Raw genomic sequence first — 57,671 nt, forward strand, 5'->3', positions numbered from 1 at the left:
TTCGCGCGTTGGCAAAAGGGTTAATTAACGATCCGGTTGAAATTTCAGTCGCTGCCAAAAACACCACTGCTAAAAGCGTGACTCAATGCGTGTACGCAGTAGATAAAGCGAGTAAAACAGCCTTATTAAGCCATTTAATTCGTAGCAACGATTGGCAACAAGTACTGGTATTTAGCCGTACTAAACACGGTGCTAACCGTTTAGTTAAGCAACTGGAACGCGATGATATTGTTGGCGCGGCAATCCATGGTAATAAATCTCAGGGCGCACGTGTTAAAGCACTTGAAGGCTTTAAAAGTGGTGAAGTGCGCGTATTAGTGGCAACCGACATTGTTGCTCGTGGTCTAGACATTGTTGAATTACCGCATGTTGTAAACTACGACTTACCTAATGTATATGAAGATTATGTTCACCGTATTGGCCGAACTGGTCGTGCGGGAGCATCAGGGCATGCTATTTCATTTGTAACGGTTGACGATGCAGTAGATTTATACGGCATTGAGCGCTTTATTGGCGAGCTAATTCCACGTGCTGAAGAAGAAGGTTTTGAACCGGCTAACCCTGTTGCAGAGCGCGCACTCGATGCACGCCCGTTACCGGCTAAAAAGCCAAAGAAAAAACAACCATTTAATAAGCCTAAATCAGATAGCAGCAAACCTAACAGCAAAAAGCCTAACAATGGTGGCAATGGTACAGGCCCACGTCGTGGTGGCTCTAAAAAGCCAGCAGCTAAAACCGATGATAATGCACAAAACCCATGGGCAAAGCGTCAATCGGTTGGGGGGAATGGTCAACGCCGTCGTCGTCCAGCAAATAACGACTAATTAGGTTTAGTTCGCTTTAATAAAAAACGCGCTTACTTTTACTGGTAGCGCGTTTTTTAATGCCTATTTTAAAGCTTTACTAACCGATTAAATAATTAACTGCTAATCCTACAAATAAAGTAACACTGACGCTCAGTAACGTTCCTAGCATCACATATTCAGTGAGTTGTTTATCTTTGCTGGCACTTAAGTCGCCAAATCTAAACACCGATTTGGCGGCAATTAAAAACCCAAGCCCTGCAAACTGATCTAATAAAATAAATGTCAGCATAAGTACTCTTTCAAGCATACCAATACTTTGCCCTGCTAAAGGGAGGCTACCATCACTAGAGAAGTGATTAGTCAAACGCTCTAACATCATTCTTATAAATACCGCACTGGGGCTTAAAATAATAAGGTAACCAGCTATAACCCACAGTACTTTTTCGTTGTGCAATAACGCCATTACATCGTCAGTAAATTGCTGATCGTCAGTGAGCCAAATACTTATCGCAATAATTACAATGATATGTGCAATTTGGTCTAATAAAAAAGGCACTACGCCTTTATTTGAATACGATTTAGCAATATCAATAAAGTAGTGACTGATCATAATAATAGCGGTGGCCAGTAATACACTACTCAGTTGTTGCCAGCCAAAGCTATATTCCCAAAGTGCAACAACTATTGCACTGGTAACTCCGTGAACCAATACATGGTAATAAAGTTTTTTTGCTTTAAAATGACGGCTGTTTCTGTCGTTTACCCAACTCATGGGTTGCCAATAAAAATCAGCGAGTAGATGGCCAATAATCAGTGCGACGAGCAATAGTGAAAATTCCATTAGTCATGTCCTTGCTGTATAGCTTTAAGCCTTTGTTGCGCATATAAAATAAACCGTTCTACCAGCTGGTAGTTAGCAAGATTAAGTAGCTTAGTAACGTTTTCGCGGCTGGTGTTGAGCTCTTTAGCTAAGGCTGCATGGTTGTTATTAGTATGGGTTAAATACACATACAAAGCATTTGCTTGTTTTTGGGTTATTTTACACAGTAATACATCGACAAACGCTAAGTTTAGCTTGAAGCTCTCATCAACCGATTGATCTGCAATAGCAAATGTAAAACGCTGGTTTGTCATTTTATCTAATCCCTGCCCAGAGAGAGTAAACGCTGAGCCTGTAGCGGTTTTTGTACTCGTACTAGGGTTATCTATGTGCCCCAACGCCATGCTTTGACGCAATTCATAGCCGGCAGATTTTAACTGTAAATAGATAAGAATAGCGGTGGTAACTAACTGTTCACTTTTATCGAGTTGCAGTTGAAATGCATCCCCACGGTAAATATCCCAAGATGTTGTTTTATTGCAATTTGCACGTAAACTTTGCTCTAGCTGGTAAAGCATGGCATCGTATTGTTGTTTAGGTATTTTTTGCGATTTAATAATATCGCCGCTGATCACACCAATCATAAAAATCCAGATAGATTATTCATATGTAACTAATATCGGTTACATTGTTAAATGTAACCTTATTTGGTTACATTGGGTTTGGTAACTAATTTAGGTTACTTAACACGCAATTGCAAGTATTACTCATTAGGACATAAGAATGACCTCACAACCAAGCAGTAAACCTCGTGTAGGTATTTTTGTCGATGTACAAAATATTTATTACACCTGTCGTGAAAGCTACGGTAAAAACTTTGATTACAATGCCTTTTGGCGAATGATGGAGCAACAATACGACATTGAGTGTGCGTTTGCTTATGCAATATACCGAGGTGATGAAAAGCAAAATCAGTTTCAAAATATTTTGCGCGCTATTGGCTTTGAGGTAAAGCTTAAGCCGTTTATTCAACGCCGTGATGGCAGTGCCAAAGGTGACTGGGATGTAGGTATAACCATAGATATGCTAGAGCAGGGGAAAAACCTTGATAAAGTTATTTTACTCTCTGGTGATGGTGACTTTGCGTTATTACTGGGGCATTTAAAAAATCAATATAATGTTCCGTGTGATGTATACGGTGCCGATAAATTAACCGCAGAGGTGCTAAAGCAAAGTGCCGAGCAGTTTCATTTAATAGACAAACAGTTACTACTTTAAAAAGTATTAAGTATTGTATTTTTGATTTATTTTTGAGCAGTAAGTTTGCGTTGATCATGAGAGTATTTAATACAACGGGTGCATAGATTAATTAAGCCTAATTTAGGCTTTTTTTATGGCGATAATAAATTGGGTTTAGTGGATGAGTATGGTAATTTTAAGATTCAATTAGTATCAAGGAATTACATGCTTAACTACAGTAATATGCCATTAGACAGAGGCTCAAATGCGCGCAAAGACCCTACTTGGGTAGACGCAAAAAAAACAGCAGACAGTTTATGGCTTTTAGTTAAAGGCAATCACACCTTATTTGCTAACAGTAGTCCTGAGGTGGTGTATTTAGCTTACCAACAAGTGGCGCATTTAGATTTAACGCAGGCTATTCTTTTAGGATCAAATAAACAGGATAATGCCGTATTTGCGCTAGACGTAACTGAACTCGAAGAGTCGTTATTAGCAACGATTGTTGGTGATGCCAAGTTTGCAGATATTCGTCAATATGGTACTCAAGTAGCACTTGAAGATGGCTCAAATGCAGCGCTTGCTCGTGGGTTGTGTTACTGGCATGCCACTCATAGTTTTTGTGGTCGCTGTGGTACCAAAAATCACTTAGTTGAAGGGGGGCATTCACGTTTATGCGACAACGCAGCCTGTATGCACCAAACTTTTCCGCGTACCGATCCAGCCGTTATTATGGTAGTAACTAAAACATTTTCTGATGGGATTGAACGCTGCTTATTGGGTCGCCAAGCAACTTGGCCTAAAGGTCTGTATTCCTCACTTGCCGGGTTTGTCGACCCAGGTGAAACCCTTGAACAAACCGTGATCCGAGAAGTAAAAGAGGAAGCGGGTATTACCGTGGAGAAAGCAGAGTATATTGCTTCTCAACCTTGGCCGTTTCCTTCATCAATCATGCTTGGTTTTATTGCCACAGCAAGCAGTGATGAAATAAGCACAGAGCAAGATGAACTTGAAGATGCACGATGGTTTTCTCGCCAAGAACTTGCGCAATTTAAAGATTGGCAACACGAGGGGGAGCATTTAAAGCTACCTAGAGCTGATTCGATTTCGCGTTATTTAATTGAATATTGGCGTACTCAGATAGAAGGATGAATCATGTCGAGCAAAAATAAAAATACCCAATTAGTGTCATCAGGGCGCAAAAAAGCGTACACCCATGGCGTAGTTAATCCAGTGATACAGCGCGCTTCAACGATTGTGTTTGATTCTGTGAGTGAGCTTAAAGAAGCGGCTAAAACACGTGGCGACAAAACCTTGTTTTATGGCCGAAGAGGGACGACCACTCATTTTGCTCTGCAAGAGGCAATTACCGAACTCGAAGGCGGTGAGGGCTGTGCGTTATACCCATGTGGCGCGGCAGCGATAAGCCAAACGCTGTTATCATTTTTAAAGTCCGGTGATCATATTTTAATAGTGGACACTGTTTACGAGCCAACTCGTGATTTTTGCGACAAGATATTAGCTGGGTTAGGTATTAGTACGACCTATTATCCGCCAATGATTGGTGCAGACATAAAAGAGTACATTCAAGACAATACCAAAATGTTGTTTTTAGAGTCTCCGGGGTCAATTACCATGGAAGTTCAAGACGTTCCCGCCATGATAAAAGTGGCAAACGATCATAATGTAATGACAGTGCTTGATAACACCTATGGTAATGGTCTGCATTATCGTCCGCTTGAACATGGTGTTGATATTAGTATTCAAGCCGCCACCAAATATATTGTTGGCCACTCTGATGTGATGATGGGGGTTGCTGTAGCTAATAAAAAGTATTGGCCAACACTTCGTGAACACTCTTATTTACTCGGGCAATGCACCAGTGCAGATGATGCGTATTTAGCACTACGAGGCTTGCGTACCATGGCAGTGCGATTAAATCAGCATGAAAAAGCCGCGCTAGAAGTAGCAAAATGGCTTGAGCAACATGCGTTGGTTGATCATATTCGTCATCCTGCGTTTACAACATGCCCAGGCCATGAATTTTTCAAACGCGATTTTGACGGCAGTAATGGTTTATTTTCGTTTGTAATGAAAGCGGGTAATCAACACGCCATAGATGCTTTTTTAGATAGCTTACAACATTTCAAAATGGGCTTTTCGTGGGGGGGCTTTGAGAGCTTAGTAACGGCAAACCTATCAATGAAAGGGCTGCGCTCGCAAACAGGATGGGAGCATGGACCTGTTATTCGTTTGCACATTGGTTTGGAAGATGTTGAAGATTTAATTGCCGACTTACAGCAAGCATTAGCTATTTATGAGCAACATTTATAATTACTAATTGGTTAAATTACATTATTTGTTACAAAGCCTACCTCTGAGTAGGCTTTTTTTTGCTAGCAATTCAATGTGTTTACACTTAGTGTTGTTAAATAACGCTTATTTTAAAGTATGAACAACGTCATTAAGGATAGTCAATGGCAACACCATCACCAGTTAACGTAGGGCGCTTAACCCAAATCGCGGGTTTTGAGCTGGTACGTATGTTTTTAACTAAACGAGGACTTATTGCACTGGCGGCTTTTGCGCTAGTGTGGCTTGTTATTTTACGTTACCCCATAGGTCAAGCTGTAGGCATAATCAGCTCGCCAGATTTTGAACAAATAGCCCGTGATATTTCCGGCTCTATTGGATTAAGTAAGTTACTTGATTGGCCTGAAGCAGAATTTGCTATGTATTGGCTTATTGCTTTGTATAGTTTTCCTGTTTTTAGCTTATTTATTTGTAGTGATCAAACCGTCGGTGACAGAGAGCGCGGTACGCTAAGGTTTTTATCATTACGCTCAACTCGCTTTGAAATACTCTTTGGTCGATTTTTAGGGCAGTTAGCGGTACTAACCTGTTTAGTTGGCATCACGCTTATAGCGACATTGGCGGTGCTCGGGTTTCGCGAGCCGAGCTTACTTGCTGGTGGCCTTGGTCGTGCTGTTTCAATATTTTTAATACTCATTGTTACTTTTACGCCGTTTGTAGCCTTAATGAGCTTAATTAATACTTTTGCGAGCTCATCTCGCTTATCTATTGTATTAGCTATTTTATATTTCACAGCCGGCGGCATTATTGTTGGATTACTGGAGTGGCAAATACCCGCATTAAGTGTGCTTGATTATTTATTCCCTGGTGTGCAAATAGAGTTATTAGCTGGACAAAACTTACTGTTATTGAGCGCATTAGCTATTCCACTTGGGCAAACAGCGGTGTTACTTGCAGTTGCCCAACGTATTTTTGCAAGGAGCTCATTATGAAATCATTAATAACAGGGCGTAATTTAAGTAAATCATACGGCTCAAATCTGGCTCTTAATAATGTGAATTTTGAGATTCAAAAAGGCGCGCCAGTTGCATTAGTTGGCCCTAATGGCGCAGGGAAAACCACTTTATTTAGTTTGTTGTGTGGCTATATCGCACCTAGCATGGGTGAGCTTGAAATACTCGGCCATAAACCAGGTAGCGCGGCTTTATTTAATAAAGTGAGTGCGTTACCACAAGATGCACAGCTAGATCCGCGTTTTAATATAGATAAACAACTCAGCTTTTATGCCAAGCTCCAAGGGATGAGCACCAAGCAAAGCCAAATAGAGGCACTTCGAGTATTAGATTTAGTGGGTCTTAGCGAGGTTGCAAAAAACCGCGCAGGGGACTTATCTCACGGTATGCGCAAGCGTGTAACCATAGCACAAGCATTAATTGGTTCACCGCAAATTGTAATGTTAGATGAAGCCACCGCAGGGCTTGATCCGATTCATGCCAGAGAGGTCAGAGAGCTGGTGTCTGAGCTGTCGTCTCAAGCGACGTTTATTTTAAGCTCTCATGATTTAACTGAACTAGAACGACTTTGCTCCCAAGTACTACATTTAGATAAAGGCATATTAAGCGAGCATCAAACTAAAGCGGCGAATACTGATAAGCACTTTTATACCTTAATGCTAAGTGAAGCGTATCAAAATGTGGAGCAACAACTGCAAGCAATTGAGGGGGTGAGTCGTGTTTATATGAGCCAACATAAAGAGTATGTGATTGAGTATCAACCAACGAGCGGGTCACTTGACATCGCGCTATTACAATTTTGCCACCAACATAATTGGCAGTATAGGCAGTTAGTAAATGGTCATACTCTAGAAAATCAAATATTTAAACAGGAGAAACTATAATGGGATTATTTAGTGGTTTAATGGGTAACGCCAGTGAAGTGGATGACGCCGATTTAGAAAAAGTATTGGCTAATACGCTTATTGAAGGTGAGCGAGTTGAAAAGGCGTATAAAGTAGTTCGTGATATGTTTATCTTTACTAATAAGCGACTAATTTTATTAGATAAACAAGGTGTGACTGGTTCTAAAATGGAAATGATCAGTATTGCTTACTCTAAGATAACTAAGTTCAGTAAAGAAAGTGCGGGGCACTTTGATTTAGATGCAGAACTGAAAATTTGGGTTGGATCTGATCCAAATCCTATCAGCAAAGACTTTAAAGCAGGCGATAACATAAATGATGTTTATAGGATAATCAGCCAGTACTCATTATAGAAACAAACAAAAAGCGGTGCAAAATTAAAGTAATTGTTTACAGTTTGTTGCGATTACTTTAACATAAAATTCTCCAACATTTTCTTACAATTTCCCTAACAAATACAATTGCTTGGTTCAGTTTTCGTTCAGTTTCGCAGCGTTAGCATACCCCCACTTTAGCAATGCAGTTAAAGTACAAAAACAATGTACATAGGGATGTTTCATTATGAAAAAATTAGCGATTATTATTTCAGGTATTTTATTATCAAGTGCTGCACACGCTGCAGATAGCTATCAATCAATCAGTAACTTAGGTTATGCAGATACTGATAACAACGATACTATTAGTGTGGACTCAACTTACTACTTCTCTCCTAAAAGCACACTAGGTCCATACGACCAATTTGAATACATCAATAAGCAAAGCAACGTATTTGGCGGCTACGCAGATGACGACTTTGGCGATGTAACTGCTATTGGCGGTGAATACTTCGTTGAAGATTTTGTGGTTGGTGCGTCTTACCAAAATGCTGATTACAACTCTAATAACGAGTTCTATACACTTTCAGCTGGTTACTTTTTCAACCCTGACTTACTTGCAAAAGTAAGATTTGTTGATAAAAAAGACGGCGATAACGTTACATTATTTTCTTTAGCATACAACCACATGCTTAACGATACAGATTACGTAGGTATCACTGTTGAATCAGATGATGATTTTGACTCTCGTTCAGTAGCTGCTAAATATTTCATTGATTTACAGCAAGGTAACTACCTAACTGTAGAAGGTACATTTATGAGCCTTGATGAAGCAGATGACCAGTGGAACGTAGAAACAAACTACTACTTTTCAAAAGCGACTTCTGTGTTTGCATCTTATGATAAAGAAGACAACTACACCTTTGGTGCTCAACACTTCATCAATAAAAATATTGGTTTAAAAGTGGGTTACGGCAACAACGCAGATGACTCAGATTACGATGCTTACTTTGCTAACATTCGTTTTCAGTTTTAATTAAGCGTTTAATCGCATAAATTAAACCAGTTAAGTAGTGAAAAGCCCACATTTGTGGGCTTTTTGCTGTGTGTAATAAATGTGTAATCCTACTTATTGTTATATTTTAAATTGCAATTGGCTAGGCTCATCATTTAGTTGCACTCGACTGGCTAGCCATTGTATTTAAATTAAGATCGGTCATAATTAAATCAGTGTTTTTATAACTGTAAAGGAATGTGCTTATGTCAGTATTTATTATATTACTGGTTGTGGTGATCGTGGTGTTTGCGATTAAAGATATCCGCCTTAATTTAATTACCCGACCCACTTTTAAGATGTTTAAAAAAGTATTGCCGCCATTATCGCAAACTGAGCGAGAAGCCATGGAGGCAGGTGATGTGTGGTGGGATGGGGAGCTATTTAGTGGTGATCCTGACTGGCAAAAGTTACATAATTACCCGCGCCCACAGTTAAGTGAGCAAGAAACTACGTTTATTGAAAATCAGGTCGAAGCGTTATTAGCTATGCTTGATGACTATAAAATAGTACAAAAAGATAAAGACTTACCCAAAGAAGTCTGGGATTTTTTAAAAACCGAAGGTTTTTTTGCAATGATCATCCCAGAAAAATTTGGAGGATTAGAATTTTCAGCCATTGCTAACTCTACCATAGTGTCAAAAATCGCCACTAAAAGCTTAACCGCTGCAGTGACGGTAATGGTGCCTAATAGCTTAGGGCCGGGTGAGTTATTACTTCATTACGGAACAACTGAGCAACAAAACCGCTGGTTACCGAGCCTGGCAAAGGGCGACGATGTGCCTTGTTTTGCATTAACCGGTCCAGAGGCCGGCTCAGATGCCGGCAGTATTCCCGATTCAGGCGTGGTATGCAAAGGCGAGCATGACGGTAAGGAAGTTTTAGGGCTGCGTTTAAATTGGTCAAAACGTTACATTACCCTTGCGCCTGTGGCGACAGTACTTGGCCTTGCATTTAAAATGTATGACCCAGACGGCTTGTTAGGCGATGAAAAAGAACTGGGTATTACGTGTGCACTAATACCAACCGATCATCCGGGTGTTAAAACCGGCGAGCGTCATTATCCACTCAATATGGCGTTTATGAATGGTACAACTTACGGTGAAGACGTATTTATTCCGCTTGATTGGATTATCGGTGGTCAGCAAGGGGCTGGGCGCGGTTGGCGCATGTTGGTTGAGTGTTTAAGTGCTGGGCGTGGTATTTCGTTACCGGCATTAAGTACTGCAACAGGGCATTTAGCGGCTAAAATGACTTCGGCTTATTCAGTTGTTCGTCAACAATTTGGTGTGTCAATTGGTCAATTTGAAGGGGTTCAAGAAGGGTTAGCACGTATTGGTGGCTTAACTTATGCGCTGGAATCGTGCCGGTTAATGACAGCTGGCGCCATTGATTTAAAACTAAGTCCATCGGTAGTGACTGCTATTGCAAAATACCATATGACCGAAATGGGTCGAACGGTAATGAATGATGCAATGGACATTCATGCAGGTAAAGGGATTCAGGTTGGGCCTAATAACTATTTAGCACATGGCTATATGGGTATACCAGTTTCGATTACGGTTGAGGGCGCTAATATTCTTACCCGTAATTTAATGATATTTGGCCAAGGCGCGACTCGTTGCCATCCGTTTGTATTAAAAGAAATGGAAGCGGCAGCAATGGAAGATGATGACGCCGCACTTGAGCAATTTGATGGCCTACTGATGAACCACATTGTATTTGCCATCAGCAATGCAAGTATGGCTTTAGTGCATGGCTTAACTCGCGGCCATTTTGCCAAAGCGCCTGTATGCGGAGAAACCGCAGCTTACTATAAACAATTAGGGAGAATGAGCCGAGGACTTGCGCTTACAACTGATGTTGCAATGCTGATGTTAGGCGGTGAACTTAAACGCAAAGAGATGATATCAGCGCGTTTAGGCGATGTATTAAGTCATTTATACATTGCTTCTACTGTATTAAAACGTTTTGAAGATGAAGGGCGTCAACAGGCTGATTTACCTTTCGTTAAGTATGCAATAGAGACGTCGTTGTATGAAATAGGCCAAGCATTTGATGGCTTCTTTAAAAACTTCTCTAACCCGGTGGTTAACTTTGCCCTCAAACGCATTGTGTTTCCGTTAGGCAATCATTATCACAAACCAAGTGATGCAACTTCACAACGTATTTGTGAGCACATGACGCAACCTGGCGTGTTTAGAAATAGGCTTACTCATTTGTGTTACATCGATGAGAACGCCGGCACTGGGGTGATGGAAAATGCTTTTTTAGCGATGCACGACATGCAAAATCAATTTAAACAGTTAAAACAGTGGCAACGAAAAGGTAAGGTACCTGCTACTTTTGATATTGAACAAGCTGTTGATTACGCTCTTGAGCATGAATTACTCACTAAGCTAGATGCTGAGGCTATGCATCATGCTAACAGATTGCGAATGCAGGCTATTGCGGTAGATAACTTTAAATCTGAAGATATCTAACCTAATGCCAAAGCAATAAAGAAGATAAAAGTAAAAAAGCCTTAAGTTTATAACTTAAGGCTTTTTTGTGTTTATTTATTTTTTAGATTGAAGGCTGATCAGCGTCCGTAAGGATCAGCGACGATTTTATCTACGTACCATTTGCCTTTTATTTTTAGCATTTCGATAGTGCGAAAATCGTCAATTTTTTTACCGTTAAAATAACCAGTAAATACAATGTTTATTCTTGCCTTATTGCCGTATTGTTCGCGCAGACTTGAATTTGACATATCAATTTCAATTACCACTTCATCGTACTGTAAATTAATAAGACTGCGGGCAAACTGTTTTGCTGTACCGTACGATTTCATTATGCGGGATAATGTAGGGGTCGCGAAATTGCTGGCTTTTTGCAAGTTATGCTGATTATAAAGCGCATCAAAATACACCGTGGCGGTATCGCCTGGGCGATCATTATCTATGTACTGGTCTTTAGGTTTAGTATTTTCATTACAGCCAACGATCAAAATACTAAAGATGAGCACAAAAGTGGTTAAAATTGTTTTCATATTTGGTCAGGTTGATTACTCATACATAAAGTGTGTGATGGAATGCTGCGGATGTAAAGAGGATAGTACTAAATAGGTGTTAACTTATAGGCAAAGTAATAAAAAAGGATGTTGAAAAACATCCTTTTTTAATAATGTAGTCTGATTATTGAACAAGCTCTTGCTCGGAAAACTCTTCATCAAACATTGGGCTTGATAAGTAACGCTCTGTTGCACTTGGTAAAATAACCACAATATTTTTATCTGCGTTTTCAGGACGTTCAGCAATACGTTTGGCTGCAACCACGGCTGCACCCGATGAAATACCGACTAAAATCCCTTCTTTTTTCATTAGCTCGTGACACATTGCGATACATTCTTCATTAGACACTTGCTCTACACCATCAATTATTGATAGGTCTAAGTTCCCTGGAATAAAGCCTGCACCAATCCCCTGTATTTTATGTGGCCCTGGTTTTACCTCTTCACCGGCAAGCGTTTGACTAATAACTGGCGAGTGGCTTGGCTCTACGGCTATTGATTTTACATTAAGGCCTTTCTCTTTTTTAAGATAACGACTAACACCTGTAATAGTGCCGCCAGTACCAACACCTGCAACAAAGAAATCGATTTTGCCATCAAGTGCATTAAAAATTTCTGGGCCCGTTGTTTCAAAGTGAATTTTAGGGTTTGCTGGGTTTTCGAACTGTTGTAGCAAAATAAACTTATCTGGGTCTGCTGCTTGAATTTCTTTGGCTTTAGCAATAGCGCCGTTCATGCCTTTAGCGCCATCTGTGAGCACTAGGTTAGCACCGAGTGCCTTTAATAGTTTACGACGTTCTAAGCTCATGGTGTTTGGCATAGTCAGCGTTAGTTTGTAGCCGCGAGAGGCCGCAACAAATGCTAAAGCAATACCAGTGTTACCTGATGTCGGCTCTATTAGCTCTTTGTCTTTGGTAAGTTGACCTGATTTTTCAGCTTCCCAAATCATTGATGCACCAATACGGCATTTAATACTAAAGCTAGGGTTACGTGATTCAACTTTAGCGTATACATTCCCACCTGTAACACGGTTAAGTTTTACCAACGGTGTGTTACCGATGCTTAGTGAGTTATCTTCAAAAATAGTAGACATAATGTTCCTTTAGGTACAATCTGATCAACACGTTAACAGCTATCCTGTTAACTTTATAAGCCTACTTTACTGTGAGATAAAAAAAGTTAAAGTAAGCTTTGGCTATAACATATATTAATTACGCTTATAACGGATTGAACTAAAAATCCAACCTGTTAATTTTTTAGTTATTAAAAAGGCGAGCATATGCCATTTGTTCACCTTTAACTTTATACGTTATTTCTTGTTTATGTAGTCGTTATTTAAACAAATCAACGGTACTCACTTATATTTTGTTGGTTAATTGTGCAAATGAACTGCGGTTGAACAGTTTTATGACACAAACTATTCAAAACATGATAAAAACACACTATCTAAATTCAATAAAGTAATCACCATGAAGTTAATCTTAAAATTAATTGCCGGTATTGTGGCCGGTATTTTAGTCGGGCTCTACATTCCCTTAACTGGCGTTGAGCTTTTATATACAGTAAAAGAGCTTATTGGCCAGCTTATTAGTTTTACAATTCCACTGATTATTTTGTTTTTTATTGCCTCAGGTATTGCTGGGCTACCTAAAGGATCAGGCCATCTATTGGGGAAAACGGTTGGTTTTGCGTATGGCTCAACAATTATAGCCGGTACTTTAGCGTTTTTATTAGTGACAGCGGTTATTCCGTTCTTAAGCGGTGGTATTTCATTTGAAGCCGAAGCAGTCACTGAGGTAGGTAGCTTTATTGACTTAGAAATTCCACCGTTAATGGGTGTTATGACAGCTTTAGTCACAGCCTTTGTCTTTGGTATTGGTATGAGTCAGCTTGGATTAGACACATTAAAAACTGTGTCGGATCAGGGGCGCGACATTATTGATGGTTTACTATCAAAAGTAATTATTCCGGCATTGCCGTTTTACATTGCGGGTGTATTTGCTGAAATGACTGTAGCAGGTACCGTTGTCGACACATTACAAGCATTTGGTGTAGTGTTAATTGCTGCATTAGTTATGCATTGGCTATGGTTGAGTGTGCTTTATATTGTATCGGGCCTATTACTTAAGCGTAATCCTATTGAGCTAATTAAAAATATGTTACCTGCGTACTTTACTGCACTAGGAACCATGTCGAGCGCGGCAACCATTCCAGTTTCTTTGCAATCAAGTAAAGCCAATAACGTAAAAGAAGATGTAGCAAACTTTACCGTGCCATTATGCGCCACTATTCATTTATCTGGATCAACAATTACCATTGTAACCTGTGCCATGGCTGTGATGTATTTATCGCCTAGCATGGAAATACCTTCACTAATGGCTATGCTGCCATTCATTATGATGTTAGGTGTAGTGATGATTGCAGCGCCAGGTGCACCAGGTGGTGCGGTAATGTCGGCATTAGGTTTACTTACGAGCATGCTAGGTTTCAACGAAGGTGCAGTGGCACTAATGATTGCACTTTACTTAGCGCAAGATAGCTTTGGTACTGCGTGTAATGTAACGGGTGATGGTATTATTGCTTTATGGGTTGACCGTTTTAGTGAAAAAGCGTCAGCTTAAATCACTATCGCGTATTTACCTGCTTTTGGTAAATACGCTTTAATTATATTGGTCATGATGACCGGCGGCGAAAGCATAATATTAGTTATGGTTTCGTCGTATGTATGCTAATGTTGAAAATTAATTTTGTTAACTTGCATCTTATTAGGCTAGTGAGGGTGTTCCATTGATTAACGTACTTTTAGTTGATGACCATGAACTTGTTCGCACAGGGATCAGACGTATTCTTGATGATATACGTGGTTTTAAAGTGATAGGTGAAGCTAAAACAGGCGAAGAGGCTGTGCAGTTTTGCCGTCAGCATGCGCCAAATATAGTGTTAATGGATATGAACATGCCTGGTATGGGCGGGCTTGAGGCAACTAAAAAGATTTGCCGTTACTGTCCTGATGTGAAAATTATTGTCCTTACTGTTAATTGCGAAGACCCATTTCCAAGTAAGGTAATGCAAATTGGTGCGCATGGTTTTTTAACCAAAGGTGCTGGGTCTGATGAAATGGTTCGCGCTATACGTTGTGTGCACGCAGGACAACGTTATATTGCTCCAGAAATAGCACAACAGATTGCACTGGCTCAAGTAACTGGTAGAACTGATGAAAATCCATTTCAAAGCCTATCTGAGCGTGAACTACAAATTATGTTGATGATCACCAAAGGTGAAAAAGCACAAGATATCGCTGAGCGCTTAAATTTGAGTTCTAAAACAGTAAACAGTTATCGCTATCGTATGTTTGAAAAGCTTAACGTAGGAGGCGATGTAGAGCTTACTCATTTAGCTATACGTTACAAAATGATTGATATAGATATATCTTACTAGTCGTTATATATGTCTGAATTTGATCATGTCCAGTTTTTAAAAACATTATCGAGTGAGCCTGGCGTTTATCGCATGCTCGATAATGACAACCAAGTTATCTATGTCGGTAAAGCTAAAAGTTTAAAAAAGCGGGTAAGTAGTTACTTTCGTAGTAATATAACCGATAGTAAAACCCGTGTTTTAGTAAGTAATATTTGTAATATTGAAGTCACGCTTACTAATACAGAGACAGAAGCTTTACTGCTCGAAAACAACCTCATTAAAAAATATCAGCCACGTTATAATATTCTGTTACGTGATGATAAGTCGTACCCTTACATACTGCTCACTAATCATAAGCATCCTCGCTTAGCCTTTCATCGTGGTAGCAGAAAAGTAAAAGGTGAATATTTTGGTCCTTTTCCAAGCGCTGGAGCTGTCTCAGAAAGTTTGCGGTTAATGCAAAAGATCTTTCCTGTGCGTCAATGCGAAGATGCTTATTATCGTGCGCGAAGTCGTCCCTGTTTACAGTATCAATTAAAACGTTGTTCTGCGCCGTGTGTAAATAAAGTTTCTGAAGATGAATACGCGCAGCAAGTTAATTATGTTCGTAAGTTTTTAACCGGTAAATCTCATGAAGTAATAGCCGATCTAATCGCTAAAATGGAAAGAGCCAGTGAGCAGCTTAATTTTGAACTCGCAGCTAAAGTACGTGACCAAATTATGTTACTGCGTAAAATGCAGGAGCAACAATCTATCTCTGGCAATTTTGCGGAAATGGATGTGGTCGGCTTTGCCCATTTAAACGGTTTAAATGGGATTCATTTATTGATGATCCGCGATCATAAAGTGCTGGGTAGTAAAACTTATTTTCCAAAGGTGCCTAAAGATTCACAGGAGCAAGAAATATTAACCTCTTTCTTGGGTCAGTATTATTTAGCTCCAGGTGCGACAGGGCGTATTGCCAAAGAAATTATTTTACCGTTTGAAATTGTAGAAAGTGATGCGCTCAGTGAAGCACTAACTCAAATTAGTGAGCGCAAAGTATCACTAAAAGTGGTTACCCGCGGTGAGCGAGCACAGTACTTACAGTTAGCAAATAAAAATGCATTAAATAGCATTACGGTGAAGCAAAGCACTCAAGACTCTATAAACAAGCGTTATGCGCAATTAAAGGCCACTTTACGCCTGGATGATATAAATCGCATGGAATGCTTTGATATCAGTCATACCATGGGTGAAAACACAGTGGCCAGCTGTGTTGTATTTGACTCTCAAGGGCCAAATAATAAAGAATATCGTCGTTATAACGTGACGGGCATCACTGGCGGTGATGATTACGCCGCTATGGAATTTGCACTAAACAAACGTTATAACAAGCTGGTTGATGAAGATAAAATTCCCGATGTTATTTTTATCGATGGTGGTAAAGGGCAATTAGGTAGAGCGGAGCAATATTTCGAAAACTGGCCGCATACCAAAATGCCGTTATTAGTTGGGGTTGCAAAAGGCACTAGCCGTAAGCCAGGCCTTGAAACCTTGCTTATAGATGGTGGGCGTAAGACAATCCCTATGGATTCTGATGCACCAGCACTGCATTTGATTCAGCATATACGGGATGAATCGCATCGTTTTGCAATTGCAGGGCACCGTAACAAGCGCCAAAAACAGCGTACTCAGTCGTTATTAGAAGAAATAGATGGCGTTGGTTCAAAGCGTCGACAAACATTATTAAAATATTTAGGGGGCATGCAAGGCGTAAAAGCTGCTAATATAGAACAGCTAAAGAAAGTTCCTGGGATCAGTCCTGACATGGCTGAGAAGATATTTAACCATTTGCATGACAAGGGCTAGCCCTATGTGCGAATATAGAAAAAAAGACATATCCAAGTAGTTATGTGGAATATTCCAAACACACTCACAACGTTTAGACTCTTTCTTATCCCCATTTTTTTGGTGATATTTTATATGCCTTATTCATGGGCATTCTTTGTTGCTGCCTTTATTTTTTGGCTGGCTTCGATCACAGATATACTCGATGGCTATTTAGCCCGTAAACTTGAACAATCAACGCCTTTTGGTGCGTTCCTAGACCCTGTTGCTGATAAAGTAATGGTGTGTGCTGCCTTGGTTGCTTTATCTGAGCATTATCAATCTTTGTATATGACTATCCCTGCGCTTATTATTATTAGTCGTGAAATTGTTATATCGGCGCTACGTGAGTGGATGGCTGAACAGGGGAAGCGCGGCAACGTGGCTGTATCCGATATGGGTAAATTAAAAACGGCAGCTCAAATGTTAGCCATTATAGGTTTAATCTGGCAGTACGATAGCTGGATGATGTATTTAAGCTATGGCCTACTTTATATCGCCACGTTTTTAACGCTTAGTTCTATGGTGCAATATTTAGTTGCAGCATGGGGAGAATTGACCAAAAATTGATTGTAAACGTCTAATAACGCACCATTTTAGATAAAAAACAATCAAACAGTTCAAAAGTAGCATTTTTTGTGTTGACGCGTTTAATAATCTCTGTAGAATGCGTCCGTGTTGAGAGGGCATAGCCCCCTAGATAAACATTAAGCGGCACTAGCTCAGTTGGTAGAGCGCGACCTTGCCAAGGTCGAGGTCACGAGTTCGAGCCTCGTGTGCCGCTCCAGTTTATCTTAAAGCTAACCTAGTATTGAGGCGGAATGGCAGAGTGGCCATGCACCGGATTGCAAATCCGTTTACCCCGGTTCGACTCCGGGTTCCGCCTCCAATCAACACTCCACACGCTTTAATTAGCAAACTCGATGCCCGAGTGGTGGAATTGGTAGACACAAGGGATTTAAAATCCCTCGACTAACAAGTCGTGCCGGTTCAAGTCCGGCCTCGGGCACCACTTTGTGGTTTGGTTACATACACCAATATGTAACTTATAAAAATTATTTAGAATTAATATGATGCGGCACTAGCTCAGTTGGTAGAGCGCGACCTTGCCAAGGTCGAGGTCACGAGTTCGAGCCTCGTGTGCCGCTCCATATTAGTTTTATCCACTTGCTTTAAATAGCAAACTCGATGCCCGAGTGGTGGAATTGGTAGACACAAGGGATTTAAAATCCCTCGACTAACAAGTCGTGCCGGTTCAAGTCCGGCCTCGGGCACCACTTTTAATTATTGACCAAGTTAATTAAAAGTTTGATAAATACTTATTTTATGGCACTAACTCAGTTGCCAGAACGTTTTACCGCGACATGGTCGCGCACCAACGTACAAATTACTGATAAAGTTTTATGCGGCACTAGCTCAGTTGGTAGAGCGCGACCTTGCCAAGGTCGAGGTCACGAGTTCGAGCCTCGTGTGCCGCTCCAAATTATTTGATATGTTTAGGCGGAATGGCAGAGTGGCCATGCACCGGATTGCAAATCCGTTTACCCCGGTTCGACTCCGGGTTCCGCCTCCAAATAATTACTCCACACGCTTTAATTAGCAAACTCGATGCCCGAGTGGTGGAATTGGTAGACACAAGGGATTTAAAATCCCTCGACTAACAAGTCGTGCCGGTTCAAGTCCGGCCTCGGGCACCACTTTATACTTTCCTTGTTTATTCTAGTTTAACTATTCTTTGATTAAACCATTAATTATAAAATCGCATTATCAAACTAGTATCTTATTCCTTACACTAAATTATTTCGTTTGTTTGATATCTTTAAGTCTCACATTTTTCAAAAGCTTATCCCATCAATATATTCCCACTGATCATTTTTATAGCTCTAACCTGACGCTAGCTACGGAAAAAAACCTCTCATTTTGAACAAAATACTAAATTTAAGTTTTGCTATCGATAAGATTTCCATACCTCATAATAGAGTACTAATATTAAGCTATTTATATAAAAGCAGTGGTACAAGGCTCTTAAATGGGGTGGTGGCTGTGCTTCGTTTGGTACATAAGCGCAAGTCGGCATACGCTTATTTCTATTAACACCATTACAATGCCACAAAATGTATTAAGAGCGTTGATGTAAACTGTTTAACTAATCGCTTATAAGAGATATGAGAAGCTTGATGATGCTAATGTGTTTAATTGGGTCTCACTAGGTGGGTACTGCTATTAGTAATATAATATCAATCCGCAATAATACATAATTAGTTTGAGAGGCCAAACCAGACGCTAGTTGAGTTAAAACTCCTCATATAGAACAACTAAACATCGAAATTTTTGCTTTGCTATTAACAGGTTTATCTAGCTCAATATAGGTTACTTAATTAAGTGAGTTGGTACTAGACAATAAAAAACCCGAAATGGCCATGGGGCCGTTCCGGGTTTTTAACTTAAATCTCTTTAAAGTTATTTGTGCCAAATACCTTTCGGAATAGTTTTATTAAGCTTGTTGTTTTTACTTGGATCAAACGTCGGTAACTTACCAGCACGTCGTTGAGCGTTATAATCTTTGGCAAGCCATACCACAACTCCTGAGAGCATAAATAGCGCGATTACGTTTACAATCGCCATTAGGCCCATAGACACATCAGCTAGAGTCCACACTAATGGTAATTCACCAAGGGCACCAAACATCACCATACCTAACACTAATAATCTGAAGATCAGCATGCCAGATGCATGGTTATGCTCTAAAAACAATAAGTTCGTTTCTGCATAAGAATAGTTAGCTACAATTGATGTAAAAGCAAAAAACAAAATAGCGACTGCAACAAATATTGCACCCCAGCTACCAACATGTTCCTCAAGCGCTGCTTGTGTAAGTGCTATACCCGTTACATCAGAGCCTGGTACTAACTGTTCTGATAATAAAATAAGAGCGGCAGTGGCAGTACAAATAATAATAGTATCTACAAATACACCTAGCATTTGTACATAACCCTGTGACGCAGGGTGAGGCGGGTTAGGTGTTGCGGTTGCTGCAGCGTTAGCAGCGCTACCCATACCTGCTTCGTTTGAGAATAACCCGCGTTTGATCCCTTGGATCATCGCTTGCATAACACCATAACCAATTGCACCAGCGCCAGCTTGTTCAAGACCAAAAGCACTTCTAATTACATGCATAAATACATCAGGTAATTCAGTGTAATTTACGGCACATATATACAGTGCAACAATTAAGTAGGCAGCGGCCATAAATGGCACTGCTAATTCAGCAAATCGTGAAATTGTTTTTAGGCCACCAAATATGATGATGCCAGAACCAATAACGAGTGCGATACCTACTATATAGTTAGGAATACCAAAGGCGACTTCAAAAGCTGCAGCGATAGAGTTTGACTGTACCGCATTAAAAACTAAACCAAAGGCTAAAATTAAACATAGTGAGAACACTATGCCCATCCAGCGCTTGCCAAGTCCGTACTCCATATAATAAGCAGGGCCTCCACGGAAGTTGCCTTCTTCATCACGTATTTTGTAAGCTTGAGCCAATGTGCTTTCTGCAAAACTAGTGGCCATACCGATCAAAGCAATTAACCACATCCAAAAAATAGCACCAGCACCACCTAAATAAAGTGCGACTGCAACACCTGCCATATTACCGGTACCAACACGGGCGGCTAAAGAAGTACAAAATGCTTGGAAAGAGGAAATACCGCCATCTGACCCTTGGCGACTTTGAAACATGACTTTAATCATGTGTGGGAATTGTACAAATTGGATGAAACCAAGACGTATGGTAAAAAATAGCCCAGCGGCTATTAATAAGTACACTAAAATATGACCCCATAAGAGACCACTTATACTATTTATTATATCTGTCATGTGTGTTGCCTAGTGAACGAGTTGTAAATATGCGCCGCAACTTACCACAAGCAAGGTAAATAGTTTAGTAAACAGCGCAAAAAAATGAGTTATCCACAGGGTTTTGTGGGTATCTTGTGTGTCTGGGTGGGGTATCTTTGGGGTAAAAATTAAATGCAAAAAAGCGTTTAAAAACGCTTGCGTTAAAATTGATTCGCCCTATAATGCGACCCCACTGAGACGGCAGAGCGCAACGCATAGCGAGGCACGAGCTACTCAGTGAGTCGAGTAAAACCTAGTTCTGAAAACTTTCAAGTTTAACAAAATTAAGTGTTGACAAAAAAATAGGAAAGCGTAATATGCGCAGCCCTAGCGAGATAAAGTTTAACGCTTTAATCGCAGCGTTCTTTAACAATATAAAGCAATCATCTGTGTGGGCACTCGTACAGATTGAGTTCTAACAGCCAAGCTACTTAGGTAGTGAGGCAAACAAATTTAGAGTCTCAATTTAAACTGAGTGACCAACAGCAATGACTTACTTAGGTTTTACTTAAGAAAAGAATTGCAGCACAGTCAATTCAATATCGAAAGATATTAAATAAATTCAGAATTCATTGAGCTGTCGAAAGACATAAAACTTTTTAATTGAAGAGTTTGATCATGGCTCAGATTGAACGCTGGCGGCAGGCCTAACACATGCAAGTCGAGCGGTAACAGAAAGTAGCTTGCTACTTTGCTGACGAGCGGCGGACGGGTGAGTAATGCTTGGGAACATGCCTTGAGGTGGGGGACAACAGTTGGAAACGACTGCTAATACCGCATAATGTCTACGGACCAAAGGGGGCTTCGGCTCTCGCCTTTAGATTGGCCCAAGTGGGATTAGCTAGTTGGTGAGGTAATGGCTCACCAAGGCGACGATCCCTAGCTGGTTTGAGAGGATGATCAGCCACACTGGGACTGAGACACGGCCCAGACTCCTACGGGAGGCAGCAGTGGGGAATATTGCACAATGGGCGCAAGCCTGATGCAGCCATGCCGCGTGTGTGAAGAAGGCCTTCGGGTTGTAAAGCACTTTCAGTCAGGAGGAAAGGTTAGTAGTTAATACCTGCTAGCTGTGACGTTACTGACAGAAGAAGCACCGGCTAACTCCGTGCCAGCAGCCGCGGTAATACGGAGGGTGCGAGCGTTAATCGGAATTACTGGGCGTAAAGCGTACGCAGGCGGTTTGTTAAGCGAGATGTGAAAGCCCCGGGCTCAACCTGGGAACTGCATTTCGAACTGGCAAACTAGAGTGTGATAGAGGGTGGTAGAATTTCAGGTGTAGCGGTGAAATGCGTAGAGATCTGAAGGAATACCGATGGCGAAGGCAGCCACCTGGGTCAACACTGACGCTCATGTACGAAAGCGTGGGGAGCAAACAGGATTAGATACCCTGGTAGTCCACGCCGTAAACGATGTCTACTAGAAGCTCGGAGCCTCGGTTCTGTTTTTCAAAGCTAACGCATTAAGTAGACCGCCTGGGGAGTACGGCCGCAAGGTTAAAACTCAAATGAATTGACGGGGGCCCGCACAAGCGGTGGAGCATGTGGTTTAATTCGATGCAACGCGAAGAACCTTACCTACACTTGACATACAGAGAACTTACCAGAGATGGTTTGGTGCCTTCGGGAACTCTGATACAGGTGCTGCATGGCTGTCGTCAGCTCGTGTTGTGAGATGTTGGGTTAAGTCCCGCAACGAGCGCAACCCCTATCCTTAGTTGCTAGCAGGTAATGCTGAGAACTCTAAGGAGACTGCCGGTGATAAACCGGAGGAAGGTGGGGACGACGTCAAGTCATCATGGCCCTTACGTGTAGGGCTACACACGTGCTACAATGGCGCATACAGAGTGCTGCGAACTCGCGAGAGTAAGCGAATCACTTAAAGTGCGTCGTAGTCCGGATTGGAGTCTGCAACTCGACTCCATGAAGTCGGAATCGCTAGTAATCGCGTATCAGAATGACGCGGTGAATACGTTCCCGGGCCTTGTACACACCGCCCGTCACACCATGGGAGTGGGTTGCTCCAGAAGTAGATAGTCTAACCCTCGGGAGGACGTTTACCACGGAGTGATTCATGACTGGGGTGAAGTCGTAACAAGGTAGCCCTAGGGGAACCTGGGGCTGGATCACCTCCTTATACGATTTAGAACTTATTTGTTCGTAGTGTCCACACAGATGATTGTTAGTTAGTTTTACCCTTTGGGTTAACTAATTAATATGCTCTTTAAAAATTTGGAAAAGCTGATAATAAAATTCGTATGAATACATTGTATTTGTACAGAGTTTTCAAAAGTAAAAAAGAATGATAGCAGTATCATTCAGTGCCATTTAATGAACGTTTCGTTTGTTGATTGGTATCTACTTTAGTATTCAATATTAACTTCTGGCGAAGTTAAACTGTCACAAAACAAAGACCCGTTTGGGTTGTATGGTTAAGTGACTAAGCGTACACGGTGGATGCCTTGGCAGTTGGAGGCGATGAAGGACGTATTAACTTGCGATAAGCCTAGTCAAGCTAGTAAAAAGCACTTGAGACTAGGATTTCCGAATGGGGAAACCCACCTGCTTGCAGGTATCGTTAACTGAATACATAGGTTAACGAGGCGAACGCGGAGAACTGAAACATCTAAGTACCCGTAGGAAAAGAAATCAACCGAGATTCCGATAGTAGCGGCGAGCGAAATCGGAACAGCCCTTAAGCTTATTATGTGTTAATGGAAGGCTCTGGAAAGTGCCACGATACAGGGTGATAGTCCCGTACATGAAAACGCATTTCAAGTGAAATCGAGTAGGTCGGAGCACGTGAAACTTTGACTGAATATAGGTGGACCATCATCTAAGGCTAAATACTCCCAACTGACCGATAGTGAACCAGTACCGTGAGGGAAAGGCGAAAAGAACCCCTGTGAGGGGAGTGAAATAGAACCTGAAACCGTGTACGTACAAGCAGTAGGAGCCTACTTGTTAGGTGACTGCGTACCTTTTGTATAATGGGTCAGCGACTTATATTTTGTAGCGAGGTTAACCGATTAGGGTAGCCGTAGGGAAACCGAGTCTTAACTGGGCGAATAGTTGCAAGGTATAGACCCGAAACCCGGTGATCTAGCCATGGGCAGGTTGAAGGTTGAGTAACATCAACTGGAGGACCGAACCCACTAACGTTGAAAAGTTAGGGGATGACCTGTGGTTAGGAGTGAAAGGCTAATCAAACCGGGAGATAGCTGGTTCTCCCCGAAATCTATTTAGGTAGAGCCTCGGACGAATACTTACGGGGGTAGAGCACTGTTAAGGCTAGGGGGTCATCCCGACTTACCAACCCTTTGCAAACTCCGAATACCGTAAAGTAATATCCGGGAGACACACGGCGGGTGCTAACGTCCGTCGTGAAGAGGGAAACAACCCAGACCGCCAGCTAAGGTCCCAAAGTCATAGTTAAGTGGGAAACGATGTGGAAAGGCCCAGACAGCCAGGAGGTTGGCTTAGAAGCAGCCATCCTTTAAAGAAAGCGTAATAGCTCACTGGTCGAGTCGGTCTGCGCGGAAGATGTAACGGGGCTAAACTATGCACCGAAGCTGCGGATTCAGAATTTATTCTGAGTGGTAGGGGAGCGTTCTGTAAGCGGTTGAAGGTGTACCGGGAGGTATGCTGGACGTATCAGAAGTGCGAATGCTGACATGAGTAACGATAATGCGGGTGAAAAACCCGCACGCCGGAAGACCAAGGGTTCCTATCCCATGTTAATCAGGGTAGGGTAAGTCGACCCCTAAGGCGAGGCCGAAAGGCGTAGTCGATGGGAAACGGATTAATATTTCCGTACTTGGTATAATTGCGATGGGGGGACGGAGCAGGCTAAGCAAGCATGGCGATGGTAGTCCATGTGAAAGTGTGTAGGCTAGTGACTTAGGTAAATCCGGGTTACTGTTAGGCTGAGACACGAGACGAGTCACCAAGGTGATGAAGTTGCTGATGCCATACTTCCAGGAAAAGCCTCTAAGCTTCAGATTATACCGAATCGTACCCCAAACCGACACAGGTGGTCAGGTAGAGAATACTAAGGCGCTTGAGAGAACTCGGGTGAAGGAACTAGGCAAAATCGTACCGTAACTTCGGGAGAAGGTACGCTCCGATTGGTGATGAGACTTGCTCTCTAAGCTGATTGGAGCCGCAGTGACCAGGTGGCTGGGACTGTTTATTAAAAACACAGCACTGTGCAAAATCGCAAGATGACGTATACGGTGTGACACCTGCCCGGTGCCGGAAGGTTAATTGATGGGGTTATCTTCGGAGAAGCTCTTGATCGAAGCCCCGGTAAACGGCGGCCGTAACTATAACGGTCCTAAGGTAGCGAAATTCCTTGTCGGGTAAGTTCCGACCTGCACGAATGGTGTAACCATGGCCACGCTGTCTCCACCCGAGACTCAGTGAAATTGAAATCGCAGTGAAGATGCTGTGTACCCGCGGCTAGACGGAAAGACCCCGTGAACCTTTACTACAGCTTGGCACTGAACATTGAACCTACATGTGTAGGATAGGTGGGAGACTTAGAAGCAGAGACGCTAGTTTTTGTGGAGTCGTCCTTGAAATACCACCCTTGTAGTTTTGATGTTCTAACGTTGGCCCCTGAATCGGGGTTACGGACAGTGCCTGGTGGGTAGTTTGACTGGGGCGGTCTCCTCCCAAAGAGTAACGGAGGAGCACGAAGGTTGGCTAAGTACGGTCGGACATCGTACGGTTAGTGTAATGGTAGAAGCCAGCTTAACTGCGAGACAGACACGTCGAGCAGGTACGAAAGTAGGTCATAGTGATCCGGTGGTTCTGAATGGAAGGGCCATCGCTCAACGGATAAAAGGTACTCCGGGGATAACAGGCTGATACCGCCCAAGAGTTCATATCGACGGCGGTGTTTGGCACCTCGATGTCGGCTCATCACATCCTGGGGCTGAAGTCGGTCCCAAGGGTATGGCTGTTCGCCATTTAAAGTGGTACGCGAGCTGGGTTTAGAACGTCGTGAGACAGTTCGGTCCCTATCTGCCGTGGGCGTTTGAGAATTGAGAGGGGTTGCTCCTAGTACGAGAGGACCGGAGTGAACGAACCGCTGGTGTTCGGGTTGTCATGCCAATGGCATTGCCCGGTAGCTACGTTCGGAACTGATAAGCGCTGAAAGCATCTAAGCGCGAAGCAGGCCTCGAGATGAGTTCTCACTAGACTTTTAAAGTCTCTGAAGGGCCGTTGAAGACTACAACGTTGATAGGCAAGATGTGGAAGTGGTGTGAGCCATTAAGCTAACTTGTACTAATTACCCGTGAGGCTTAACCATACAACGCCAAACGCGTTTTATGTGATAGTGAAACAAGCGAAGAAGTTAATAGACTAAAGTAGATACTTGAAGACTTTATTATCAGAATTCCAAATTTTAGTTAGTGCGTAGTAATACGGACTGACACCCAAATTTGCTTGGTGACAATAGCGTTTTGGACCCACCTGACCCCATGCCGAACTCAGTAGTGAAACGAAACAGCGCCGATGATAGTGTAGCATTTGCTATGTGAAAGTAGGACATTACCAGGCTCCAAATAAGAGAAAGCCCGATTCGAAAGAGTCGGGCTTTTTTACGTCTGTAGGAAAGTGAAAGTATTAGCTATCAGCCGTCAGCTATCAGTTGCACAGCGTCAAACTGACCACAGTATCGTGGGTTTAGTATCTCGACAATATTCTAGGTGATTGCCGTAATTAAGTAGTGCACCGATTCCAATTAGCCGGTATGTGCTTTTAGGTTTTTTATGATCATTAAAGCGAGCTTAATGTTGTTAGTTACTGAGAAAAATATAATTTTGCTTTGTTAGTGGCTTTGATTTAGGATCAAAATAGTTTAAAACTATGAATGATTTGCCTGTGTATAGATTATTAATTAGCGCCTTATCCATTTTCTTTTGTGTTTCTGTATCAGCAGTTGAAGTAACTGATCTATATCAAGATATTTTGGTTGTAGAAGATAAATCTCGTGATACACGTTTAGACGCTAGCCGCAAAGCGTTGCTGAACGTATTAGTAAAAGTGAGCGGTGATAAAAGCGCGGACCAAAACCAGCTAGCGAAGCAGCGCACCAAAGACATATCTGATTACATGTTAAAATTTGAATACGATGAACGTATCCCCGGAGAGCTTAAATTATTAGTCAAATTTGAGGCTCGAAAGATCAATGCGTTAATTAAAGATCTTAATTTGCCACTATGGGGAGTGCAGCGCCCACTGGTTGCTATCTGGTTAGGAATTGAAGATAACAGGCAACGAGAACTAGTAACGCAAGAAAGTTACCCACAGTTAGAGCAACTCATTTATGATAAAGCAAGCCGTCGTGGCTTACCTGTGGTTGTGCCTTTGCTCGATTTACAAGATAGACGCCTTGTTGGAGTCCCTGAGGTTTGGGGGAACTTTTCAGAACCAGTAGAAGAGGCATCTAAACGCTACAGTGCTGAGCGAAGTATTACTGCTAGGATGTATCAAGAGTTTAACTCAGATAATTGGGTATTAGATTGGCGCTTCACCAATGATGAAATGTTTGAATCTAACCGAATTATTGGCTATAGACAGCAAATCGTTGCGCAAATGCTTGATGATTTAGCACAAGGTTTAGCTGGCGAATACGCCATCGATCCTAATGCGTATTATGAACAGCGTACTGCTAATTTGACCTTAAAAGGGACTGATACCTTTGTGGATATAGAATTGGCAAAGCGCCGTCTACTCAACCTAAGTGTTGTAACCCAAGCGGTTATCATACGTAAAACTCCCGATTCGGTTGAATTTAAGCTAGATCATACTGGCACTGTTAACGACCTTAAAAAAGCCCTTGGTCTTGATAATGCCTTTAAAGATTATGTTGACCCTCGTGCTTTTTATCACATAGTTGACAAGCAAAGCCTAGAGTATCAATGGGTTGAAAACTAATGCTAACTCAAGAGCCAATGCAAATGGCGCTACCGGTTACTTTACCGGATGATGAAACATTTGCCTCTTATTTTGGTGGAGAAGACTCATTAGAGGTAAGCCATCTAAAAGATAGTTTTGCTAAGCTTACTCATGCTTTTCAGTATACTTATTTGTGTGGCTTAGGAGACTCAGGTAAATCCCATTTGTTATACGCCACCTGTATTCAAGCCCAAGAGCGCGGCTTATCTAATATGCTGCTATCAATGCGAGAAGTTCTACATTTTGGCCCGATGGTTTTAGATGGACTTGAGGCGCTAGATGTATTATGTATTGATGATGTTCACCTAGTGGCAGGTAATGATGCATGGGAAAAAGCGTTATTTAACTTTTTTAATCGCTTTAATGAGCCTAATAAAATGTTGGTAGTAACCGCTGATTTACTGCCAAATATGCTTAATATTAGCTTGCCCGATTTAGAATCACGTTTGAAGTGGGGTACCACTTTTCAAATTCGTTCTATGAGTGATGATGATAAAGCACAAGCGCTGGTTAAACGTGCGAACATGCGTGGACTTGAACTTAGCGACGAATGTGCGCGGTTTTTATTAACCCGTTTAAGTCGTGATATGCGCGCTTTATTGGATGTATTAGACAAATTAGATCATGCATCCATGGCTGCACAGCGAAAATTAACTATTCCTTTCATAAAATCAACGCTAAAGCTGTAGTAGGTCTAGAATCTAGACCCTGCTTTCAGTTATCATTAGCTAACTAAATTGTAATCACCTTCTTTGAAAGATCAGGTATCGAATGAACTTAGAAAATATATTAGCGCAAGCACTTGAGGCAGTTGCCAGTGCCAGTGAAATCGCGCAACTAGAAGAGATCAGGGTTAACTACCTTGGTAAAAAAGGCGAGATCACCAGCTTACTTAAAACACTGGGTAAAATTGCTCCTGAAGAACGCAAAGAAGCAGGCCAGGTAATCAATCAAGCTAAGCAAGATGTGCAAAGCGCAATTAATGATAAGCGTGAGCTTTTAGCGAGTAAAGCACTTGAAGAAAAACTAGCTGCTGAAACTATCGATGTAACTTTACCAGGGCGCGTTATGCCCTCTGGTGGCCTTCACCCAGTAACACGTACAATTGAGCGTATTGAAAGCTTTTTTGGTGAATTAGGCTTTGAAGTTAAATCAGGCCCTGAAGTTGAAGATGATTTTCATAACTTTGATGCGCTAAATATTCCTGAGCACCATCCTGCTCGCGCCGACCACGATACTTTTTACTTTAATCCTAAGTTGGTGTTGCGTACTCAAACTAGTGGTGTGCAAATTCGTACCATGGAAACAGAGCAGCCGCCGCTTCGTATAATTTCACCAGGGCGTGTATACCGTAATGACTACGACCAAACACATACACCTATGTTCCATCAGGTGGAAGGTTTAATGGTTGATACGGACGTTAGCTTTACTGAGCTCAAAGGTATTTTACATGACTTTTTACGTAACTTTTTTGAAGAAGATATGGAAATTCGTTTCCGTCCTTCATTCTTCCCATTTACAGAGCCTTCAGCTGAAGTAGATGTAATGGGTAAAGACGGTAAATGGCTAGAAGTTTTAGGTTGTGGCATGGTTCACCCTAACGTACTTAAGTCTGTTGGTATCGATCCTGAAAAATACACCGGTTTTGCTTTTGGTATGGGTGTAGAGCGCTTAACTATGTTGCGTTACGGCGTAAATGATTTACGTGCGTTTTTCGAAAACGACTTAAAATTCCTAAACCAGTTCCGTTAAGAGTGAAGAAATAAAATGAAATTTAGTGAAAAGTGGTTAAGAGAGTGGGTAAATCCTGCAATTGATACGCAAGCTCTTTCGGAACAGCTTTCAATGGCTGGTTTAGAAGTAGATGGCGTAGAGCCGGCAGCAGCCAAATTTAATGGTGTTGTTGTAGGTGAAGTGGTTGAATGTGGTCAGCACCCTGATGCAGATAAACTACGTGTAACAAAAATTAATGTTGGTGGTGATGAACTGCTTGATATTGTTTGTGGTGCACCAAATTGCCGCCAAGGTATTAAAGTTGCTGTTGCCACTGTTGGTGCAGTATTACCAGGTGATTTTAAAATTAAAAAGGCCAAACTTCGTGGTCAACCATCACACGGCATGTTGTGTGCGTTTGATGAGCTAGGCATTAGCGAAGAAGGCGATGGCATTATGGAATTGCCGCTTGACGCGCCGATTGGCACAGATTTACGCGAATACTTAGGGTTAGATGACAACATCATAGATGTAGATTTAACCCCTAACCGTGGTGACTGTTTAGGTATTAAAGGCCTTGCCCGCGAAGTTGGCGTACTGAACAGCATTGATGTTAATACATTAAGTATTCCAGCGGTAGCACCGACAATTGAAGATAAAGTATCAATTGAGTTGGTTAACGATGAGGCTTGTCCTCGTTATTTAGGGCGTGTTATCAAAGGCATTAACCTTAATGCTGAAACTCCTTTATGGATGGTTGAAAAGCTACGCCGTAGTGGTGTACGTTCAATCGATCCGGTTGTTGATGTGACTAACTTTGTATTATTAGAACTTGGTCACCCAATGCATGCATTTGATTTAAATGCGATTGAGGGTGGAATTAAAGTACGTAGTGCAAACGCAGGTGAAGAATTAGTTTTACTTGATGGTAACACTGCAAAGTTAAATGAATCGACATTAGTGATTGCTGATCATCATAAAGCGCTAGCCATTGCTGGTATTTTTGGTGGTGAGCAATCTGGCGTTACTGACAAAACAGCTGATATTCTGTTAGAAAGCGCATTCTTTAACCCTGTTGCCATTGCTGGTCAAGCACGTAGCTACGGTTTACACACCGATGCATCTCATCGCTATGAGCGTGGTGTAGACTTTGCTCTACAACATGATGCAATGGAGCGCGCTACAGCGTTACTGCTTGAAATTGTTGGTGGTGAAGCGGGTCCTGTTGTTGAAGCTGTGGCTGCTGATAAGTTACCAAAGGTAACTGAAGTACGTTTACGTCGTTCACGTTTAGACCGCGTTATTGGTCATCATATTGAAGATGCGAAAGTAACCGATATTCTGACGCGTTTAGGACTTGATGTTAAATTTGACAATGATAGCTGGAGTGCTGATGTACCAAGCTACCGTTTTGATATTCGTATCGAAGAAGATTTAATTGAAGAAGTTGCACGTGTATACGGTTATAACAGCATTCCTAATGTTGCACCAACTGCAAAACTGAAAATGACCACGCATGATGAGTCAACTGTTGCCCTGAGCCGTTTTCGTAATGCCTTAGTAACACGTGGCTATCAAGAAGCCATTACTTACAGTTTTGTTGACCCTAAAGCGCAAGCTATTTTACACCCTGAGTGTAATGCATTGGTATTGCCGCACCCAATTTCAATTGAAATGTCAGCGATGCGTGTAAGTTTAATGCCAGGGTTGCTTTCATCTGTTGCGTATAACCAAAACCGCCAACAACCTCGTATTCGCTTATTTGAACACGGCCTTAAGTTTATCAGTGATGAAAATGCTGAAAATGGTGTATACCAAGTGCCTGTTATTGGTGGCGTTATTACTGGTTTGGTTCATGGTGAGCATTGGGTTGAAGAAAAACGTAACGTTGATTTTTATGACCTAAAAGGGGATGTTGAAGCATTACTTGCAATTACCAACGATGTTAGCCGCTTTGAAATTAAAGCTGAGCAATCGGATGGTCTTCACCCGGGTCAGTCTGCCGTTATTTACGTTGATGGTAAAAAAGTAGGTTTCTTTGGCGCATTACATCCTCAAGCGCAAAAATCGTTAGATATCAACAATGCTACTTTTGTGTTTGAAATTGAAATGTCGGCATTAGAAAAAAGAAATTTACCGCAGGCTGTAGGGGTGTCTAAATTCCCATCAAATCGCCGCGACATCGCTATTTTAGTACAAGACAGCGTTAAAATTGGTGATATTTTAAACGTCATCGGAAAAGTTGGCGGAAATCAATTGGTTGACCTAAACTTATTCGATGTGTATAAGGGCAAAGGTATTGAGCCAAATTATAAGAGTTTGGCGATTGCTCTAACACTGCAGGCGGTTGATAGAACACTCGAAGAGAAAGATATCAATCAGGTAGTTGATAACGTGGTGGCCGCACTGGCCGAACAGTTTAATGCATCGTTGAGGGACTAGATATGGCGCTTACTAAAGCCGACATAGCTGAACACCTATTTGAAAAGCTCGGGATCAATAAAAAAGATGCCAAAGATTTAGTTGAAGCGTTTTTTGAAGAAATCCGCTCAGCGCTTGAAAAAGGCGAGCAGATTAAGCTCTCTGGATTTGGTAACTTTGATCTTCGAGATAAGAAAGAAAGACCGGGACGTAATCCGAAAACGGGAGAAGACATTCCAATTTCAGCACGTCGCGTAGTTACTTTTAGACCGGGACAAAAGTTAAAGACCCGTGTCGAAGTAGGCACAAGCAAAAAATAAACAAAAAGGCAGCGCAAGCTGCCTTTTTTGTATCTGTTGTATTATTTCCGGGGGGAAATAAACTTTCCTTGAGCTATTTGCTGCAAAGTCTGCTCGGCTAACCTATCTAAACTCTCTAAATTCTTTCCTTGTGCTATTAACTGCTGCTCAATTAATAATATGTCGATATTTTTTATCCCAGAGAGCTCTGCTATTTTGGCAAAAATGTACGCGTGCTTATATTGATGATGCTTGTAAAAAAGGCTAATTAAAGAGGTGTATATTTCTGGATCAGGTACTTGCTTAGCTTGATTTAACGCAGTGTGTTGTATAAAAAACCAATCGCTTTGTGTTCATCAACTTTAATATAATAAGACGCCAAGTAAAATTGCATTTCAGCACTCGTTTCCACCTCAGCAGTATTTTCTAGAGCAAGTAACCGGGTGAGTGCTGTTTCATCATTGTTTCTTGACCAATGGTAATAGAGTAGGCCAGGGTGAGTGGTTGCTTGTGTTTGCTGATAAATACGTGCCATTTCTTTATTACTAGTGAGGTATGCTCGTCGACGGGCGGTGGTTTTACCTTTTACCTTTTAGCTTTATATGCTGGATATTAGCAGCTAAGCCGATACATTGGTTGTAATGCTCAAACGCCTTGAGTAATTGATACTTGTGCTCATCGGTTGGTTGTAAGGATTCGCGGTAGCGAGAAAAAATAGTACGCTCTCGCTGTGCCTTACAGTGGCTATCGTGGTTAAGATCATTGCAAATGGCGGGTGATTGCGCACAAACATCTTCAACGGTAAAAGATTCTTCGCACCCTGCAAGCAACAATGCAAAAGTGAGGGTTATGCGCTTAAAAACCATCCGAGCCTCTCAATTATCAATAAAATATTATTCTAGCCTAAACTTTAGTCTCTAACAGTGGAGAATAAAATGAGATTAAATTAGAATAGGCCTGCCCGAAGGAATGTGTTGCTCTCAAAATTCGATACATTCTTAGGCTATCCGTTCAAAATTGTTTAATTAGGTAAAAAAAATGACCTCATCTCACGAGTTAGAATACACAAGTAGCTGGCAAGAACGTCAAGATTACGCTGAAAGCATGCAACCAATTATTGGTAAATTGTACCGTAATCGTGGTATTGAAATCGCTGTTTACGGCCGTCCATTAGTAAACTCAAGCACTATTGATATTATTAAGTCTCACAAATCAGTAGCCCAGTTTGAAGGAACTAAACTTCGCCTACGTGAAAGCTTCCCATTCTTAGAAGCTATCAGCAAAATGGAATTAAATTCTGCCCGTATCGATATTGGTAAATTAGCATACAGCTATTTATACACAGATGCTGCGAATGGCCGTTCAGTAGAAGAGTTTGTTAAAGACGAGCTAGCTGAAATTGTTGATTCTGAGCCTAAAGCGCCACGTGACGTAGTACTTTACGGCTTTGGTCGTATCGGTCGCTTATTAGCACGTTTGTTAATTGAAAAGTCAGGCCCTTATGCGGATTTAAACCTACGCGCTATTGTTGTGCGTGGTGGTAAAGACGGCGATTTAGAAAAACGTGCAAGCTTATTGCGTCGTGATTCTATCCACGGCCCGTTCAATGGTTCAATTACCATTGATAAAGAGCGCAATGCAATTAAAGCTAACGGTAGCTACATTCAAGTTATCTACGCTAATTCGCCAAGCGAAGTTGATTACAGCGCTTACGGTATCGAAAACGCACTTGTTGTTGATAACACTGGTATTTGGAAAGATGAAGCTGGTCTTGGTCAACACTTAGAATCTAAAGGTGCTGCAAAAGTATTATTAACAGCGCCAGCTAAGGGCAACATTAAAAATATCGTTTACGGTGTAAATAACCAAGATATTTTACCTGAAGATAAAATTGTATGTGCTGCAAGCTGTACAACTAATGCAATAACACCAACATTGAAAGCATTAAACGATCAGTTTGGTATTAAGAATGGTCACGTGGAAACAGTTCACTCATACACTAATGACCAAAACTTAATTGATAACTACCACAAAGCAGAACGTCGTGGTCGTGCTGCGGCACTTAACATGGTTATCACTGAAACAGGTGCAGCAAAAGCGGTATCTAAAGCATTACCAGAGCTTGAAGGTAAACTAACAGGTAACGCTATCCGTGTACCTACACCAAACGTATCGTTAGCTATCTTAAACTTGAATCTTGAAAAGAGCACGACGGTTGAAGAGCTTAATGCGTTTTTACGTGAAACAGCACTTCACTCAGACCTACGTGATCAAATCGATTACACAGCGTCAACTGAAATTGTATCTACCGATTTAGTAGGTAGCCGTTACGCAGGTGTTGTTGATTCTCAAGCAACGATTGTTGATGACAACCGTGTTGTACTTTACGTATGGTACGACAATGAGTTTGGTTATAGCTGTCAGGTAGTTCGCTGTATGCGCGACATGGCAGAAGTCTCATTCCCAAGTTTACCTCGATAAACACATGAGCAATTAAGAAAAGCCAGCACTTGCTGGCTTTTTTAGGTCTGAAGATTTTTAAAGTGAAGCGGTTATGGTACGCTTTATTAAATTGGGTACGTAGTAATAGCCGTTTAAAGTGCATGAACACGTACTTACCTCTTGGCTAAATCCCTTGGTCAAGATACACAGTTAACTAATAGGTTTGTTGTAATGAAAATCAGTAGCAATTTTGACAGTGGTAATATTAAAGTTATTGAAGCCACCGATCCGTTAAATATTCAGTTAGAAATTAATAAAGATTATCAGTCTGAGTTTTATCAGTGGTTTCACTTTCGTCTTGAAACAACGCCTTATCAACTACATCAGTTAAATATTAATAACCTTGATAAGTCTGCATATCCAGACGGTTGGGTAGACTACCAAGCGGTTGCCTCATATGACCGTCAAACATGGTTTCGTGTACCGTCTTCGTATGAAAATGGCACACTAACATTTGAGCTTGAGCCTGAGTGCAGCAGCGTTTACTTCGCCTATTTCGCTCCTTATAGCTACGACCGTCATTTAGACTTATTAGCATGGGCGCAAAGCCAAGAAATTTGCCAACTAGAAACACTAGGTCAAACCCTAGATGGGCGTGATATGAGCGTGCTTAAGATTGGCCAGCCAAGTGCAGATAAAAAAGTCATTTGGGTTACCGCTCGCCAACACCCAGGTGAAACTATGGCAGAGTGGTTTGTAGAAGGCTTATTACACAAGCTACTTGACGATGAAGACCCACATGCTGCAGCCTTACTATCAAAAGCGGTATTCTATGTAGTACCAAACATGAATCCAGATGGCAGTGCACGTGGTCACTTACGTACTAATGCTAAAGGGGTTAACTTAAATCGTGAATGGCAAACGCCAAGCATGGAAAACAGCCCTGAAGTTTACTTGGTGCTTAATAAAATGCGCGAAGCAGGCTTAGACATGCACCTAGACATTCACGGGGATGAAGCTATTCCATATAACTTTGTTGCCGGTAGCGAAGGTATACCAAGCTATGATGCACGCTTAAAAGGTTTAGAAGATAGCTTTAAAGCCGCGCTTTTAACGATTACTCCAGAGTTTCAAGATACTCATGGCTACGATAAAGACGAACCAGGTCAAGCTAACTTAACAGTAGGTTCATCAGCGACCGCTGAAGAATTTAAAGCGCTTACTTACACAGTTGAAATGCCATTTAAAGATAATAATGACTTACCAGATCCAGATTACGGCTGGTCAGATCGCCGTTCATATCAATTTGGTCAAGATACCTTAGCAGCCATTGTTAATGTTGTAGACAACTTAAGATAAAACGTTTGTTTTAAAGGGTATCAATAATATTGATACCCTTTTTATTTTAAGCTAAACCGGGCGTACCAGAAAATAAAATTAATTTACCCACCACAGCACCAAAACGTTCCTATACACCTTCTCGGCAGATTTAATACCGTATAGTCTATATCAACCTGCACTGCGTAAAACGTCATCGACAAGTCTATAGTGAGTTGTTTTGAAAATTAACTGTTAACAAGGTTGGGTACTTAAGTTAATATAAATTAAACAATAAGAAAGACGGAAAAGATTAACCCCTTATTTCGTAAAGCTTATGACAGGTATTCTGAATAGCAGAGTATGGTAATTAATAATAATAAATATAACTGTGAGGATGTTCATGGAAGCTTTTGTAAGCGCCGTTAATGATGTTGTTTGGAGTAATGCACTCATCTATTTATGCCTAGGCGCAGGCTTATTTTACTCAGTGCTAACTCGATTTGCTCAAGTTAGACATTTTAAAGAAATGTGTAAGCTATTATTTAGCCCTAACACTTCAGAGAAAGGGATTTCATCTTTTCAAGCCCTTGCTGTCTCGTTATCTGGCCGAGTAGGGGTTGGTAATATTGCCGGTGTTGCAGCCGCAATTGGTTTTGGTGGTCCAGGTGCTATTTTTTGGATGTGGGTTGTTGCTTTTTTAGGTGCAAGCACTGCATACGCAGAATCAACATTAGGTCAAATTTATAAATTAGAAGAAGACGGGCAATACCGCGGTGGCCCAGCGTATTATTTTGACCGTTGTTTAGGACAAAAGTGGCTGGCTGTTTTATTTGCTGTATCTGCAATTATAGCCTGTGGGGTTTTCTTACCAGGGGTACAAGCAAACGCTGTAGGTAATGCATTCACTCAAGTATTTGGTGATGGCACTATGGTCTCTACAAGTTTTGGTGACGTAGGCAGCTTTAAACTGGTTGCGTTGGCTATTATTCTTATTGTTTTAGCATTTATTATTTTTGGTGGTATAAAACGCATCGCTAATTTTACGCAAATTGTTGTGCCATTTATGGCGCTTGGTTACATCGTACTGGCCTTAATTGTGGTATTTATAAACTTAGACAAAATACCGGGCATTTTCTCGCTCATCATTGGTGATGCATTTACAGCTCAAGCAGGCTTTGGTGCCGCAATTGGCTGGGGTGTTAAGCGTGGAATATACTCAAATGAGGCGGGCCAAGGTACAGGCCCTCATGCAGCGGCTGCGGCAGAAGTTGATCACCCTGCACAGCAAGGTTTAGTTCAAGCTTTTTCTGTTTATGTTGATACACTTTTTGTATGTACAGCAACGGCATTAATGATTTTAATAACGCAGCAATACAACATTGTTGGTGAATTACCTGCGGGTCAATTCATTGTACAAAACGTTGATGCAGCAACTGAAGTGGGCTCAGCAGCGTTCACCCAAATGTCGTTGTTTAGTGTATTTGGTGGCTTTGGGGAAGCGTTTGTAGGCATCGCCTTATTTTTCTTTGCTTTTACCACCATACTGGCTTACTACTTCATTGCAGAGACTAATATCGCGTACTTAAACCGCTACTTTAAAGGAAGTATTCCGCTTGTAGCCGTAAAACTTGTCATTATGTTTATGGTAGCCTACGGCATGGTTAATAGCTCAGGTTATATTTGGACTATTGGCGACATAGGCGTTGGTTTAATGGCATGGATCAACATATTGGGTATATTAGCTATTTTCTTTGTCGCTAAACCGGCCTTAACATGTTTGAGTGATTATGAAGACCAGAAGAAAAAAGGTGGAGAAATTACGTTTGATCCCGTTAAATTAGGGATTAAAAACGCCACTTTCTGGGAAAAACGTCTTGAAAAGCAATCTAAAGACGCTGAAAAAACAGACCCTAATAACCTAATATGAACTATTGGGTTAAATTCAAAAAAGACAAAGAGCAATAAAACAAGTACAATGAAAAGCGCCGAAAGGCGCTTTTTTTATGCGTAGTATGGAGAGAGATGTATGGCGATTATTCGTTGCCCCAAATGTGCAAAATCAATTTCAGATAAACATCCGCAGTGTCCACATTGCCAAAGTAACGTTGCTGAATTAAATGCCGAGCAAGTTCAACAACTTCAACGTGAGCAGCGAATTAAAAAGCAGCAAATGTTTATGAACCACTCCTTTTTAGCGCTGATCTTATTTTTAGGTGGCTTCTTTTGTTTGTACTTCCTACAACCTCAAGAAAAAACACTTCAGTGGTATGCGTATACCTCAGCCATAGGCATTGGCTGTATTTGGTACCTTATTAACCGTATTATTTTAGTGACTCTGAAAAAGAAAAAATGACATGAATATTGACAACCTAGTACAGAATATTACTCCAGAATTATTTGAGCGTCTGCAATATGGTGCATCAACAGGAAAGTGGCCAGATGGCACACCTTTATCAGATGAACAAAAACAACAAACAGTGCAACTTGTGATGTTGTATCAAGCAAAAGTAGCACAATCAAACGAGCAGTTTACCATTGGTGCAGATGGAGAAATGATCCAAAAAACCAAAGCGCAACTACAAAAAGAATTTAAATCAGATAACGAAATAGCTAGGTTCAGTGAAAATGATCTTTAAACACCTTTTTACACCAAAATGGAAACACCCGAAGCAACAAGTTCGTTTAGATGCGATTGAAAAACTTGATGTAGCACGCGACGTAACAATTTTAAGTACCTTAGCGCTTGAAGACTCATCGGCTGAAATTCGCCGTAAAGCACTGCAAAAAGTAAACGATTTACCGCTTTGGTGGAAAGCTTACAAGCAAGATCAGGCATTAAAAGATGTAGCTGAGCAGCAAATATCGTCTGCTGTATTAAACAGTGAAAGTAGCTTATCGGCGCAGATTAAAAATGAGTACATTGAACGTTTTGCACCGGTTAAAACCCTTGAAAAACTGGCATTTGCAGAAAAAGAGTTACAAGTAAGAGTAAAGTTATTAAAACGCCTAGCAAACCCTAAACTGATTGAAAAAGCCTTTAAAGAAGCCAATGAAGAGCTGCAAAAGCAGTTAGTTGACTTAGTGATTACTCAGCAGTTAACTAAAGCTTTGTTAAAGCATGCTCAAGGTGAAGCTAAAACGGCCCTTGAAAGCCATCTTGAAAACGAGCGTTTAGCGCTTGAAATGCCAGCGCAAGTTGAAAATGCTACCCGCGTTATTTTAGCCAAGCTTAATGCACTGCGTGATAAACACGACTACGCTATTGTTGACCCACAAGCCGCCGAACTTATGGCACAGTGGCAAGCACTAGAGTTAAAATGGCTAAACGAAGAACATGTAAAAACCCTTGATGCTAAATATATTTCAATTACCGATAAGCTTGATGTTCACATTGCCACATTGAAAGCGCAGCACGAAATAGAGCAGCAACGTTTAGCGCAACAACAGCGCCAAGTCTTAGCATTAGCCACGTTAGAAGCGTTGAGTGAAGAAATTGAAAATGCATTACAGTTAGGATTAGAAACGCCAGAGCAAATTCAGCAAGACTGGCTTAATGCAAAAGTAGCGCAAGCGAAAGACACGCTAGATAAAACGGAAATGGTGGCTGATCAGCAATCAAAACAAGTGATTAATAAGCTTGAGCAGCTATTCTCACAAGTTGCTAAGTTGCCTGAGCTAACTGCGGCGATTAAAGAATATAAAATTGCCTACAATGCGCTTAGTGAAATAAAACCTGCAGAGCAACTTAGCGATTACGATCAACAGTTAACAGCGTTCAATGACACATTTAAAACTGCACGTAGTCACCTAAATGTACTTAGCACTGATTTACAAGCGTCATTCAAAACTCAGCTTAATGCGCATAAGAAGCAGTTTTTAGCCGCAATGAGCGAACTGACAAAGCCGCTAGAAAAAACCCAGAGCCAAGCTAAGCGAAAAGCGCGCGATGTTAAACGCTTGATTGAAGAAGGTCGTTTTAATGTTGCATTTGGCGTATTTAAGGGCTTCGAAGAGCTATACAATGCCTTAACTGAAAAGTATCAACAGCCACTGGTTAACTTAAAAGCCGACCTAGAAGCGCAATTAGCCGATGCTAAAGACTGGCAAAAGTATGCAGCGGCTCCTAAGCGCGCTGCACTTTTAGAAGAAGTAACACTGTTAGTTGATGAGCCTTGTAACGATCCGCAACAGCGTGCGGATCAAGTTAAAGTATTGCGAAAGCGTTGGAACGAGTTAGGTCGCCTTGATACAGAGCAAGAAAAGCAGCAAGGTAATGAGTTTGATGAAAAAATTGAGCTTCTGTTTGCACCGTGTCGCAGTTATTTTGCAGAACAAGAAAGCCAGCGAGAAGCGGCTAAAGTAGAGCGTGAGCAACTAATAGCGCAAATGCATTCGCTGCACTTACAAGCGACAGAGGATGCTGATTTAGATTGGAAACAATTTGAAAGTCACTATAACCGATTACAAAAAGCATGGCGTAGCGTAGGTAAAGTTGATCCTAAAACATACCGAGTATTAAACGAGCGTTACAAGGCAGAGCAACAGCTTGTTGTATCTTCACTTAATGCGTTTCACAAAGGCAATGCTGCACTTAAAAATGAGCTTGTTGAGCAGGCGCAACAGCTATCGCAAAGTGACAATCTAGCAGAGGCGTGTCAGCAGTTAAAGCAGTTACAGCAACAATGGCAGACCATAGGTTTTGCAGGCTTAAAAGCTGAGAATGCACTGTGGCAAAAATTCCGTGAGTTTAATGATGCAACATTCACTAAACGCAGCGAAGAGTTTGAGCAGCAAAAACGCGAGCAAGGTGAGTCAGATAAGCAGGCTACAGCTGAACTTAATGAGCTAGAGGCGGCTTTAAATAGTGTTGAAGGTAAAGCCCAGTTACTTGATCTGCAAACCAAAGTTAAAGGGTATATGCCATTTAAATCGTTAACGCCTAAAGTATCCGCTTTGTTGTCAGCCATAGATGAAAAGCTAACAGGGTTAGTTGCCAAAAATGAGCAGGCTAACTTAGACGCATTATTTGTTGCGCTTGAGAATAATGAGCCGGTGCCAAGCCAGTTTACTGGTGCGGTAAAAACGGCATTAAGTACCGAGCAGTTGCTCACGCGTATGGAAATACTGGCTAACGTCAGTTCGCATGATTCAGCGCAGAGAATGGTTGAGCAAGTGGCAATGCTAGATGACAAACACCGTGGTGACCACGCTGATTTAAACTATTATTTAAAGCAATTAATAGCGCTCAGCGAAGGTTCAGTCAAAACTGACACACTAGCCAGGTTAAAAGTTATTTTTGCTGTAAAGTAAGCGCAATGACTTTTATCAACTAAAATAAAAAAACCGCTATTAAAGCGGTTTTTTATTATGGCTACTTACTGCCAAGACGATTAATGAATAGGGTTTTGCATGAAAATTTTTGTTTTTATTTCACTATTATTTTTAACTGCCTGTAACAGCACTCAGGGTATTTCGGTTTATTCATTTACAAATTCAGAGGTTGAGTCATTACTAAATAAAGAGTTACCTAAATTAAGTGAAAAAGTCAGTCTGATGGGGCTACCAGTCCAATTTGATGTGAATGATTTAAGCGTTAATATTGGCCCCGACAACAGTGATTATGTTTTATTAGGTGCTGATTCGAGCGCCGAAATAAATGCCTTTGCATTAAAGTACACTGTGCGTTTAAAGTTACAAATACAAGGCACGCCTTTTTATGATAGCGAGAAAAAAGCCGTATTTTTACGTAATGTTAAGTTACTCGATTCAAGTATTGATGCCGGTGGCTTTAAAGGTAATTTAGGGTTATTAGATAATGAGGCGATGGATGTCATGAATGCCTTTTTAGCGGTTAACCCTGTTTATAAGTTAAATATGAACGACCCTAAAATGGCATTGTTAAGTAATTTACCCTTAGATTTAAAAGTAGTCGAAGGTGCTATTAAGCTAGTGCCTAGGTTATAATTTAGATCCAATAAGCGCAATAAAACGTATAAGTTGACCTTATTATTAATAGATTAGGTTAATTATGGCTAATGAGCGATCCGTTCCCACCTCTCGACTTTCACGATTTGCAAAGTTAGGCTCATTAGCCACCGGTGTTGCCACAAATATGTTAGTAGGTGGTGCCAAAAGTGCGCTTAGTGGTAAAGGCTGGGATAATAAAAGCTTATTACTCCAGCCGAAAAATATTGAAAATTTAGCCACTCAGCTATCGCATCTTCGCGGTGCGGCAATGAAGCTTGGGCAACTGCTTTCAATGGATGCAGGCGACTTATTAACCCCCGAGCTTGCTCAGTTACTGTCTTTGTTGCGTGCCGATGCCAACCCAATGCCACATAAGCAATTAGTGAGCGTGCTAAAAGAGCAATGGGGGGATGACTGGTTATCGCGTTTTTCTCATATTGAGCTGAGGCCGTTTGCAGCAGCATCAATTGGGCAGGTCCATTTGGCTTATAAAGAAAATGGTGCTCAATTAGCGGTTAAAATTCAATACCCAGGTATTGCAAAAAGTGTGGTGAGCGATGTGGATAACGTGATCACTTTACTTACTTTATCGCGATTATTGCCCAAAGAATTGGATATAAAACCCTTAGTTGAAGAAGCGAAAGCACAGTTATTAGCTGAGGCTGATTACACCCTAGAAGCACAGTATTTAGCACGCTATAAAACCTTATTATCGACTAACCCCCACTTTAAAGTGCCTAGTGTGTATGTAGAGCACAGCACTACACAGGTGCTTACAATGGAGTATGTTGATGCCAAACCCATAGAAGCCATTTGTGATTTACCCGCTGCTGAGCGAAGTCATGTTGCAGAGCAACTAATTGATTTGTTCTTTAAAGAAATGTTTGAGTTTAAGGTAATTCAAACCGACCCCAACTTTGCTAATTACCATTACCAACCAGAGTCACAAAAAATTGTGTTATTTGATTTTGGTGCCACCCGAGAAATTACGGCTACTCTTAGTGATGCTTATTTAGCCCTGTTTAAAGCTGGCAGTAATAATGATCGTGAAGGCGTGCTCAAGGCTGCCACTGCTATTGGCTATTTTAAAGACGCTTTAAAAGATGACTATAAAGAAAGAGTAATTGATTTATTTTTAATGGCTTGCGAGCCACTTCGCTATAATGGTGAGTTTGATTTTAAAAACAGTGAGCTTGCTAGCAACATCAAAGATGCCGGATTACAGTTAAGCGCACAGTCGCAGCAGTGGCATACGCCTCCTGTGGATGCATTGTTTATTCATCGTAAATTAGCTGGCTTATATTTAATTGCAGCGCGTTTAGAAGCCAAAATAAATATTAAGGCGTTATTTAGCCATTATTAAGTGCTAAAGCAGGATAAAATTGGCATAATGCTCGCGATATTTCGCGAGGTTGTATTATGATAAAAAACTTTTTAAACGATCCTACCTTATTGCTTAATGCGGTGGGTGAGGGCATATACGGATTTGATTTATCCGGCAATGCGGTATTTGTAAACCCAGCTGCAGAGCGAATGACTGGGTGGACGGCCGATGAATTATTAGGAAAAAAAATACACCAATATCATCATCATAGCCATGCCGATGGCTCCCCTTACCCTGCCGATGAGTGCCAAATTTATTGCACTATGTTTGATGGCAAACGCCGCGAAGTAAAAAACGAAGTATTTTGGCGCAAAGATGGCAGTGCCTTTGCCGTTGAGTACACCTCCACTCCCGTTTATAAAAATAACCAGCTCATTGGTGCTGTAGCAGTATTTCGCGATATATCAGCACAACAGCAAACGCAAACTCAGTTGCACGAAGCGTTAGCTCAAGTAAAGCACCTAAGCGAGCAGCTAAAAGATGAGAATGATTACCTTATTGCCGAGCTTAATGAGGATTGGCAAGATTCTGGGCTAGTTGGTCGCAGTGATGTATTTCAACGCATGTTAGATCAAATACAGTTAGTGAGTGAAACCGATAGCACCGTACTCATTCTTGGCGAAAATGGTACTGGCAAAGAGCTGGTGGCACGTAACTTACATAGATTAAGCAAGCGCAATGAGCAGGCGTTTATAAAAGTTAATTGTGCGGCATTTACTCCAAGTTTATTAGAGTCTGAGCTGTTTGGACACGAACGAGGCTCTTTTACTGGGGCGAACGAGCGTCGTAAAGGGCGTTTTGAACTTGCCGACCAAGGCACCTTATTTTTAGATGAAATTGCAGAGCTACCATTAGAGTCCCAAAGTAAGTTATTACGGGTATTACAAGAGCGTGAATTTGAACGTGTTGGCGGTGGTCAAACCCTAAAAGTCGATATTCGCATCATTGCTGCAACTAACCGTAACTTGTGGGAAATGGTACAAGCAGGGCAGTTTAGAATGGACTTATATTACCGTTTAAATGTGTTTCCCATTAATGTGCCTGCACTTAAAGAGCGAAAAGAAGACATTCCGTACTTGTGTCAAAACTTAATTGCGCAAATAAATAAGCGCTTAGGTAAACAATTACAAGGGTTAAGTAAAAAAGCGATCAGACAATTACAAGCCTATGACTGGCCAGGTAACATTAGAGAGCTACAAAATGTACTCGAACGAGAAGCTATTTTATCTAAACACTCTACATTACAGTTAAGTCAATCGCTTAAAGCGGGCGATGATAACGCCATAAACCCAACGCTTACACTTGATGAAGTACAAAAACAGCATATAAGCAGCGTATTAGCACTGTGTAATTGGAAAATTGCAGGTGAACAAGGCGCGGCAAATAAGTTGGGCTTACCAGAGAGTACCTTACGCTCAAAAATGCAAAAACTCGGGCTTCGCCGCAATAGCTAATTCGCGACATATCGCGATAGTCGCTAAATATCGCGATATTATGGTTGTGTGTTATTTTTAAAATCATTTAATATCAATGTTTTAAGTTATCTTTCAGTGTGGTCTGAAAGTTGCAAATACTTGCTCAATACCCGTCACTATGAAGTAAGTAGCATGAAGTTTGATATTAAAGAAGAAGACATGATCATTAAGCCCTATAAAGAAGAGGGGCCTATTTATATACGCGAGCAAAAAGGTTTTTTTCAACGTATACGCCGTAATTTAGGCTGGCTGTTAATGCTGAGTTTTATCGCCATTCCGTGGGTTCAATATAATGGTCAGCAAGCGGTTTTATTGGATGTGGCCACCCAAAAGTTTACTATTTTTGGCCTTACTTTGCTCCCTCAAGACTTTATGATTTTAGCCATGCTGTTTATGGTGGGAGCGTTTGCCCTATTTTTTGTTACCAACTGGCTTGGCAGAGTATGGTGTGGTTATACCTGCCCACAAACCATTTGGATGTTAATGTTTTCTTGGGTTGAGCAACGTATCGAGGGTACGCGTAACCAGCGTATTAAGCTTGATAAGAGCCCGTGGGATATTACCAAATGGCGAAAAAAAATCACTAAGCACAGTGCTTGGCTGGTTATTTCAGTGCTCACGGCGACCTCATTTTTAGCGTATTTTATCCCCGCTAAAACCTTGTACCTAGAAATGTTAAATTTAGAGTGGTCTGGGATCACCAGTTTTTGGGTATTTTTATTTGCGTTTTGTACTTATGGAAATGCGGGCTTTTTACGTGAAAAAATGTGTACTGTGGCTTGTCCTTATTCGCGCTTTCAATCGGTGATGTTTGATAAAGATACGCTGGTGGTTACTTACGATAGCGAGCGTGGAGAAAATCGCGGCCCACGTAAACGCAAAGCCGATCCTAAAGTGCTTAATTTAGGTGATTGCGTAGACTGTAACTTATGTGTGGAAGTATGCCCTGCAGGGATTGATATTCGCAATGGCTTGCAATATGAATGTATTAACTGTGGTTTATGTATTGATGCTTGTGACGACACCATGGATAAGTTTGGCTACGAAAAAGGCTTAATTAAATACGCCAGCGAAAAGCAAATGGCTGGGCAAAAAACCAATCCATTTAGGCTTAAACTTGTAGGCTATGGGGCGTTAACTGGGTTGTTAATTTTATCTATGTTTGCTTGGATGTTACAACGCACTCCCATAGAAGCTTCGGTGCTTAGAGATAGAAACGCATTGTATCGGGTAAATTACGAAGGCTTAGTTGAAAACCCTTACACACTTACTATTATCAATAAAACTCAGCAACCGCTGCATTATTCAATTTCAATTAGCGGTTTAGAGGCGGCTACATTGCAAAGCCCAAATGCTATATTAGTAGAGCCTGGGCTGATGAAAAGTGTGCCGGTAACGGTGACTGCAGACGGCTACGATTTAGCACGCAAGGTGAGTAAGCTGAGTTTTGTGATCACTTCGCAAGAAGACCCCGCTATCACTATTACTAAAGACAGCCAGTTTTATAAAAATTAACCTTAAACCCTTAGCTAATTAATAATCTTAATCTGCTAAGGGTAGTTGCTTTGTTACAAATGCTTTGGCGCTTTGAAAATCATTAAAAAAGCAATCTTGTAAATGAGCATCACGACCTGAGCCATGCATGATCCGCTGTAATTGCCTTATAGCGATAGGAGAGGTGAGAACAAATGCACTGATCAAACAGTTATTAGTCCCCATTGTTTGGCTTACATCTACCATGTTTTTTTCTGCATCGGGGGTAGCAGCAATCACATCTGGGGAGTGGCTAATATAACCCCAGGGTAAATGCTTAAACGGTTCAATGGTATTTAATAGAGCGGCTTTAAAATGGTTTAATAACTCAGGATTTAAGTTACCTTTAAACTGCCCAATAACTATATTACCCTCAACGCGCAAGCTATAACTGCCGTAGTTATTTTCAAATTTCAATAGCCGCTCCTTTTATTTATTATCCAGTGTACCGATCACTTATTAATAATGTAGTCTAAGGCACCAGAAATTGCAGCAACTTGCGCTAATATGCACTCTTCAGGGTTAGCGGTTGCACTGTCGGGATACACCTCGGTGGTAGTCACATACGCTGCTTCAGAAAATCCCATGCATAGGCCTAAATCACGGGCCGCGTAATTAATTACCCCAAATTGCGCTTGTGGTACACCAATTAATTGCTGATTTTCATCGCTAGGTGCAATATGCGTTACTTTTTCAACATGTTCAATAATTGCTTTTTGAAAAGCGGGCTCAGGTTTGTTGCTATCAGCCACTAAATAAAAGCCATCAGGAATGTTCCAGTTGGTGTTTACTTTGCCTTCAAGAGCCGCAAGTGCAGGTCTAAATTCACTGTTATCTGAATCGGTTGTTTCATGTAAATCGATGTGAGCAATTAAACGCGTGTTTAACGATTGCACATAGCTCATCACTGCCGCTGATTCTTGCGCTGGGCTGCCTTCATAAAAAGAGCGATTAGGGTCGTTCGCATCTGGGTTCCAACGATTAATTGTTTCATAACCCCATGGGCTAATACAGGGGGTAATTACAATATTAAAGTGTTCAGCATACTGATTTGCCAGTGTTTTAGCGAATCTTAAAGCGCCATGAACACCACTGGTCTCGTAGCCATGTACGCCGCCAGTAATTAAAACGGTGGCTTTGTTTGTATCAAAATTAACAGTTTTTAACGCGTACAAAGGGTAGCTACCTGCGGCATAATTAAGCTCACCGTATTGCTGTACTTCTAGAGTGCTTTTAAGTTCATCAATTAAAGTGACGACGTCTTGTTGATAACTGCGCTTAATTTTTTGTGCCGCAAGCCATTGGATTTTATTATGGTTGTTCCACTTCTCACCAGGCGTACCAATTGGGTAACTACTGTTATTCATATTAAACCTTTACGTTGAATTATCTCTGCGGGCTATAGAGCACATAGACCATAATGACGAAAATAAGGCCTTAGCTTAACGCTGACTAAAATAGCGCGCAAGTATATACGATGAGCTAAAAATTATGACAATTGTATTCTTAACTGCTCTTGCTTGTTTTATCGGTAATGAATTTTCAGCAGTTCGTTAGGTGTTTAGGTAAGTCATAGTATGCAATAGTGATATTATTTATTAATAGTCTATGAAGCAGCATATACACCCTGAAGGGGGTATATCCAAATAGGACTAATTTGAACTAATAAGCTTGGCAGCTCCAAATAGGTAAGTTATTGATAGGTATATGTCAATGCTGATTGGGTGAAAACAAGTTTATTAAAACGTTTTGACAAATTCATTAACGCAGTGATAGTTTTGCGCGCTGGAACGCTGATAGCAAGTTATTCAATCTATTTAACTAGGCTGTTAAGTAAGTATAAAATGAGGCCAATTATAATGAAACCACAGTTCTTATCTTTTAAGTTTCCCTCTGAAATTGCGTTTGTTATTGCTTTTTTTTCTTTATTTCCAACCCATTTATTAGCTAAACAGTCAGAGCAAACTCTTGTTTTAGTGGGGGGAGCTCTCACAACATGTGCCAGTTTAAGCCCTAAAAACTGTGAAAAAAATACTCAAATTTCGGGTAAAACGCATAATGTATTTGCGCTCTCTCACACTAAAATTAGTCAAATAAAGCAACAGTGGCCTAGTGAAAATAGCCAAGCTAAAAACAATACTATTAAAAATTTAGCAACAATGCAGGCTAAATCATCGCCCACGTTATCGAAAAAAGAACTGTTATGGTTGTGGCGCGATATTGATAGCAAACAGCTCAATAGTTTATCGGATCAAGAATACAATTTTGTAATAGATATGCTTGAAGTAGCGCAAATCCAAAGCGACAACACACGGCTAAAAGAGCGGGTAAATACCGCGCTTAATAGCGAATCGGCAGCGACAGAGATTTTGCAGTTTATATCAGGTAGTTTAAAAGTTAATAACTCCAACCCGAGTATGCTGGCCATTACCGCCTCAAGTAGAGACCCTTATGAATCTGCTGATTTTTACGAAGGATTACTAAGCTTCCCTAATGTAAATTCGCAATGGCTTGCATTAACCCCTGCGCTTGCTAAAGCAATAACCACCAATAAGTGTGATGATTTAACCACGCTTAGGCACTCAGAAATGGGGCTATATCAACGCGAGCATATTTACCCTGATCGTACCCAAGCAGAATATAAACTGTGTAAAAAAGGCACCGACGCTTTAGTAGAGCTAATCAATAATAGCACCGGTATTATGTTTAATGGCGGCGATCAAAGCTTAACCCGAAAAGTATTATTTGATGAAAATAATCAGCCTTACCCTTGGACAAAAGCATTACAGTCTCGCCCTGTTGTTGTAGGCACAAGTGCAGGTACCGCGGTGCAAAGTGGTGGGCAAGCCCACGCCGGGAATGTGGTGATGATCACCAATGGCACTAGCTTGTCGGCATTGAAAGAAGGCGCACAAGCCATTGATGCACCCAGTGAACGCTCAAACAGCGATAGTTTAACTTACAACCGCTTTGGGGGTTTAGGCACATTTAGTTACGGTGTACTCGATACACACTTTAGCGAGCGAAACCGTACATTAAGACTAGGCACTTTGCTCGACGACTTAAACGCAAACAAAGCTCAGCCGACATTCGGTTTTGGTGTAGACGAAACCACAGCCTTAGTGGTGATTAAATCTGAAGCTGGCAATTTAATGACTGTAATTGGCAAAAATGGAGTAGTGATGGTTAAATCAACAGGGCAAGCTCAGGTTAAAACTAAAACCTATAGTTACTCTTATTGGCCTGTGGGCAGTGTGATTGATATTAAAAATAACGATTTTACCTTAAGTCAGCGCAGTATTAGCCAAGCATTACCAGCAATTAAAATACCGCCTTTACCAGTTCAGCGTTTTGGCAGTATTTTAACGGATGCAAAATTACGCTCTTTAACGCAAGCCATGTGCCTTAGCCAAGAACAAACGGCTGTTGGTCAGCAAGGTGAGTTTATTATTAGCCTATCTACCACGCCTGAGTCGGCATATCATCGTATTAGTGCTGCGCAGTATGGCTGTGCGGTGAGTAATTTAGAAATTGCAGTGAGTACCTTTTAATTTAATGCCACGCAGGCTAATTTAATTAAACACGCTGCTTAGTTGATTTTAACTTTAGCGGCCATACTATATTTAAAGCGTGTTTATTAAATCACAACAAAAGGAAGGTTCATGAGTAAAGTAGCGGTTATTTATTTTTCGGGATATGGCCATACCAAAAAAGTGGCTGAATTTGTAGCTGATGGAGCAAACGCTCAGCTTATTGCAATCGATGAGAATGGCGACATAAAAGACACCGATTGGGATGCATTAAACAATGCAGATGCCATTATATTTGGCGCACCTACCTATATGGGCTCATATCCTTGGCAGTTTAAAAAGTTTGTTGATGCTACCTCTAAAGTTTGGTTTACCATGGGGTGGAAAGACAAAGTATTTGGCGGGTTTACTAATAGCGGCAGCCTAAATGGCGATAAACAAGTCACCCTAATTAGTATGCAAACATTGGCTTCGCAACATGGTGGAATTTGGGTAAGCCTAGGGTTACCACCGGCCAATAAACTGGAATCAACTCGTCAAGACATCAATAACTTAGGCGGTTCAGTTGGCGTATTAGTGCAATCACCTACTGATGCAGATGAATCTGCAATTCCATCAGGCGATTTAGAAACGGCTCGTTTATACGGCGAACGTGTAGCTGATGTAGCCAAACGCTTAAAGTAAAAGTCACTCGATAAAATAAGTTAAAAAAGCCACATTGTGTGGCTTTTTTAGTTTGATAATTCCAATTTTTGTTGCTTGTGCTCTAGCTGGTATAAGCTTGAAAATTGACGTTTATGAACTTCAAATAAATACGCTCTTAGCTGCTCTTTACCATGGTGAATGTGTTTAATTTTTGCTGCTATGCCACACTTACTCTGCCTAACTGGTTCTAGGTCTAATGATATCGCCGCTTCGTTAGGTAAAATAAATTGCATATTTTGCAAATCATCAAGCTCACTATGTATGGATGTGGGTTTTAAAAATATCCCTGTGCTGGATATAGATTCAATGCAAAACCTTGGCTTTGAATATTTAATTCACTTAGCCGCCAGCTGCGTTGAACCCCTTTTGTATCAATCACTTCGGGAGCTTCTAACACAGTGCTGAAATGGCCTAATTCATCGGTTTTAAATTGAAGTGGAAACCATAGTTGGTAGTGAGCTACTTCAGCCAGTAAGGTTAATTTAGCTTGCCCAAGTAAATGCGCAATACCGTCTGGAATCGATGTTTGTACTGTAAGCTTTGTTTCAGTGTATAATGCGGTACTTTGGCTGGGTTCAAACAGCCCTGAAAGAAAGTTAATTTCTTCGTCAGATAAATCCATGTATTTTCCTTAATACTTAAATTATAGATTTTATTCCTTACAAGGTTACTGCCGAATGAATGAGCAGTTTATTATTTTGTAAGCTTCGCAATGTATGGCTTTGTTTTTATACACTTTGTAATTTCAACTTCCCTAGTGAAAATAATAAGTGATTGATTGTATTGAGTCTTGTTTTAAATTTAACTAGGGCGATTTAATGATTGAGTTAAATTTTTTAGTATTTTAACCCCATTAGCACCAATAAGTTAAGTTATTAAGTGTACAAAATTAAGGCGTTTTACGATGTTTTTATATCAACAATGCGTAAATGAGACTTAGGTCTAGCTTACGAAGCATGCGGAAATACTTAGAATAGCGCCCAAATAATAATGGGGTTTAAGGGGTTCCAAATGCAATTAGAACGAATTCGTCGTAGCGACTTACACAACAAAGTGATGTCTGCAGAGCAGGCCAGTTTATTTATTAAAGACGGCATGACCGTGGGCATGAGCGGTTTTACTCGTGCCGGTGAAGCGAAAGCCGTACCACGTGCGCTTGCCGAGCGAGTACGTGAAAACCCAATGAAAATTAACCTAATGACGGGCGCGTCATTAGGTAACGACTTAGATAAGTTACTTACTGAGTCAGGTGCGTTAGCACGTCGTATGCCATTTCAAGTAGACAGCACATTACGTAAAGCGATTAATAACGGTGAGGTCATGTTTATTGACCAGCATTTATCTGAAACCGTTGAACAGTTACGTAATCACCAGCTAACTATGCCAGATGTAGCGGTCATTGAAGCCGTAGCTATTACAGAAGAAGGTCATATAGTACCTACAACGTCAGTGGGTAATTCAGCCAGCTTTGCTATTTTTGCCAAACAAGTAATTGTAGAAATTAATATGTTACACCAGCCAGAGCTTGAAGGGCTGCACGACATTTACATTCCATCTTACCGTCCTACACGTACACCAGTACCGCTAGTTAAAGTAGATGACCGTATTGGTAGCACTGCTATTCCAATCGATCCGGCTAAAATTGTGGGTATTGTATTTACCAATCAAAGTGACTCATTTTCAACTGTAACCGACCCAGATGCAGATACAGCCGCTATTGCACGTCACTTAGTTAACTTCTTTAAAGAAGAAGTAGCGCAAGAGCGTATGCCTGCAAACTTAGGACCATTACAAGCGGGTATTGGTAATATAGCCAATGCAGTAATGATGGGTTTACTAGACTCAGACTTTAAAGACCTCACTATGTATTCAGAGGTACTACAAGATTCTACCTTTGATTTAATTGATGCGGGTAAACTTGATTTTGCATCAGGGTGTTCAATTATTTTATCAGAGCGTTGTAACGCGCAAGTATTTAATAACCTTGAAAAGTACCGCGATAAATTAGTACTTCGCCCGCAAGAAATGTCGAACCACCCAGAAATTGTGCGTCGCTTGGGTATTATTGCAATTAACACCGCGCTTGAGTTTGATATTTACGGCAACGTTAACTCAACCCATGTGTGTGGTACTAAAATGATGAACGGCATTGGTGGCTCAGGCGACTTTGCACGTAATGCCCATGTATCGGTGTTTGTAACTAAATCAATTGCTAAAGGTGGCGCTATTTCAAGCGTTGTTCCTATGGTAAGCCATGTTGATCATACCGAGCACGATGTTGATATTTTAGTAACCGAGCAAGGCTTAGCTGATTTACGTGGTTTAGCACCACGCGAACGTGCAATTGAAGTCATTAAGCACTGTGTGCACCCAGATTACCGCAACGCCATGCTTGATTATTACGAGCGTGCTTGTGTACGTGGCGGCCATACGCCTCATATTTTAGAAGAAGCATTCAGCTGGCATACCCGCCTTGAACAACAAGGCACAATGAAGCAAAGCTAATACATAAACCCCGCATTTGCGGGGTTTTTAGTTTATGATGCTGATGCTTCATAGCGCGTTGTTATTGTTTTGCCATAAGGTGGTTTAAGTTTTTACTGTGTGCTGTAAAATAACTGTATATTATTTACAGACTCGCCGTGGCGAGCAACATACAGAGTAACCATAATGGAAAATAAACTAACCGCAATCGACACTCTCGCTGAACTTGAAAGCTTTTTACTGCAAGTGGAAAACGGCGGCTTAGGTTTAACTGGCGTAGCAGGCGTCGGCATGGCAACTAATAATGCCGACGGCAGCCGTTTTGTCGCGGTGTTTGATGACAAGCAACAACTTTTATTAGCCCGTGAAATTACCGAAGAGATTTTTCAAAACGGCCAAGAGATGGTACGCAACGGAGTAGGGCGTAAGCATTAATACCTCTAGGGTCTGTTGACCTTTCAAGGTTAAATTTGCAGCAGTCTGTTTGGTATTTAGGCAAGGCAGCGCCTATGTGGTGTGGTTATTCCCCATAAATAGGCGATAACGCAGCATCAATGCCAAACAGGCGCTGCCCGAAGGGTTCTGCCTAGGGGCGATTTACTCTTTGTTGCTCGTTTTTGACTTAGCCCACTAGGTTACAAACCTCGCGCCGCGATTAAACCGCCCCTAGTTTGAACAGATTTTAATCCGCAAAGGTCAACAGACCCTAATCTAAAAAGCGCCAAATGGCGCTTTTTTTGTGAGTTTGAATGTTTTTAACCAATTGTTAAATTTAAAATAAATTTACTCAAATGCCACGCTATGTAATGGTTTTACTATGTAAAAGCGAATAATCACTAAAGTGAAATTATGACTATTCAACAGTTAACAGGGGTTAGTTAGTATGGACTATATTGCTATCGCACTTTTCTTTTTAGTTCTTCTAATAGCCTTCTCTACTGTTTGGGGTACGCTAAAAACGGGAATTTCACCGATGATGAGTTCAAGTAAAGCGCGCCAAGCTATGCTTGCTGAAATAAACATGGATGAAAAGGGCGCATTAATTGATGTAGGTTCAGGTTGGGGAACGCTCGTTATAGCGGTTGCCAAAAAGCATCCTAAGAACCAGATTATTGGCTATGAGTTATCGTGGTTTCCTTGGATGGTTTCAGTGCTTTTTAAATATAGTTTGGGTTTAAATAACCTTACCCTCTATCGAAAAGACTTTAAAAGTGCCGATCTCAGTGCTGCGTCTACTTTGGTATGTTACTTGTTTCCTGGTGGTATGCTAGCGCTTGAAGATAAGTTAAAACATGACTTGTTTAAAAATATCACTATTGTGAGTAACACTTTTGCTTTGCCTTCATATAAACCAACTAAAGTGATCAAACTTAAAGATTTTTACCAAACACCTATTTATGTGTACCACTGGCAACCTCAATAGCGGTATTTAATTAGAACCAGCAAATTTTATGGTTAAATTAGCAAAAAGGTTTTTTAAAACGATCAAAATAAAGAGCGTAATGATGAGCGCAAGCTGAAGTGATTTGCTATTTTACTGGGATAATAAATGCGAACATAGAGAGATATTGTTTAGTGTTAGTGCTTAGCTGATGTCATATTTTTTATCCATAAGTTCATGTTATCTGCAGACATTGGTTTGGCAATATAATAGCCTTGTCCATGATAGCAACCCATGCCTATAAGCACTTTTTCGAGCTCTTGTGACTCTATCCCCTCTGCTACTAGGTTATACCCAAATGCTTTACTTAGCGCCACGATACAGGTAACGATAGACTTGTCTTCCTGGTCTGATAGGAGTTTTTTAACAAAGCTTTGGTCTATTTTTAGTGTATCTAAAGGTAATTTTTTTAAATAACTCAAAGAAGCGTAACCTGTGCCAAAGTCGTCTAAAGCAATACTCACCCCTAAATTTCGACAGCCATTGAGCACGTCGACTGCTTGGTCAACATTTCCAATTGTGGTGCTCTCTAAAATTTCCAACTCGAGTGTTTTTGGCTTTATATTATTGGTGCTGATGAGTAACTCTCTGAGGTTTTCAACAAAGCCTTCACTAAGTAAATGGGCTGGCGAGATATTTACACTCATACAAAGGTGATTTCTTGTCCAAATTTTATGTTGTTTTAGGGCTTCAGCGAATACCCATTCGCCAATCAATATCCCAATGTGTGGGTGCTCTAATACCTCTGAAAAGTGACCTGGGTAAAGTAAACCCAAAGTAGGGTGATTCCAGCGTATTAGGGCTTCAACGCCAATTAACTGGTGATCCATCAAATTGACCTTTGGTTGATAATGTAAAATAAATTCTTTACGGGCAATGCCTTTCTCGGCAGCCAATAATAAATCATGTTTAGCATGCCTTAGACTTTCTTCTTCCGGATCAAAAAACAGAATTCGGTTTGTCCCAGACCTTTTAGCTTGGTACATGGTTTGGTCGGCTCGGCGTAAAACGTCATCGCAGCTTAAGCCATCATTATTAGGAAGCGCAACGCCAACACTAGCTGAAATTTGAACAGAGCACGAAAACTCTGCTAATTTTATTGGGTCGTTTATCTCAATCAGCACCTCTTGTAACAGAATCTCATATTCTTGTATCGTGTGCGCAGCCCCCCTTAATAAAAAGATAAACTCATCTCCGCCGATACGCGCGAGTGTATCTTCTTTACGTAATGTACTTTGTAGCCTCTGGGCAATGGTTTTTAACACGAAATCTCCGGTTTCATGACCGTATTTGTCATTAATGGGTTTAAAGTTATCTAAATCTAAATAGGCAACGGCGAGCTTTTGCTCAGATTTAATGGCCTGTTGAAGTTGATCAATTAAAATAGGGCGGCTTGCTAAGCCTGTTAGGCTATCGTAGTGTGCCATGTCATGAAGTTTTTTTTCTAAGCTTGCGCGTTGAATGGAGCTAGATATAGAGTGTATCAACTGAGCGCTTTTTAATTGGTTTTTAAGTAAATAATCGCTTGCTCCTAGCCGCATAGCTTCTGCTGCTATTTTTTCATCTCCCAAGCCTGTGACCATAATCACAGCACAATGGTTATTAACAGACTTTCTAATATTATCTAGCAAGGTAAGCCCCGAGCCGATACCTAATCGGTAATCAACTATGACACAATCAAACTCCCCATGCTCAAGATAAGACATCGAGCTTTCAATAGAGGATGCCTCTGAAATTTTCGCCTGTATATTAGAGCGAGATATCATACGGCGTATTTGCTCTCTATCAACCGCATCGTCATCAACAATGAGTAGGTTAATACTGTCGCAGGTTTCAAAGTGATCTATTGAAGTTATCATATCCATATCTCTTGCTAAGATGGCTTATTCAAGCTCAACGGCATGTATATAAGCATCCATAAGTGTCGCTAATTTGGCAAACTGCGGGCCAATTGCATGTTTAACCATATAACCTGCTACGTTGTTATGGTACGCGCGAGTGCGATCGTTATCCTCATTTGAGGTTGTTAGGATAAATACAACGGTATTGTTTAATTTTTTATCTTTACGAATATGGTCTAAAAACTCAAAGCCATTCATCACTGGCATATTCAGGTCTAGCAATACTAAGTAGGGCTCTGATATTTCTTTTTGTTGTGCTTTTTCTCGTAACGCATCGAGCGCAAGTTTTCCGTTTTCTTTCCAAATTATTTTAATTTTAGGATCAACTTTTCTTAAGCTTCTTGTTACGGCTTCTGCGGCAACATCGTCATCCTCAACAAGCAGTATAGACAGATTTTTGATCATAAATTTTCTTTCCTTGCAAAGCGCGGCCACCAAACATGAAATGTAGAGCCTTTTTGCGGCTCATTTGAACTAACAGAAATACGCCCACCATGAGTTTGTGCGAGGCGCCTACTAATAGACAAGCCTATACCTGAACCCGACTTATCATCTGAGGTTGTTTGAAATAAACTAAAAATACGCTCGTAAGCCTCTGCTGGTATACCGGGGCCATCATCAGTAACCGTTATATGGCAAAGCGTATTTTCTGCTACACAACGAATCTCTATAGTTCCCTCTTTACTGTCATGGTGTTTAATGGCATTACTTAGCAAATTACGAACAACGGTTTCAAGCGGCGTCCATGCAGTGACAATGGTATTTAATTGAATGTCTTTATGAAGCTTCATTCCAGCCGGTAAATCTAACAGTTCGGTAACGTTAGAAATTAATTTATGCATATCGATTACTTGAGTATCTGGGGTAGCTTTGCCAGCTCTTGCATAGGCCAATAAATTATCTATTAACGTCTCCATTTTATGAATACGATCATCAATACGTGTTAAGTTATATTCCACTTCAGCTGTGGTAGTGCCTAAATCTTCTTTTATCCATTCAATTAAGTTTGAAATGCCCCGCAATGGAGAGCGTAAATCATGAGAAGCCACATAGGTAAACTCCTTCAAACTTGTGTTATTTTCTTTTAGCTCAGTTTCCATTCGTTTTCGTTCTGTTATATCTAATAACGACACAAACACCATGTCTTCATCATTGGTATTTATAAAAGGGCTCAAGCCTACTTCAACTGGGAATTCTTTACCGTCTTTGTGTAAGGCGGTTAAATCTCTGCCTACTCCCATCCTTCTGACACTGGGCTCACGGTGAAATGAATGACGAAGAGCAGAGTGATGCCCTTGGTAGCGCTGCGGTAATAACATTTCCATTTTTTTATCGAGTAGTTCTATTTCACTGTAACCAAAAGATTTACATAACGATTGATTT

The 57,671-nt window shown here is 41.0% G+C and carries 43 protein-coding genes, 8 tRNA genes, 3 rRNA genes and 2 pseudogenes (2 of these 56 running past the window's edge); 44 read left to right on the plus strand and 12 right to left on the minus strand.

Annotated features, from left to right (window positions below; genetic code table 11):
• Positions 1–824: the 3' portion of a DEAD/DEAH box helicase gene (locus tag B1F84_RS05385; RefSeq protein ID WP_131690790.1), read on the plus strand. Its footprint begins 574 nt before the window's first position; only the last 824 of its 1,398 coding nucleotides appear in the window; its start codon lies off the left edge, out of view; it ends in the stop codon at positions 822–824.
• Between the two features lie 79 nt (positions 825–903).
• Here B1F84_RS05385 and B1F84_RS05390 read toward each other — a convergent pair whose 3' ends face one another.
• Together B1F84_RS05390 and B1F84_RS05395 are read right to left on the minus strand one after the other, a co-directional pair.
• Entirely contained in the window at positions 904–1,647 is a 744-nt protein-coding gene (locus B1F84_RS05390; protein ID WP_131690791.1) for a DUF3307 domain-containing protein, read from the minus strand.
• Positions 1,647–2,270: a hypothetical protein gene (locus tag B1F84_RS05395; protein WP_131690792.1), complete on the minus strand. Its 624-nt coding sequence runs from the start codon at positions 2,268–2,270 to the stop codon at positions 1,647–1,649. Before B1F84_RS05395 ends, B1F84_RS05390 begins: the two co-directional genes overlap by 1 nt.
• Before the next feature lie 139 nt (positions 2,271–2,409).
• Here B1F84_RS05395 and B1F84_RS05400 point away from each other — a divergent pair, with 139 nt between their 5' ends.
• The 8 genes from B1F84_RS05400 to B1F84_RS05435 all read left to right on the plus strand — a co-directional run bounded on the left by B1F84_RS05400 (position 2,410) and on the right by B1F84_RS05435 (position 10,947).
• A complete protein-coding gene (locus B1F84_RS05400; protein WP_008111607.1) occupies positions 2,410–2,904 on the plus strand; it encodes an NYN domain-containing protein in 495 nt (164 codons plus the stop codon).
• A gap of 186 nt (positions 2,905–3,090) precedes the next feature.
• On the plus strand, positions 3,091–4,017 hold the full coding sequence (gene nudC, locus B1F84_RS05405; protein ID WP_131690793.1) for an NAD(+) diphosphatase: 927 nt from the start codon (positions 3,091–3,093) through the stop codon (positions 4,015–4,017).
• Between the two features lie 3 nt (positions 4,018–4,020).
• Positions 4,021–5,199: a cystathionine beta-lyase gene (locus tag B1F84_RS05410; RefSeq protein ID WP_131690794.1), complete on the plus strand. Its 1,179-nt coding sequence runs from the start codon at positions 4,021–4,023 to the stop codon at positions 5,197–5,199.
• Between the two features lie 143 nt (positions 5,200–5,342).
• Complete coding sequence (locus B1F84_RS05415) at positions 5,343–6,170, plus strand: ABC transporter permease subunit (protein WP_131690795.1); 828 nt, start codon at positions 5,343–5,345, stop codon at positions 6,168–6,170.
• Positions 6,167–7,075 (plus strand): ABC transporter ATP-binding protein, encoded by a 909-nt coding sequence (locus B1F84_RS05420; RefSeq protein WP_131690796.1) that lies wholly within the window; start codon positions 6,167–6,169, stop codon positions 7,073–7,075. The genes B1F84_RS05415 and B1F84_RS05420 overlap by 4 nt, the downstream gene beginning before the upstream one ends.
• Positions 7,075–7,449 carry a PH domain-containing protein gene (locus B1F84_RS05425; protein ID WP_008111597.1) on the plus strand — a complete coding sequence of 125 codons (375 nt, stop codon included), beginning with the start codon at positions 7,075–7,077 and terminating at the stop codon, positions 7,447–7,449. The genes B1F84_RS05420 and B1F84_RS05425 overlap by 1 nt, the downstream gene beginning before the upstream one ends.
• Before the next feature lie 208 nt (positions 7,450–7,657).
• Complete coding sequence (locus B1F84_RS05430) at positions 7,658–8,446, plus strand: putative porin (RefSeq protein WP_131690797.1); 789 nt, start codon at positions 7,658–7,660, stop codon at positions 8,444–8,446.
• 224 nt (positions 8,447–8,670) lie between these two features.
• On the plus strand, positions 8,671–10,947 hold the full coding sequence (locus B1F84_RS05435) for an acyl-CoA dehydrogenase (RefSeq protein WP_131690798.1): 2,277 nt from the start codon (positions 8,671–8,673) through the stop codon (positions 10,945–10,947).
• A gap of 98 nt (positions 10,948–11,045) precedes the next feature.
• Here the strand turns inward: B1F84_RS05435 and B1F84_RS05440 are convergent, their stop codons facing one another.
• On the minus strand, positions 11,046–11,495 hold the full coding sequence (locus B1F84_RS05440; protein ID WP_076920446.1) for a hypothetical protein: 450 nt from the start codon (positions 11,493–11,495) through the stop codon (positions 11,046–11,048).
• 145 nt (positions 11,496–11,640) lie between these two features.
• Complete coding sequence (gene cysK, locus B1F84_RS05445) at positions 11,641–12,609, minus strand: cysteine synthase A (protein ID WP_131690799.1); 969 nt, start codon at positions 12,607–12,609, stop codon at positions 11,641–11,643.
• A 376-nt stretch (positions 12,610–12,985) separates the two neighbouring features.
• On the opposite strand from cysK, the gene B1F84_RS05450 reads away from it, so the two are divergent.
• The 12 genes from B1F84_RS05450 to B1F84_RS05505 all read left to right on the plus strand — a co-directional run bounded on the left by B1F84_RS05450 (position 12,986) and on the right by B1F84_RS05505 (position 18,502).
• On the plus strand, positions 12,986–14,137 hold the full coding sequence (locus B1F84_RS05450) for a dicarboxylate/amino acid:cation symporter (protein ID WP_008113092.1): 1,152 nt from the start codon (positions 12,986–12,988) through the stop codon (positions 14,135–14,137).
• A gap of 166 nt (positions 14,138–14,303) precedes the next feature.
• On the plus strand, positions 14,304–14,954 hold the full coding sequence (uvrY, locus tag B1F84_RS05455) for a UvrY/SirA/GacA family response regulator transcription factor (RefSeq protein WP_016899482.1): 651 nt from the start codon (positions 14,304–14,306) through the stop codon (positions 14,952–14,954).
• A gap of 9 nt (positions 14,955–14,963) precedes the next feature.
• Positions 14,964–16,787, plus strand: a complete 1,824-nt coding sequence (gene uvrC, locus B1F84_RS05460) for an excinuclease ABC subunit UvrC (protein ID WP_131690800.1) — start codon at positions 14,964–14,966, stop codon at positions 16,785–16,787.
• A 42-nt stretch (positions 16,788–16,829) separates the two neighbouring features.
• Positions 16,830–17,375: a CDP-diacylglycerol--glycerol-3-phosphate 3-phosphatidyltransferase gene (gene pgsA / locus B1F84_RS05465; protein WP_036933597.1), complete on the plus strand. Its 546-nt coding sequence runs from the start codon at positions 16,830–16,832 to the stop codon at positions 17,373–17,375.
• A gap of 141 nt (positions 17,376–17,516) precedes the next feature.
• Positions 17,517–17,592, plus strand: a tRNA-Gly gene (locus B1F84_RS05470).
• A gap of 28 nt (positions 17,593–17,620) precedes the next feature.
• Positions 17,621–17,694 (plus strand) — tRNA-Cys (locus B1F84_RS05475).
• Between the two features lie 36 nt (positions 17,695–17,730).
• A tRNA-Leu gene (locus B1F84_RS05480) sits at positions 17,731–17,817 on the plus strand.
• A gap of 63 nt (positions 17,818–17,880) precedes the next feature.
• Positions 17,881–17,956: transfer RNA gene (locus tag B1F84_RS05485), tRNA-Gly, on the plus strand.
• 39 nt (positions 17,957–17,995) lie between these two features.
• Positions 17,996–18,082 (plus strand) — tRNA-Leu (locus B1F84_RS05490).
• Between the two features lie 128 nt (positions 18,083–18,210).
• Positions 18,211–18,286: transfer RNA gene (locus B1F84_RS05495), tRNA-Gly, on the plus strand.
• Between the two features lie 18 nt (positions 18,287–18,304).
• Positions 18,305–18,378 (plus strand) — tRNA-Cys (locus B1F84_RS05500).
• A gap of 37 nt (positions 18,379–18,415) precedes the next feature.
• Positions 18,416–18,502: transfer RNA gene (locus B1F84_RS05505), tRNA-Leu, on the plus strand.
• A 763-nt stretch (positions 18,503–19,265) separates the two neighbouring features.
• Here B1F84_RS05505 and B1F84_RS05510 read toward each other — a convergent pair.
• On the minus strand, positions 19,266–20,684 hold the full coding sequence (locus tag B1F84_RS05510; RefSeq protein WP_010391487.1) for a sodium:alanine symporter family protein: 1,419 nt from the start codon (positions 20,682–20,684) through the stop codon (positions 19,266–19,268).
• Between the two features lie 621 nt (positions 20,685–21,305).
• On the opposite strand from B1F84_RS05510, the gene B1F84_RS05515 reads away from it, so the two are divergent.
• From B1F84_RS05515 to ihfA, 8 genes are all read left to right on the plus strand, one after another.
• Positions 21,306–22,841, plus strand: a 16S ribosomal RNA gene (locus B1F84_RS05515).
• A gap of 293 nt (positions 22,842–23,134) precedes the next feature.
• Positions 23,135–26,021: ribosomal RNA gene (locus B1F84_RS05520) — 23S ribosomal RNA — on the plus strand.
• Positions 26,022–26,157: 136 nt separating this feature from the next.
• A 5S ribosomal RNA gene (gene rrf / locus B1F84_RS05525) occupies positions 26,158–26,272 on the plus strand.
• The 16S, 23S and 5S rRNA genes sit together here, the layout of an rRNA operon.
• 324 nt (positions 26,273–26,596) lie before the next feature.
• Positions 26,597–27,652: a DUF2066 domain-containing protein gene (locus tag B1F84_RS05530; RefSeq protein WP_205988852.1), complete on the plus strand. Its 1,056-nt coding sequence runs from the start codon at positions 26,597–26,599 to the stop codon at positions 27,650–27,652.
• Positions 27,652–28,362, plus strand: coding sequence for a DnaA regulatory inactivator Hda (hda, locus tag B1F84_RS05535; protein ID WP_008114063.1), 711 nt, complete (start codon positions 27,652–27,654; stop codon positions 28,360–28,362). Before B1F84_RS05530 ends, hda begins: the two co-directional genes overlap by 1 nt.
• Before the next feature lie 82 nt (positions 28,363–28,444).
• Positions 28,445–29,425, plus strand: coding sequence for a phenylalanine--tRNA ligase subunit alpha (pheS, locus tag B1F84_RS05540; protein WP_008468473.1), 981 nt, complete (start codon positions 28,445–28,447; stop codon positions 29,423–29,425).
• Between the two features lie 15 nt (positions 29,426–29,440).
• A complete protein-coding gene (pheT, locus tag B1F84_RS05545) occupies positions 29,441–31,828 on the plus strand; it encodes a phenylalanine--tRNA ligase subunit beta (RefSeq protein ID WP_131690802.1) in 2,388 nt (795 codons plus the stop codon).
• Positions 31,829–31,830: 2 nt separating this feature from the next.
• The gene (ihfA, locus tag B1F84_RS05550; protein ID WP_008114070.1) at positions 31,831–32,127 is read left to right on the plus strand and encodes an integration host factor subunit alpha; all 297 of its coding nucleotides are present in this window, start codon (positions 31,831–31,833) and stop codon (positions 32,125–32,127) included.
• Positions 32,128–32,168: 41 nt separating this feature from the next.
• On the opposite strand, the pseudogene B1F84_RS05555 reads toward ihfA, so the two are convergent.
• Positions 32,169–32,972 (minus strand): annotated as a pseudogene (locus B1F84_RS05555) (DUF2989 domain-containing protein).
• Positions 32,973–33,144: 172 nt separating this feature from the next.
• Here B1F84_RS05555 and B1F84_RS05560 point away from each other — a divergent pair.
• The 10 genes from B1F84_RS05560 (at position 33,145) to ccoG (ending at position 46,209) form a co-directional block, all read left to right on the plus strand.
• A complete protein-coding gene (locus B1F84_RS05560; protein WP_008114075.1) occupies positions 33,145–34,587 on the plus strand; it encodes a glyceraldehyde-3-phosphate dehydrogenase in 1,443 nt (480 codons plus the stop codon).
• Between the two features lie 192 nt (positions 34,588–34,779).
• Entirely contained in the window at positions 34,780–35,907 is a 1,128-nt protein-coding gene (locus B1F84_RS05565) for a M14-type cytosolic carboxypeptidase (protein WP_131690803.1), read from the plus strand.
• Positions 35,908–36,268: 361 nt separating this feature from the next.
• Positions 36,269–37,795, plus strand: coding sequence for an alanine/glycine:cation symporter family protein (locus B1F84_RS05570; protein WP_131690804.1), 1,527 nt, complete (start codon positions 36,269–36,271; stop codon positions 37,793–37,795).
• A gap of 99 nt (positions 37,796–37,894) precedes the next feature.
• Positions 37,895–38,221: a hypothetical protein gene (locus tag B1F84_RS05575; RefSeq protein WP_008114079.1), complete on the plus strand. Its 327-nt coding sequence runs from the start codon at positions 37,895–37,897 to the stop codon at positions 38,219–38,221.
• 1 nt (position 38,222) lies between these two features.
• Positions 38,223–38,504, plus strand: a complete 282-nt coding sequence (locus tag B1F84_RS05580; protein WP_008114080.1) for a DUF1315 family protein — start codon at positions 38,223–38,225, stop codon at positions 38,502–38,504.
• Entirely contained in the window at positions 38,494–41,178 is a 2,685-nt protein-coding gene (locus B1F84_RS05585) for a DUF349 domain-containing protein (RefSeq protein ID WP_131690805.1), read from the plus strand. Before B1F84_RS05580 ends, B1F84_RS05585 begins: the two co-directional genes overlap by 11 nt.
• A 99-nt stretch (positions 41,179–41,277) precedes the next feature.
• Complete coding sequence (locus tag B1F84_RS05590) at positions 41,278–41,832, plus strand: DUF1439 domain-containing protein (protein WP_131690806.1); 555 nt, start codon at positions 41,278–41,280, stop codon at positions 41,830–41,832.
• A 64-nt stretch (positions 41,833–41,896) separates the two neighbouring features.
• Positions 41,897–43,198, plus strand: coding sequence for an AarF/ABC1/UbiB kinase family protein (locus B1F84_RS05595; protein WP_131690807.1), 1,302 nt, complete (start codon positions 41,897–41,899; stop codon positions 43,196–43,198).
• Positions 43,199–43,254: 56 nt separating this feature from the next.
• A complete protein-coding gene (locus B1F84_RS05600; protein ID WP_131690808.1) occupies positions 43,255–44,673 on the plus strand; it encodes a sigma 54-interacting transcriptional regulator in 1,419 nt (472 codons plus the stop codon).
• Positions 44,674–44,826: 153 nt separating this feature from the next.
• A complete protein-coding gene (gene ccoG / locus B1F84_RS05605) occupies positions 44,827–46,209 on the plus strand; it encodes a cytochrome c oxidase accessory protein CcoG (protein WP_131690809.1) in 1,383 nt (460 codons plus the stop codon).
• 27 nt (positions 46,210–46,236) lie between these two features.
• On the opposite strand, the gene B1F84_RS05610 is transcribed toward ccoG, so the two are convergent.
• Together B1F84_RS05610 and B1F84_RS05615 are read right to left on the minus strand one after the other, a co-directional pair.
• On the minus strand, positions 46,237–46,644 hold the full coding sequence (locus tag B1F84_RS05610) for a hypothetical protein (RefSeq protein WP_131690810.1): 408 nt from the start codon (positions 46,642–46,644) through the stop codon (positions 46,237–46,239).
• Positions 46,645–46,679: 35 nt separating this feature from the next.
• Positions 46,680–47,594, minus strand: coding sequence for a M14 family metallocarboxypeptidase (locus tag B1F84_RS05615; protein WP_131690811.1), 915 nt, complete (start codon positions 47,592–47,594; stop codon positions 46,680–46,682).
• 492 nt (positions 47,595–48,086) lie between these two features.
• On the opposite strand from B1F84_RS05615, the gene B1F84_RS05620 reads away from it, so the two are divergent.
• Positions 48,087–49,778, plus strand: coding sequence for a cyanophycinase (locus tag B1F84_RS05620; protein ID WP_131690812.1), 1,692 nt, complete (start codon positions 48,087–48,089; stop codon positions 49,776–49,778).
• Positions 49,779–49,889: 111 nt separating this feature from the next.
• Entirely contained in the window at positions 49,890–50,441 is a 552-nt protein-coding gene (locus B1F84_RS05625) for a flavodoxin family protein (protein ID WP_131690813.1), read from the plus strand.
• 47 nt (positions 50,442–50,488) lie between these two features.
• On the opposite strand, the pseudogene B1F84_RS05630 reads toward B1F84_RS05625, so the two are convergent.
• Positions 50,489–51,084 (minus strand): annotated as a pseudogene (locus B1F84_RS05630) (hypothetical protein).
• 389 nt (positions 51,085–51,473) lie between these two features.
• Between B1F84_RS05630 and B1F84_RS05635 the strand changes: the two are divergent.
• From B1F84_RS05635 to B1F84_RS05645, 3 genes are all read left to right on the plus strand, one after another.
• Positions 51,474–52,967: an acetyl-CoA hydrolase/transferase family protein gene (locus B1F84_RS05635; RefSeq protein WP_131690814.1), complete on the plus strand. Its 1,494-nt coding sequence runs from the start codon at positions 51,474–51,476 to the stop codon at positions 52,965–52,967.
• A gap of 165 nt (positions 52,968–53,132) precedes the next feature.
• Positions 53,133–53,381: a hypothetical protein gene (locus B1F84_RS05640; RefSeq protein ID WP_076919164.1), complete on the plus strand. Its 249-nt coding sequence runs from the start codon at positions 53,133–53,135 to the stop codon at positions 53,379–53,381.
• A 448-nt stretch (positions 53,382–53,829) separates the two neighbouring features.
• Complete coding sequence (locus tag B1F84_RS05645) at positions 53,830–54,369, plus strand: methyltransferase (RefSeq protein WP_131690815.1); 540 nt, start codon at positions 53,830–53,832, stop codon at positions 54,367–54,369.
• 155 nt (positions 54,370–54,524) lie between these two features.
• Here B1F84_RS05645 and B1F84_RS05650 read toward each other — a convergent pair whose 3' ends face one another.
• The 3 genes in view from B1F84_RS05650 to B1F84_RS05660 are tightly spaced (at most 24 nt apart) and all read right to left on the minus strand, a layout consistent with a single transcriptional unit that may run on beyond the window.
• Complete coding sequence (locus B1F84_RS05650; RefSeq protein WP_240702016.1) at positions 54,525–56,246, minus strand: GGDEF domain-containing response regulator; 1,722 nt, start codon at positions 56,244–56,246, stop codon at positions 54,525–54,527.
• A gap of 24 nt (positions 56,247–56,270) precedes the next feature.
• A complete protein-coding gene (locus B1F84_RS05655) occupies positions 56,271–56,693 on the minus strand; it encodes a response regulator (RefSeq protein WP_131690817.1) in 423 nt (140 codons plus the stop codon).
• Positions 56,690–57,671 carry the 3' portion of a PAS domain-containing sensor histidine kinase gene (locus tag B1F84_RS05660; protein ID WP_131690818.1) on the minus strand. The gene runs 500 nt beyond the window's last position, so 982 of the gene's 1,482 nt are visible here — the last part of the coding sequence; its start codon lies off the right edge, out of view; it ends in the stop codon at positions 56,690–56,692. Before B1F84_RS05660 ends, B1F84_RS05655 begins: the two co-directional genes overlap by 4 nt.

The organism is Pseudoalteromonas sp. DL-6 (genome assembly GCF_004328665.1).
In the GTDB taxonomy this organism is placed as follows: Bacteria; Pseudomonadota; Gammaproteobacteria; order Enterobacterales; family Alteromonadaceae; genus Pseudoalteromonas.

Coding starts and splice junctions, on each gene's coding strand:
- B1F84_RS05390 (WP_131690791.1), bottom strand. CDS start 1,647: ATGGAATTTTCACTATTGCTCGTCGCACTGATTATTGGCCATCTACTC.
- B1F84_RS05395 (WP_131690792.1), bottom strand. CDS start 2,270: ATGATTGGTGTGATCAGCGGCGATATTATTAAATCGCAAAAAATACCT.
- B1F84_RS05400 (WP_008111607.1), top strand. CDS start 2,410: ATGACCTCACAACCAAGCAGTAAACCTCGTGTAGGTATTTTTGTCGAT.
- nudC (WP_131690793.1), top strand. CDS start 3,091: ATGCTTAACTACAGTAATATGCCATTAGACAGAGGCTCAAATGCGCGC.
- B1F84_RS05410 (WP_131690794.1), top strand. CDS start 4,021: ATGTCGAGCAAAAATAAAAATACCCAATTAGTGTCATCAGGGCGCAAA.
- B1F84_RS05415 (WP_131690795.1), top strand. CDS start 5,343: ATGGCAACACCATCACCAGTTAACGTAGGGCGCTTAACCCAAATCGCG.
- B1F84_RS05420 (WP_131690796.1), top strand. CDS start 6,167: ATGAAATCATTAATAACAGGGCGTAATTTAAGTAAATCATACGGCTCA.
- B1F84_RS05425 (WP_008111597.1), top strand. CDS start 7,075: ATGGGATTATTTAGTGGTTTAATGGGTAACGCCAGTGAAGTGGATGAC.
- B1F84_RS05430 (WP_131690797.1), top strand. CDS start 7,658: ATGAAAAAATTAGCGATTATTATTTCAGGTATTTTATTATCAAGTGCT.
- B1F84_RS05435 (WP_131690798.1), top strand. CDS start 8,671: ATGTCAGTATTTATTATATTACTGGTTGTGGTGATCGTGGTGTTTGCG.
- B1F84_RS05440 (WP_076920446.1), bottom strand. CDS start 11,495: ATGAAAACAATTTTAACCACTTTTGTGCTCATCTTTAGTATTTTGATC.
- cysK (WP_131690799.1), bottom strand. CDS start 12,609: ATGTCTACTATTTTTGAAGATAACTCACTAAGCATCGGTAACACACCG.
- B1F84_RS05450 (WP_008113092.1), top strand. CDS start 12,986: ATGAAGTTAATCTTAAAATTAATTGCCGGTATTGTGGCCGGTATTTTA.
- uvrC (WP_131690800.1), top strand. CDS start 14,964: ATGTCTGAATTTGATCATGTCCAGTTTTTAAAAACATTATCGAGTGAG.
- pgsA (WP_036933597.1), top strand. CDS start 16,830: ATGTGGAATATTCCAAACACACTCACAACGTTTAGACTCTTTCTTATC.
- B1F84_RS05510 (WP_010391487.1), bottom strand. CDS start 20,684: ATGACAGATATAATAAATAGTATAAGTGGTCTCTTATGGGGTCATATT.
- hda (WP_008114063.1), top strand. CDS start 27,652: ATGCTAACTCAAGAGCCAATGCAAATGGCGCTACCGGTTACTTTACCG.
- pheS (WP_008468473.1), top strand. CDS start 28,445: ATGAACTTAGAAAATATATTAGCGCAAGCACTTGAGGCAGTTGCCAGT.
- pheT (WP_131690802.1), top strand. CDS start 29,441: ATGAAATTTAGTGAAAAGTGGTTAAGAGAGTGGGTAAATCCTGCAATT.
- ihfA (WP_008114070.1), top strand. CDS start 31,831: ATGGCGCTTACTAAAGCCGACATAGCTGAACACCTATTTGAAAAGCTC.
- B1F84_RS05560 (WP_008114075.1), top strand. CDS start 33,145: ATGACCTCATCTCACGAGTTAGAATACACAAGTAGCTGGCAAGAACGT.
- B1F84_RS05565 (WP_131690803.1), top strand. CDS start 34,780: ATGAAAATCAGTAGCAATTTTGACAGTGGTAATATTAAAGTTATTGAA.
- B1F84_RS05570 (WP_131690804.1), top strand. CDS start 36,269: ATGGAAGCTTTTGTAAGCGCCGTTAATGATGTTGTTTGGAGTAATGCA.
- B1F84_RS05575 (WP_008114079.1), top strand. CDS start 37,895: ATGGCGATTATTCGTTGCCCCAAATGTGCAAAATCAATTTCAGATAAA.
- B1F84_RS05580 (WP_008114080.1), top strand. CDS start 38,223: ATGAATATTGACAACCTAGTACAGAATATTACTCCAGAATTATTTGAG.
- B1F84_RS05585 (WP_131690805.1), top strand. CDS start 38,494: ATGATCTTTAAACACCTTTTTACACCAAAATGGAAACACCCGAAGCAA.
- B1F84_RS05590 (WP_131690806.1), top strand. CDS start 41,278: ATGAAAATTTTTGTTTTTATTTCACTATTATTTTTAACTGCCTGTAAC.
- B1F84_RS05595 (WP_131690807.1), top strand. CDS start 41,897: ATGGCTAATGAGCGATCCGTTCCCACCTCTCGACTTTCACGATTTGCA.
- B1F84_RS05600 (WP_131690808.1), top strand. CDS start 43,255: ATGATAAAAAACTTTTTAAACGATCCTACCTTATTGCTTAATGCGGTG.
- ccoG (WP_131690809.1), top strand. CDS start 44,827: ATGAAGTTTGATATTAAAGAAGAAGACATGATCATTAAGCCCTATAAA.
- B1F84_RS05615 (WP_131690811.1), bottom strand. CDS start 47,594: ATGAATAACAGTAGTTACCCAATTGGTACGCCTGGTGAGAAGTGGAAC.
- B1F84_RS05620 (WP_131690812.1), top strand. CDS start 48,087: ATGAAACCACAGTTCTTATCTTTTAAGTTTCCCTCTGAAATTGCGTTT.
- B1F84_RS05625 (WP_131690813.1), top strand. CDS start 49,890: ATGAGTAAAGTAGCGGTTATTTATTTTTCGGGATATGGCCATACCAAA.
- B1F84_RS05635 (WP_131690814.1), top strand. CDS start 51,474: ATGCAATTAGAACGAATTCGTCGTAGCGACTTACACAACAAAGTGATG.
- B1F84_RS05640 (WP_076919164.1), top strand. CDS start 53,133: ATGGAAAATAAACTAACCGCAATCGACACTCTCGCTGAACTTGAAAGC.
- B1F84_RS05645 (WP_131690815.1), top strand. CDS start 53,830: ATGGACTATATTGCTATCGCACTTTTCTTTTTAGTTCTTCTAATAGCC.
- B1F84_RS05650 (WP_240702016.1), bottom strand. CDS start 56,246: ATGATAACTTCAATAGATCACTTTGAAACCTGCGACAGTATTAACCTA.
- B1F84_RS05655 (WP_131690817.1), bottom strand. CDS start 56,693: ATGATCAAAAATCTGTCTATACTGCTTGTTGAGGATGACGATGTTGCC.